The following is a 55,419-nucleotide window of genomic DNA, read 5'->3' on the forward strand; positions in this document are numbered from 1 at the left end:
GCAGTGCCGCCGATTCCCAAGGGAGCGCGGCGCACCGGCAACCGAACCGCCGGACGCGAAAGGAGCCATTGAGTGAACGCAGTCTTGTCTGCCGACCAAACCCTGAATAACCGTCTGCCGACGGTACCCCGCAACACGGGCAGCTTTGCGCTGACCTTTCCGGCGACCGTGGGCAACCTCGACAGCTACATCCAGGCTGTCCACCGCATTCCGCTGCTGACCGCGGAGGAAGAGCAACGCCTCGCACGCGAGCTGCGCGATCACGATTCCGTCGATGCCGCGCGCCGCCTGGTGATGTCGCACCTGCGGCTGGTGGTGTCGATCGCCCGCCAGTACCTGGGCTACGGACTGCCGCACGCCGACCTGATCCAGGAAGGCAATATCGGGCTGATGAAGGCAGTGAAGCGCTTCGACCCGGACCAGGGCGTGCGGCTGGTGTCGTACGCAATGCACTGGATCAAGGCGGAAATCCATGAATATGTGCTGAAGAACTGGCGCATGGTCAAGGTGGCCACCACCAAGGCCCAGCGCAAGCTGTTCTTCAACCTACGCAGCCGCAAGCAGGGCGGTCACACGTTCACGCCGGAGCAGGTCGAGGCCGTGGCGCGCGAGCTGAACGTCAAGCCCGAAGAAGTGATGGAGATGGAAACCCGGCTGTCGGGCGGCGATCTGGCGCTGGAAGGCCAGGTCGACGATGGCGAAGAGGAATTCGCCCCCATCGCCTACCTGGCTGACAACCACAACGAGCCGACGCGCGTGATGGAAGCCAGGCGCCACGACCGCATGCAGGTCGAGGGGCTGGAAGAAGCGCTGGGCAAGCTCGACGAACGCAGCCGCCGCATCATCGAGGCGCGCTGGCTCAACGTCGAGGACGACGGCTCGGGCGGCGCCACGCTGCATGAGCTGGCCGACGAGTTCGGCGTGTCGGCCGAACGCATCCGCCAGATCGAGGCGGCGGCGATGAAAAAGATGAAGGGCGCGCTGCAGGCCTTTGCCTGATCGGTACCGCCAACCATGCAAAAGGCCGGTCCACTGGACCGGCCTTTTTTATTGCCCGCGTGCAGGGAGGTGCGGCGTTATGCCGCACCCTTCCGTCCCGCCTGCATCAGGACAACAGCTGTTTGAGGTCGTGCGCAATCGGCTCCGGACCCTGGCCATGGCGGATGAACAACCGCAGCTTGCCCTGCGGATCGAACACATAGCTGCCGGCCGAGTGATCCACGGTGTAGTTGTTGGGCGAGCTCCCCGGCACCTTGGCGTAGAACACCTTGAAATCCTTGGCCAGCTTCTGCAGCGCGGCCTCATCGGCCGGGCGCAGCCCGACAAAGCGGGGATCGAAGGCGGGCACGTACTGCGCCAGCAGCGCCTGCGTGTCGCGTTCAGGATCGACCGTGACGAACAGCACCTGCACGCGGTCGGCATCCGGCCCCAGCTTTTCCATCACGGCCTTCAGTTCAGCCATGGTGGTGGGGCAGACATCCGGGCAGTGGGTGTAGCCGAAGAACATCACCACCGCCTTGCCCTTGTAGTCGGCCAGGGTGCGCACCTTGCCGGTATGGTCGGTCAGCGCGAAGTCCTTGCCAAAATCGGCGGCGCCGGTGATATCGACATTGCGGAACGACGCCTTCTGCTGCCCACAGGCGGCCACGGCCAGGGCGAGCGCGGCCAGCAGGGAAAAACGGCGGAAGGCGGCGAACAGGCCGGAAGCGGGGCTGAGGCGTGGCATGCGGGGCAGGGTCGGAAATGGGAAGGAAACAGCATGCAGTATCGCCGATCATGCTGCTGAGCTCGCGCCCGCGCGGCAAGATGCCGCAGCCGGGGCGCGATGGCGCAGGTCAGACCTGCGGCACGAACTTGAAGTAGTGGTCGACCAGCAGCGCGGCGAACAGCAGCGACAGGTACAGGATCGAGAAGCGGAAGGTGCGTTGCGCCAGCTCGTCCGAATAGTTGCGGTACAGCTTCCAGGCGTAGGCCAGGAAGCCCGCGCCCAGCGCCAGCGCGGCCGCCAGGTAGATGTAGCCGCTCATGCCATAGACGAACGGCAGCAGCGTCGCCGCGATCATGATCAGCGTGTACAGCAGGATATGCAGCAGCGTGTAGCGCTCGCCGTGCGTCACCGGCAGCATTGGCAGGCCGGACTTGGCGTAGTCGGCGCGGCGGTACAGCGCCAGCGCCCAGAAATGCGGCGGGGTCCAGGTGAAGATGATCAGCACCAGGAACCAGGCCTCGGCCGGCACCTCCCCCGCCACCGCGGCCCAGCCCAGCGCCGGCGGCATTGCCCCGGACAGCCCGCCGATGACGATGTTCTGCGGCGTCGCCGGCTTGAGCAGGATGGTGTAGACCACCGCGTAGCCCAGGAACGTGGCAAAGGTCAGCCACATGGTCAGGTCGTTGGCGTAGACGTGCAGCAGCCACATGCCCGCGCCGCCCAGGATGGCGGAAAACACCAGCGTCTGGCGCGTGGTGATCTCGCCGGTGGCGGACGGGCGCCAGGCGGTGCGGCGCATCAGCGCATCGATCTTCTGCTCGACCAGGCAATTGATGGCAAAGGCCGCGCCGGCCAGCAGCCAGATGCCGGCGGCGCCGCCGATCAGCACCGGCCACGGCACCATGCCAGGCGTGGCGAGGAACATGCCGATGATGGCGCAGAACACGGCCAGCTGCGTCACGCGCGGCTTGGTCAGGGCGGCATATTGCCGGGCCAGGTGTCGCAAGCGGCTCAACTTGCCCAGGGAATGAGGATGGGTAGCGGTAACCACGGAAGGGGTCTTGTCTTTCATGTGGCACGGGCGGCATTCGGCACGGCAGCGGGGGCGCCGACGGCCCGGGTCGTCAGCCCGATATTGTAGTGGAGACGGACCAGCAGCAGCAGCAGCACTGCCGCGCCGCCGTTATGCGCGACCGCCGCCACCAGCGGCCAGTCGAACACGATATTGGACATTCCGGTGGCCAGTTGCAGCACCAGCGTCGCCAGGAGCCAGCCGGCAGTGCGGCTGAGCCCTTCCAGCCGGCGCGCCCGCAGGCCGAACCAAGCCAGGTAGCCCAGCACGATGACGGCAAAGCCGCGGTGCACCCAGTGGATCGCCACCAGCGCCGCGTGCGGGATGTAGTCGCCGTCCGCGGTCATGCCCAGCTGGCGCCACAGCGTGAAGCCGTGGCGGAAGTCCATCTCGGGCACCAGCTGCCCATTGCACAGCGGGAAGTCGGTGCAGGCCATCACCGCGTAGTTGGTGCTGACCCAGCCACCCAGGAAGATCTGGATCACCAGCAGCAGCAGTCCGATGCGCACCGGCCAGCGCAGCCGCGCCGCCTGCGGCGCGACCGGGTGCGGCGGGTCGTTGCGCGAGCCCAGCTGGATCAGCACCGCCAGCAGGCCCATGCCCAGCATCAGGTGGGTGACCACGATGATGGGTTGCAGCTTCAGGGTCACGGTGAAGGCGCCGAAGGCGCCCTGCAAGCACACCAGCAGCAGCACGCCGGTGGCGAACCAGGGCGACTGCTTCAGCTCGCGCCGCTTGACCCACGCCAGCACCATCAGCGTGATGATGAGCACGCCGACGGCCATGGCGAAGTAGCGGTGGATCATCTCGATCCAGGCCTTGGCCAGCGTCACCGGCCCGCTGGGCATGGCGGTCTCGGCCGCGCGGATCGGCTCCATGGCGGCATGCGGGTTGGAATGCCCGTAGCAACCGGGCCAGTCCGGGCAGCCCAGCCCGGAATCGGTCAGGCGCGTGAAGCTGCCGAACATGATCAGGTCCAGCGTCAGGAACGCCGTGATCCAGGCAAGCTTGCGGTACTTGTTGCGGTCGCCCTTCACCAGCACATAGGACAACGGGAACAGCGCGATCAGGATGCCGATGATGGCCAGTTGCAGCAGCATGGCGTCCCCTCAACCGATGCGCGAGACCTTGAGCAGCTTCTTCAGGTCGCCGCTCACCTTCTTGGGGTCCGGGTCCTGCGGGAAGCGCATCATCAGGTTGCCCAGCGGATCCACCAGGAACAGCGTGTCCTCGGCGCGCTTGCCCGGCTCTGCCGGCAGCCACTGCTGCGCCGCCTGGCGGTCGATGCGCAGGAAGCGCACGCCGGCGTAGGGCTCGTTGTAGGCGGCGACCACGCGCTCGTCGATCTTGCCGTTGTCGGTGATGAGCCACACCGGCACGATGCGCAGGCGGTCCTGCCCCTGTCCGGCGCGGATCTGGCGGATGGTGAACAGCTTCTTCGCGCAGGCTTCGTCGCAGGCGGACGGATCGGCGCTGACCAGCAGCCACTTGCCGCGGAACTGCTCCAGCGGCACGGCCTGGCCCTGCTCGTCGGTGACGCGCACCGGCGGCATCGGCCGCTGCGGGTCGACCAGCGCCCCATAGTTGGTGGCGCCGCCGCGCGGCTTGATCACGTAGTACGTGAAGTAGGAGGCGATCACCGGCGACGCGCACACCAGCAGCAGCATCAGCATCTGCAGGCGGCCACGGCGCGTGCGCGCGTCGATGCGGGGCTCCCGGGCCGCGGCGGCCGGAGCGGAGTCTTGCTGTGCCATGGAGTACGTCTGTCCTTTGTCTTCGGCAAGCCCATGCGCCCGTGGCGGGCGCAGAGGCAGTCAATTCATTCGGTCACGGTGCGGCCAGCCGCCGCGCGCGGCGCCAGCCCAGCACGACTACCAGCACCACCGTCAGCGCGGCCAGCCCGAACCACTGGAAGGCATAGCCGTAATGCCGGTCGGCGCCGACGTCGGCAGGCGCCCAGTCGCGCGCCAGGCCGTCGCCGGTGTCGTTGCGCTGCTCGATCACCAGCGGGTGCAGGGCGAGCCCGGTTTCGGCTGCGTAGGGCGCGATCTCGACGTTCTGGCGGATCCGGCTGCCGGCGGCCTCCTGGCCCAGGCTATAGACCCGCGGCACGCCAGCCAGTGCCGTGCCCGTGATGGTGACCTCGCCCGCGGGCGTCGGAAACGGCGCGATCCGGGTGCGGTCCCGGGCATCGCGCGGCAGCCAGCCGCGCAGCACCAGCACGGCGCGCTGGGCACCGCCCTCGCCCGGCGCCGCGCCGATCACCAGCGGCGTCAGCACCAGGAAGCCCGCACGGCTGTCGCCGCTGCGGCCACCGGCGCCGTGGGGGCGATTATCCAGCAATACGGTGCGGGATGCGTCGAAGCGGCCGCTGACGCGCACCGCGCGGTCGGTCACAACTTGTGACAGCGGCGCGGTCCCCAGTACCACCGGCGGCTGCGCGGCGAGCGCCTGCAGCCGCGCGGCGCGCGCTTCCTTCTCATGCGCGCGGTTGAGCTGCCAGTTGCCCAGCGCACAGGTCACCGCGATCACCAGCAGCGCGGCGGCCAGCGGCAACGGGCTGGCAAAGCGGCGCCAGTTCATCGCCCCCGCCGCGGCACTGCGAAGCGCAGCCCGGTGCGATAATGGCCCTGTGCGCCGCACGTCGCGCCGCGCCTGCCCCCATCCCGCCCCGCCATGCGCTTTGTCATCATCATTGCCTTCATCCTGATCATCGCCAGCCTGGCTTCGGCCTTGTTCTTCATGATGCGCGACCGCGGCAAGACGCCCAACATGATGCGCTCGCTGATGCTGCGCGTGGGCTTCTCGGTGGCGCTGTTCCTGTTCATCCTGTTTTCGAGCTGGATGGGCTGGATCCACAGCACGGGCATCCGCATGGCGCCCTGACGCGGCCCCACCTGGGCCTGGCCCGCAAAAGACAAACGCCGCAGGCTGCCATGGCCCCTGCGGCGTTTCTCTTTTGCGTTGGCGCCGGTGGCCCCGGTGTTCCGAGGGGGCCGCCGGCCGGTACGGCAGCGCTTACAGCCAGTACACCACGATGTAGAGGAACAGCCACACCACGTCGACGAAGTGCCAGTACCAGGCGGCGCCTTCGAAGGCGAAATGGTGCTCGGGCGTGAAGTGGCCCTTCAGCACGCGGATCAGCACCACCGTCAGCATGATCGCGCCCATGGTCACGTGGAAACCGTGGAAGCCGGTCAGCAGGAAGAAGGTCGAACCGTAGATGCCGGAGCTCAGCTTCAGGTTCAGCTCCGAATAGGCGTGCATGTACTCGTACACCTGGAAGCACATGAAGATCGCGCCCAGCAGGATGGTCAGCACCAGGCCCTGGATCAGCTGGCTGCGCTTGCCGGCCAGCAGCGCATGGTGCGCCCAGGTCAGCGTCACGCCCGACATCAGCAGCAGCGCGGTGTTGATGGTCGGGATCGGCCAGGGGCCCATGGTCTGGAAGGTTTCCACCACGCCGGCCGGGCCGGTGTTGGGCCATACCGCGGCAAAGTCGGGCCACAGGATCTTGTTGTTCAGGTCGCCCAGCCACGGCATGGCGATGGCGCGCGCGTAGAACAGCGCGCCGAAGAACGCGGCGAAGAACATCACCTCGGAGAAGATGAACCAGCCCATCGACCAGCGGAACGACAGGTCGATGTTCTTGCCGTACATGCCGCCCTCGGACTCGCTGATGGCGTCGCCAAACCAGCTCTTGAGCACGAACAGGAACCACAGCAGGCCGAAGCCGCACAGGTACGGCGCCCAGGGCTGCCCGTTTACCCAACCGGCGGCGCCCGCGCCCGTCATCAGCAGGCCGAAGCTTGCCGTGATCGGGTGGCGCGACGGGCCCGGTACGAAGTAGTACGGAGCGTTTGCGCGATTCGCACTCATTCTTTTATCTCCAGCTCAGAGTCTTTGATTCAGTATTCGTTGTCCCCGCCTTGGCACTGCAGGCCACCCGCCTCCTCTGGGCCGGCCCCGCCGCCGCGGTTGCTTTGTTCTGCGACTGCTTTTGTTGTCTACCCTTCCTGCCTTGCTACGCTGCCGCCTGGCTCACCACCATGCGTACGATCACCACCAGGACCGCGATGAACACGGCCGCTGCGATCAGCCCGGCGATCACCACGTGCACCGGGTTAAGCCGGGCCATGTCGCGCTCGTGCTCGGCGCCCTTGCGCAGCCCGATGAACGACCACAGCACCGCGCGCATGGTCTGCGCAAACGACATCTTGCGCCTGACCGCGTCCTTCATCTCATCCATCGCCCGTCCTCCGCCTCGCTGGCCTCTCGCCGGCCGCTTCAGATGCCCTTGCCGGCCGGGGCCGGCTGCGGCGCCAGCTGGCCTTCGGGCGCCTGCGCCACCGGTGCGCCCACCTCGAAGAAGGTGTACGACAACGTAATGCTCTTCACATCCTTGGGCAGCGCGGGATCGATCACGAACACCACCGGCATCTCGCGCGCCTCATTCGCCTTGAGCGTCTGCTGCTTGAAGCAGAAGCACTCCAGCTTCATGAAATACTGGGTCGCCTGCTTGGGCGCGTAGCTCGGGATGGCCTGCGCCGAGATATCGCGCGGCTGCCCGTTGGCCACCTCGTAGACGATCGTCGCCATCTCGCCGGGATGCACTTCCATGCTGTGCTTCACCGGCCGGAAGGCGAAGGGCCCGCGCGCGTTGGAGTCGAACTCCACCGTGATGGTGCGGCTCTTGTCGATCTGCGTATTCTTCACCGCGCCATGCAGCTCGCGCGTGGTGATGACGTTGATGCCGGTAATCTCGCAAATCTTCTTGTACAGCGGCACCAGCGCGTAGCCGAAGCCGAACATCACGGCCACGATCACGACCAGGCGCAGCATCATGCCACGGTTGAACCGCTTGTCCGCTTCCCTGCCCGACTGCTGGTCGATGCTCATTTCGCTACCCTGCCACCTCAGCCAAGAAACATCATCTTGGCGAAGAACCCCAGAAAGAAGACCGCCACGATCGACAGCAGGATCAGGCCAAGGCGGCGGTTGGCGGCCTTCTGGTCCTGGCGTGACGGGCTTTTGTCTGGAGACTGCATAGCTGCTTCGGTTTCCTGCCGGCGCGGGGGCGGGCGCTGCCGCCCCCGCGCCGCCTGGTTACGCGGGTACCGCCTCAGCGGACCTGCGGGGGAACTTCAAAGGTGTGGAACGGCGCCGGCGACGGCACGGTCCACTCCAGGCCCTCGGCGCCATCCCAGGGCTTGTCCGTGGCCTGCTGGCCGCCGCGGTACGACGGCAGCACCACGAAGAAGAAGAAATACACCTGCATCAGGCCGAAGCCGAGCGCACCGATTGACGCGATCGCGTTGAAGTCGGCGAACTGGGTCGGGTAGTCGGCATAGCGTCGCGGCATGCCGGCCAGGCCCAGGAAGTGCATCGGGAAGAAGGTCACGTTGAAGAAGATCAGCGAACCCCAGAAGTGGATCTGGCCGCGGGTTTCGTTGTACATGAAACCGCTCCACTTCGGACCCCAGTAGTAGAAGCCCGCGAACAGCGCGAACAGCGAGCCGGCCACCAGCACATAGTGGAAGTGCGCGACGATGAAGTAGGTGTCCTGCAGCTGGATGTCGATCGGGGCCACCGCCGGCATCAGGCCGGTGAAGCCGCCGATGGTGAACACGAAGATAAAGCCGATCGCGAACAGCATCGGGGTCTCGAAGGTCATCGAGCCGCGCCACATGGTGGCGATCCAGTTGAAGATCTTCACGGCCGTGGGCACCGCGATCAGCATGGTCGCGTACATGAAGAACAGCTGGCCGGTCACCGGCATGCCGGTCGTGAACATGTGGTGGGCCCACACGATGAACGACAGGATGGCGATCGAAGCGGTGGCGTACACCATCGAGCTGTAGCCGAACAGGCGCTTGCGCGCGAACGCCGGCACCACGTGCGAAATGATCCCGAAGGCCGGCAGGATCATGATGTAGACCTCGGGGTGGCCGAAGAACCAGAAGATATGCTGGTACATCACCGGGTCGCCGCCGCCGGCAGCCGAGAAGAAGCTGGTGCCGAAGTGGCGGTCGGTCAGCACCATGGTGATGGCGCCGGCCAGCACGGGCATCACGGCGATCAGCAGGTAGGCGGTGATCAGCCAGGTCCAGCAGAACATCGGCATCTTCATCAGCGTCATGCCGGGGGCACGCATGTTGAGGATGGTGACGATGATGTTGATCGAGCCCATGATCGACGACGCGCCCATGATGTGCATGGCGAAGATGGCCATGTCCATGCCCGGGCCCATCTGCACCGACAGCGGCGCGTACAGGGTCCAGCCGGCGGCGGTGGCGCCGCCCGGGGCGAAGAACGAACCGGCCAGCAGCAGCGCGGCCGGCGGCATCAGCCAGAAGCTGAAGTTGTTCATGCGCGCGAACGCCATGTCGGACGCGCCGATCTGCAGCGGGATCATCCAGTTGGCGAAGCCGACGAAGGCCGGCATGATCGCGCCAAACACCATCACCAGGCCGTGCATGGTGGTGAACTGGTTGAACAGCTCGGGGCGGAAGAACTGCAGGCCCGGCTCGAACAGCTCCAGGCGGATCAGCAGTGCCAGCACGCCGCCCGACAGCAGCATGATGAACGAGAACAGCAGGTACAGCGTACCGATGTCCTTGTGGTTGGTGGCGAACAGCCAGCGGCGCCAGCCATGCGGGTGATCGTGCGCGTGGTCGTCATGCGCGTGATCGTGCGGATGGGCGAGCGCGTCCGGGGTAGCAGTACTCATCGCAAATGCTCCTCTAATCCTGTTCTGTCTTCAGCGGGTCAGCCCGCGACGCGGTTGCCCGCGAGACTGGCCTGCTTGTCAGCCTTGTCGGCGGGCTTGGCGTCGGCCTTCGGCGCTTCGCCGCCTGCCGCGCCGCCGCCTTCGGGGAACTTGCCGGCGCGAGCGCCAACGAAGTCGCCCGGCTGGATCACTTCACCGGTCTTGTTGCTCCAGGCGTTGCGCGTATAGGTCATGACCGTGGCCAGCTCGGTGTCCGACAGCTGCTTCCACGACGGCATGCCGCCCTTGCCTTCCAGCAGGATGTGCATCTGGCCGGCCTTCGGGCCATTGACCACCTTGGAGCCGTCCAGCGCCGGGAAGGCGCCGCCACCCTTGCCGTTGGGCTGATGGCAGACCGCGCAGTTGGCCGCGTAGATCTTCTCGCCACGCACCTTGGCTTCATCCAGGGTCCAGGTCTTGTTGGGATCGTCGGCCTTGGCCGCCAGCTCCTTCTTCTTGCCGTCGACCCACTTGGTGTAGTCGGCGTCGGAAACCACGCGCACCACGATCGGCATGAAGGCGTGTTCCTTGCCGCACAGCTCGGCGCACTGGCCGCGGTACACGCCGATCTTCTCGGCCTTGAACCAGGTGTCGCGCACGAAGCCGGGAATCGCATCCTGCTTGACGCCGAAGGCCGGGATCATCCAGGCGTGGATCACGTCGTTGGCGGTGGTGACGATGCGGATCTTCTTGTTGACGGGCACCACCAGCTCGTTGTCCACCTCCATCAGGTAGGTGTTCGACTTGGCCTGCTCGTTGTTGATCTGCTCGCGCGGGGTGGTCAGGGTCGATACGAACGAGATGCCCTCGCCTTCGCCCTTCAGGTAGTCATAGCCCCACTTCCACTGGTAGCCGGTGGCCTTGATGGTGACGTCCGAATTGGTGGTGTCCTTCATCGCGACCACGGTCTTGGTGGCCGGCAGCGCCATCGCGATCACGATCAGGAACGGCACGATGGTCCAGACCACCTCGACGGTGATGCTCTCGTGGAAGGAGGCCGGCTTGGCGCCCTTGGCCTTGCGGTGCGTGAAGATGGAATAGAACATCACGCTGAACACCGCGATGAAGATCACCGTGCAGATGATCAGCATCATCCAGTTCAGCCAGTGAATCTGTTCGGCGATCTTGGTAACCGGCTCGGTCAGGTTGAGCTGGCGCACGGCGGGGCCGCCCGGCATGTCGCTGACCGCGGATGCCGCCTGGCTGGCAAGCAGGGACGCGCCGGCCAGACAAACTGCGGATGCCTTCTTCCACATTTTCATTTGTTATCTACCCAATTTACAGATTCAAATCTGTCCCCGCCGCCGCTCCCGCCGCCTCTCAGAGGCGGCGCAAGGCCGCTGCGAGCTCCTGCGCGAACTTGCGTCGCCGGTACGGGTCCACGTAATACCCCACCTGTACCGCACGCTTGCCCGAGCGCAGCGTCACCAGCGCGCGGAACGATTCACCCAGTTCGATCCGCACCCAGCACGGATTGAATTCCTGGCGCGTCACCCGCCCGGCGCTGGCTGTCTCCACGACCAGCGTGCCGTCGGTGATGCTGACGCGCTCATAGTCCGTCGCATGGCGCGCATACACAAGCAGGGCAATGCCCAGCCCGATCAACTCGATGCTGGCAAACGGCAGCACGAGCCACGACCCTTGCCAGGCGAAAAACAACGCGATGGCAAGCGAAACCGTGAGGATCGAGAGGTAAAACCAGCCGACCTGGCGTGGACTCAGCGAACAATTGCGCTTCATCAGCCAGTCGTGGGGCGAGGAAAGAGGTCCGTCGAGATTTCCGCCGGAGTCACCACCTGCCGTCTGGAATGCGATACCCAAGTCTTGCATCGCCAACCACTCTGCATCGGATGCACACCCGGGACGATGGCGTCCGGACCGCACAGTGCGTGCAAACCAGGACGTTCTTGTGCCAGGGGACCACTGCGACAAACTGGCGCATTATAGGGCGCTTCCCATACACGGACAAGGGCGCGCCTTGACCGCAAGGCTTGCACGTCGCCTTATTCTGTGCATTGGCCAGGCTCCTATCATCGCCCTGCCCGCCGCGCCGGCACTATGGTTGCGGCAATCTTGCGCCGGCGCAAGTTAACTCAGTTTTAACCTGTGCGGCGCGGTTTTGCACGGCCGATCTGGTCGAGCGGCACCACCGCGCGGCCTTCGCCGTCGCGCACCTGCGCGCCGCGCGGGGCCAGCTTCCAGGCATGGCCGTAGACGATCTCGAAGCTCAGCGGGATCACGCCGTCGGCGTTGCGCCGCCGCTCCAGCGCCCGGGTCAGCGCCTGGTACCAGCCGCGGCCGCGCAGGCCCTGCGGCGGCGCCCCGGCCGGCGCGCGCAGGCCGCCAAAGGCCTGTACCTCGCGCAGCAGCGTGGCGGGCGACTCGTAGGTCACGGTCAGGGTTTCCATGTCCATCACCGGGGTCGACCAGCCGCTGTGCACCAGCATGTCGCCGATATCGTGCATGTCGACAAAGCGCAACGTATGGGGCGCGTCGTCGACCTCGGCGAAGGCCGCGCGCAGCTCCTTCAGTGTGTCCGGGCCGAACAGCGAAAACAACACCAGCGCTTCGTCGCGCGCCACGCGGTGCCACTCGGGGAACACGCGGTGTGGCTCCGGATGCCAGTGCAGCGCCAGGTTGGACCATAGCAGGTCGAAGCTCGCGGGCGCAAAAGGCAGTGTGGCAAGATCGCCCTGGACCAGGTCGAACAGCGGCCGCTTGCCCAGCATGCGGCCGATCCAGCCGGGCCGGCGCTGCGGATCGCGCTGGCCGGCCTCGGCCAGCATCGCGCCGGAAATATCCAGGCCGGCGATCTGCGCATCCGGAAAGCGCGCGCGCAGCCCGGCCAGGCCCTGGCCATGGCCGCAGCCGATATCCAGCGCGCGCTGCGGCGCCAGGCGGATCACCTCCATGCGCTCCTGCATGCGACGGCCGATCTCGCCCAGCAAAAAATCGAGCTGGCCGAAGCCGCGGCTGCGCCGGTCAAAGGCGAGCCGGGTCAGGCGCGCGGGCGGCAGGAAGGCATCGGGAGAATCGGCGGCATGCAGGGACACGGGCAGGCAGGGCAGCAAGAGAACCAGGAACCGGCGCGCGGGCAGGCACTGCCCCAGGCGCCGGATGAACACGGCCGCCGCGCCCGATGGGCCGCGGCCGGACGGCAAGTATACGCGCGCGCCGCGCTGGCTGCCGGCGCCGCCGGCCGCGCGCTGTCCGACGCGGGCGGGCTCCTGCTGCCCAGCACCTGCGCGCTGTGCGGGGCGGTGCAGCGGCAGGCGGTGTGCGCGCCCTGCGCCGCCGACCTGCTGCGCCCGGTGCGGCGCTGCCCGGTGTGCGCGCTGGCGCTGGGGCGGCATCGCCACTGCCCGGCCTGCGGCGCATCGCCGCGCGCCTTCGACCACGCCTATACGCTTGGTGACTACGCCTCGCCGCAGGACCAGCTGGTGCTGGCGCTCAAGTTCGGCCACGCCTTGCCGCTGGCGGCGTGGCTTGCCGCCCGGCTGGCCGACGACTTGCCCGCGGCCTGGGCCCGCGCCAGTCACGGCACGCCGGACCTGATTGCGCCGGTGCCGCTGTCGCCGCAACGGCTGGCCGCGCGAGGCTTCAACCAGGCCTGGGAAATCGCGCGGCCGCTGGCGCGCCGGTTGGGCCTGCGTGCCGATCCAGTGCTGCTGCAACGCCGGCGCGACACTGGCAGCCAGCGGGCGCTGGACCTGGCCGCGCGGCAGGTGAACCTGCGCGGCGCGTTCGCCCTCACCCGCGCCGCCAAGCGCCTGGATGGTCTGCACGTGGCGCTGGTGGACGATGTGATGACCTCCGGCGCGACCCTGCACGAGGCCGCCGGCATGCTCAAGGCCCAGGGCGCGGCCCGGGTCAGCGTGATCGTTGCGCTGCGCACGCCGTAGCAGGCTGGATGACAGGGGCGCAGGCGCGCGGTAAGCTGCGCACCGTTCTGACGAAGGGCGCCACGCGCCCGCCATCGCCCGCATCATGTTCAACGTTGTCCTGGTCGAACCGGAAATCCCGCCCAATACCGGGAATGTGATCCGCCTGTGCGCCAACACCGGCGCACAGCTGCACTTGGTCAAGCCCCTGGGATTTCCGCTGGAGGACACACGCATGCGCCGCGCGGGCCTGGATTACCACGAGTACGCCACCATGCGCGTGCACGAGAGCTGGGACGCGCTGATGGCCAGCGAGCAGCCGGACCCGACGCGGATGTTTGCGTTGACCACGCGCGGCTCCACGCCGTTCGGCCAGGTCGCGTTCCGGCCCGGCGACTGGTTCGTGTTTGGCTCAGAGACGCGCGGACTGTCCCCCGAGCGGCGCGAGTGGTTTCCACCCGCGCAGCGCATCCGGCTGCCGATGCGGCCGGACAACCGCAGCCTGAACCTGTCGAACACGGTGGCCGTGGTGGTGTTCGAGGCCTGGCGCCAGAACGGCTTCGCGGGCGGCAGCTAAAGGCCGCCGCGCAGTGCCTACTCGGGCTGCACGCCGGCCGCGCGGATCACCTTGTCCCAGCGCGCCTTCTCGCTCGCCATGGTCTGCCGCAGCGAGGCCGGCGCGGTGCCGGCCGGCACGAAATACTGCGCGCGCATCTTGTCGCGCACGTCGGCGCTGCCGATGATCGCCACCAGTTCGCGGTAAAGCCGGTCGATCACGGCCTGCGGCGTGCCCGCGGGCGCCAGCACAGCCTGCCACGAAATCGCCTCGAAGCCGGCATAGCCGGACTCCGCCACGGTCGGCACCGACGGCAGCACCGCGGTGCGCCCCGTGGTGGTCACGGCCAGCACGCGCAGCTTGCCGGCATTGACCTGCGGCATCGCAATCGCCGGCACCATGAAGGCCGCCTGCACCTGGCCGCCGATTATCGCCGTGGTGATCTGCGGAAAGCCGGGGTACGGCACGTGCTGCAGCTCGACGCCCGCCATCGCCTTCAGCTGCTCCATCGCCAGGTGCGAGGCGCTGCCGTTGCCGGGCGAGCCATAGTTCAGTTCACCCGGACGGGCCCGCGCCAGCGCGACGAACTCGCGCAGGTTATGCGCCGGCAGCCGCGCATCCACCACCAGCACGTTAGGCGAAGTCGCCACCAGCGTGACCGGGGCGAGTTGGCGGAACGGGTCGTAGTTCAGGTTGCGCGACAGCGTGGGGGCGGTCACCAGCGGGCCGTTGATGGTGAACAGCAGCGTGTAGCCGTCTGGCGCGGCGCGCGCCACCATGCCGGTGCCAATGTTGCCGCCGGCACCCGGGCGGTTTTCCACCACCACCGGCTGGCCCAGCGCGGCGGCCAGCTTTTCAGTCAGGATGCGCGCGATCAGGTCGGGCGACGAGCCGGGTGGGAATGGCACTACCATGCGAATTGGCCGCGCCGGCCACGGTTGCGCCAAAACGCTGCGCGAGGTCCCAGCGGCGCAGGCGGCAGCGAGCGCGATCAGCGCTTGTCGTCGTGTTGACATGCGAAGCCTCAGAAACAGGGGGAAACGCCGGCGCTCATTCGTCGCGCGCGTCGCGCTGCAGCAGCTGCGCGACCGCATCTGCTGCGCTGAGCCCGTCGAACAGCACGGCGCAGACGGCGCGCGCGATCGGCATCTCGATACCATGCGTGGCGGCCAGCGCAGCCACCGCCTGGGCGCAGCGCACGCCTTCGGCAACGTGCCCGAGCCCGGCCAGGATCTGTTCCAGGCTCTGCCCCGAGGCCAGTTGCTGGCCGACCTTGCGGTTGCGCGAGAGGTCGCCGGTGGCGGTCAGGATCAGGTCGCCGACGCCGGCCAGCCCCATGAAGGTCTCGACGCGGCCGCCCAGCGCCAGGCCCAGCCGCGTCATCTCGGCCAGCCCGCGCGTGACCAGCGCGGCGCGCGCGTTCAGCCCCAGGCCCAGCCCGTCGCTGGCGCCGGTGGCAATCGCCAGCACATTCTTGACGGCGCCGCCGACCTCCACGCCGGTCAGGTCATCGCTGCCATAGATGCGCATCGCATGATGGTGGAAGGCGGCCTGGGCGCGCTCAGCCAGCGAGGGCTGGTTGCCCGCCACGGTCAGCGCGCACGGCAGCCCCAGGGCCACCTCGCGCGCAAAACTCGGGCCGGTCAGCACGCCATAGGCAAAGCCCTCGGTGCGCCCGGCGGCGTCTAGCTCGGCCCGCACCATCTGGTGCGGCAGCAGGTGGGTCTCGGCCTCGAAGCCCTTGCACAGCCACAGCATCGACACCGGCTTCGCGCCGCGCGTGGCCAGCCTGCGTGTCATCTCGCGCAGGCCCGCGACCGGGGTGGCCACCACTACGATGCCGTCCGGATCGTCGGCGGCATGCGCCACGGCCTGCGCGAAATCCGGCTGCACCGCGAGCCGCTCGGACAGCGTCACGCCCGGCAGGTAAGTAGCGTTCTCGCGCGTGGCCGCGAGCGCCGCGAGCTGCGCCGGGTCGCGCCCCCACAACACCACGTCATTGGTGGCCGCGGCATGGCTGGCGAGGGCAGTGCCCCACGCCCCGGCACCCAGGAAGGTCAGTTTCATGGCAGCTCGAACAGTGGAAGGCGCAAGCGTTCTGGCCGCTTGCGCCTCCGATGGTAGCCCAAAGGCAAAACGGGGCCGCAGCCCCGTTTCGATGGATGGCGCAGGACGCCGGGCTCAGTGGCGAGCCTGGCTGCCGTCGGGCATGACGATGCCGCTGTTGCCGCCTTCGGCACCCTGGGCTTCTTCCATGGCAGCCTGCAGGCGTTGCTCGTACAGCGCCTGGAAGTTGATTTCCGACAGGTGGATGGCCTGGAAGCCGGCACGCGTAATCACGTCGGCGATATTGCCGCGCAGGTACGGGTAGAGGATGGTGGGGCAGGCAATGCCCAGCAGCGGATCCAGCTGTTCCACCGGCACGTTGCGGATATCGAAGATGCCGGCCTGGTGCGCTTCCACCAGGAAGGCAACCTTGTCCTGCACCTTGGTCGTCACGGTGCCCGTCACCACCACTTCGAAGATGCCTTCCTGCAGCTGCGAAGCGCCGACGTTGACCTGCACTTCCACCGACGGGGCTTCCGATTCCAGGAAGATGCCCGGCGAATTGGGCTGCTCCAGCGACATGTCCTTCAGGTAGACACGCTGGATGTTGAAAAAGGGTTGATCGTCCTGCTGGGTGTTTTGCTGGTCGCTCATGAAAGGCTTCCGGGAGGATGGGCTGGATGCGTGTCGGGTACGGCGGCGGCAGCGCCTGCATCGTGCAGGGCCGGCCGGTGCCCGGTTGGAAAACGCATATGGTACATGACGCGGGTGGCGAATTCACCCGCGCCGGAGGGATGCCGGGACCACCCCGCGCGAAATCAGATGATTCTGCGCAGGGGACAATCCCAAGGCGGCTCAGGCGGCCAGCAGCGGCACCAGGCCGCCCTGGCGGTCGAGCGCCGAGAGGTCGTCGAAGCCGCCCACGTGGGTGTCGTCGATGTAGATCTGCGGCACGGTGCGGCGGCCGGTGCGGGCCATCATCTCTTCACGCTTGCCCGGTTCGCGGTCGATCAGGATCTTCTCGATCGTTTCGACGCCGCGGGACTTGAGCAGGCGTTCAGCCATCACGCAATACGGGCACACCACGGTGCTATACATGACGACGCGGGCCATGTGGGGTCTCCTTGAATGCAATGGGCGCGGCCCGGCAAGCCGGGGCACGCTGTGACGGATTTGGCAGGATGCCCCGGTTACTTCACCAGGGGCAGGCCTGCCTGCTGCCAGGCGGCGATGCCGCCCTCGAGCGCGTAGATCTCACTGTAACCGGCTTCCTTCAGCGCTGCCTGGGCCTTGCCCGAGCGCTGGCCGGTCTGGCATACGACGATGATGGGGGCAGCCTTGTCCTTTGCAAGCCCGGCCGCGCGCGCGGCCAGGTCGCCCAGGGGCGCGCTCTTGGCTTGCGGCAGGTGGCCCTTGGCGTACTCGGCGGGCTCGCGGATGTCGACCACGACGGCGCCGCGCTTGTTGATCAGCTGGGTCGCGGTGGCGGTGTTGACCGACTTGCCGCCGGTACTGCGCGAGATCGCGGGCCAGGCCAGCAGGCCGCCCGAGACCACGGCAAGGGCGATCAGGGCGAGGTTGTTGTAGTCGGCGAAGAAATTCACGTTGGCATTCCGGTAGGTTGGGTCGGCGGCATTATAAAATACGCGGTTTGGCGTCCAGGCCCTGCCGTTGCACGGCCATCCGCCATTGTCGCCTGTCTGAGACATTGGGGTCACGTGTGCATCCCATCAGCCTGCTCCAGGTGACGGCGCGGACGCATGCAGGTTACCTACTCTCTGGAAGCAGCAGCATGTACAAGCTCGTTCTCATCCGCCACGGCGAATCCACGTGGAACCTCGAAAACCGCTTTACCGGCTGGGTCGATGTCGACCTGACCGAAACCGGCGCCGACCAGGCGCGCCAGGCCGGCAAGCTGCTCAAAGAGGCCGCTCTCGGCTTCGACGTGGCCTACACCTCGGTGCTCAAGCGCGCCATCCGCACGCTGTGGCATGTGCAGGATGAAATGGACCTGATGTGGATCCCGGTGCGCAACGAATGGCGCCTGAACGAGCGCCACTACGGCGCCCTGGCCGGCCTGAACAAGGCCGAGACCGCGGCCAAGTTCGGCGACGAGCAGGTGCTGGTATGGCGCCGCAGCTACGACACGCCGCCGCCGGCGCTGGAGCCGACCGATCCGCGCGCCTCGTACGACGACCCGCGCTACGCCGGCGTGCCGCGCCATGAAATCCCGCTGACCGAGTGCCTGAAGGACACCGTGGCGCGCGTGATGCCGCTGTGGAACGAATCCATCGCCCCCGACATCCAATCCGGCAAGCGCGTGGTCATTGCCGCCCATGGCAACAGCATCCGCGCGCTGGTGAAATACCTGGACCAGATTTCGGATGACGACATCGTCGGCCTCAATATCCCCAACGGCACCCCGCTCGTCTACGAGCTGGACGCCGACCTGCGCCCCCTGCGCCACTATTACCTGGGCGACCAGGACGCCATCGCCGCCTCGCTGGCGGCCGTGGCCAGCCAGGGCAAGGCGCGCTGAGATCCGCCCGGGTGGCCGCGCGCAGATGTGCGGCCGCCCACCCTGAGCCGGGACGGGACAGGCCCATTTCTCCACCCGCACTTATACTGTCGGACAAAACTGGGACGAACACCCGGCGCCGGGCGGCCGCAGCCGGCATAATCCCCCTACCGTACACCCGTACTTCGCGTACAAGTTCAGGCAGCCCTCATGCGCAAGACGCTCAAGAACATCAGCCTAGTTTCGGTCGGCCTCGTCGCCGGCGTGCTCGCCACGCTGCAGATTTCAGCGACCGCGCAGAATTCATCGGGGCCCCTGCCGCTGGACCAGTTGCGGCTGATGGCCGATATCTTCGGGCAGATCAAGCGCGAGTATGTGGAGCCGGTCGATGACAAGAAGCTGCTGACCGAAGCCATCAAGGGCATGGTCGCCAGCCTCGACCCGCATTCGTCCTACCTCGACGAGAAGGATTTCAAGGAACTGCAGGAAGGCACGCGCGGGCGCTTTGCCGGCCTGGGCATCGAGATCTCGCAGGAAGAGGGCCTGGTCAAGGTGATCAACCCGATCGAGGACACGCCCGCCTTCCGCGCCGGCATCCAGCCCGGCGACCTGATCACCCGTATCGACGACAAGCCCGTGCGCGGCCTGCCGCTGGAGCAGGCGGTCAAGCGCATGCGCGGCGAGCCCGGCACCAAGGTCACGCTGACGATCTACCGCAAGAGCGAGGAACGCACCTTCCCGGTCTCGATCACGCGCGCCGAGATCCGCGTGCAGTCGGTCAAGGCCAAGATGCTGGACAACAATATCGGCTGGATCCGCCTGACCAGCTTCCAGGAACGCACCATTTCGGACCTGTCGCGCAAGCTGGTCGAACTGGCGCAGAAGAACCCCAACATGAAGGGCCTGGTGCTGGACCTGCGCAACAACGGCGGCGGCGTGCTGCAGGGCGCGGTCGGCGTCGCCGCGGCCTTCCTGCCGGAAGACGCCACGGTGGTGTCGACCAACGGCCAGGTGCCCGATGCCAAGCGCGTGTACCGGGCTTCGTACAACAACTACCGCCTGTCGTCGCTGGAAGAGGATCCGCTCAAGGGCCTGCCGGCGCTGTACAAGAAGATCCCGATGGTGGTGCTGACCAACGCCTACTCGGCCTCGGCTTCCGAGATCGTGGCCGGCGCGCTGCAGGACCACCACCGCGCCCAGATCATGGGCAAGACCACCTTTGGCAAGGGCTCGGTGCAGACCGTGCGCCCGCTCACCAACGACACCGGCATCAAGCTGACCATCGCGTACTACTACACGCCGAGCGGCAAGTCGATCCAGGCCAAGGGCATCCGCCCGGATATCCCGGTCGACCAGAACCCCGACGGCGATCCGGACGACGCGCTGATCACGCGCGAGATCGACACCGAGCGCCACCTGCACAACAAGCAGGAATCGGAAGAACCGGAAATGACTGAGCGCGAGCAGCGCCGTGTCGAAGAGCTGCGCCGGCTGGAAGAAGAGAACGCGAAGAAGACCCCGGAAGAGCGCGAGAAGGAGCGCCGCAAGAAGCCGGTCGAGTTCGGCTCGGCCGACGACTTCATGCTGCAGCAGGCCATCGCCCAGCTCAACGGGCAGCCGGTCAAGCGCTCCAAGTCCAAGCTGGAAACCAATCCGCCGGCCGACAACGGCAAGGCGGCGAAGCCTACGGGCAAGAGCGGCGCCAAGGGCGCCAGCGCACCGGCCGCCAAGCCAGCCGCTCCGGCGCCAGGCAAGCAGCCGCCGGCCAGCGCGCCGATCGGCGAGCCGCTGGGCACGCCGACCGGCAAGGCGCCCTGATTCCACAGCAGACGCGACCTGCACGCGCTGGCAAGATCCGCGCGCTGCCGGTTTGCTCCCCTCTCCCGCTTGCGGGAGAGGGGCAGGGGGTGAGGGCAGGAGTGTCAAAGGCTGAGGGCGGTGAGTTAACACCCCTGGCTTCGCTTGAAGTGGTTCCTTGCTAGTCCACCGCTCTCCCCAACACTCTCCCCCTGAGGGGAGAGGGAGAACACCTTGCTTGGGCTAGCTCGGGCGGCTTTGGAGGACCCAAAACCGCCCTCCCCCTGCAGCACTCGAGGGATTACCTCATGAGCGACGACGGCCTCAACGACGAACAACTGCTGCGCTACTCGCGCCATATCCTGCTGGACGAGCTTGGCATTGAAGGCCAGCGCCGCCTGCTGGCCGGCCATGCCGTGGTGATCGGCGCGGGCGGTCTCGGCGCGGCGGCCCTGCCCTTCCTGGCCTCGGCCGGCGTCGGCCGCATCACCGTGGTCGACAACGACGAAGTCGACCTGACCAACCTGCAACGCCAGATCATCCACACCACCGCCAACGTGGGCCGGCCCAAGGTAGAGTCCGCGCGCGAAGGCATGCTGCGCATCAACCCGGGCCTGGATATCGTCACGGTGCCGGCGCGCGTGGGCGATGCCGAGCTGGACCAGCTGGTGGCGTCGGCCAGCGTGGTGCTGGACTGCTGCGACAACTTCGCTACGCGCCAGGCCGTCAACCGCGCCTGCGTGCGCCACAAGGTACCGCTGGTATCCGGCGCCGCGCTGCGCTTCGACGGCCAGATCAGCGTGTTCGACCGCCGCCAGCCGGACGCGCCCTGCTACGCCTGCCTGTTCCCCCCGGCCGAACCCGCGCCGGAAGTCGCCTGCGCCACCATGGGCGTGTTCGCGCCGCTGGTCGGCATGGTCGGCACGGTGCAGGCGGCCGAGGCCCTCAAGCTGCTCGCCGGCGTGGGCGACAGCCTGGCGGGCCGGCTGCTGATGGTCAATGCGCTGTCGATGGAATGGACCACGATGCGGCTGGCGCGCACGCCGGATTGCCCGGTCTGCGCCGGGCATTGAGCGCGATGCTCAGGCGTGCCGCGCCGTGTGCGCCCGCAGCCAGTCGGTGACGGCGGCACGGTCGCCGCGGAACACGATGCGGGCTTCACGCTGCTCGCTCTGGAATGCGTACATGGGATCGTAGTACTCGCGCAGCAGTACCTCGATCCAGCCCCGGTGCAGTTCCACCTCGCCCGACTCCGACTGCCGCGCCAGCGCCTGTTCCAGCAACGCTGACAGCTTGCCGTAGCGCTCCCCGCCGAGCCGCGGCGAAATGCCGGCCATGGCCTCGCGCAAGCGCGCGGCATAGGCTTCGAAGCCTTCCCTGCTGCCCTGCTGCGCAATGAATTCCGCTGCCAGGCCTTGCACATAGTCGCGCAGCACGCGCTCGACGCGTTCGTCGAACGAGGCTTCCAGCCAGACCAGCGGGCTGGCCTGCATGCGCTGCGTGAGCACTTTGGGCACATTGCGGCTGCCGATGAAGCGGCCTTCGTCCTCCACCACCAGCGCGCGGTTGCCTGCGTCAATACGCCGCAGCACGTCGATGGCCAGCGCATTCTCGAAATCGACCTGCGGCGGCTGTGCCAGCGCGCGCCGGCCGAACGCCGAGCCGCGATGGCGTGCATGGCCTTCCAGGTCGATCGATGCCGGCACGTCGGCCAGCACGTCGGTCTTGCCGCAGCCGGTCAGGCCGCCCAGCACGATCCATGGCTGCGCTGCCGCCGCGGTATCGATGGTCTCGATCAGGAAGCCGCGCATCGCCTTGTAGCCGCCGGTCACGCGCGGATAGTCGACGCCGGCCGCGTGCAGCCACTGCTGCACCAGCTGCGAGCGCAGCCCGCCGCGGAAGCAATACAGGTAGCCGTCCGGATGCGCGCGCGCAAACTCCGCCCAGGCCGCGATGCGCGCCGCCTTGCGCAACCCCGACACCAGCTGGTGGCCCAGTTCGATCGCCGCCTGCTGGCCCTTCTGCGTATAGCACAGGCCAACTTCGTGGCGCTCGGCATCGTCCATCAACGGCAGGTTGACCGCGCGGGGGAAGGCCCCGCGCGCGAACTCCAGCGGCGCGCGCACGTCCAGCATGGCCACGCCACTGAGAAACAGCGTGCGGAAATCGGCGGTATCCGGGCGCATCAGCGGATCTCTACGGCCAACGCGGCGCGGGCCACCATCTCGCCGATCGGGGCCAGGGACAGCCCCAGGCGCTGGCATTCGGCCAGGAACGCGGCTTCGCCGGCGGGCTCGACCGCCACCAGCAGGCCGCCGCTGGTCTGCGGATCGCACAGCAGCGCACGTTGCGCCTCGGTGAGCGGCGCGATGCGATGCCCGTAGCTGTCGAAGTTGCGCTGGGTGCCGCCCGGCACGCAGCCCTGGCCGATGTAGTCGATGACGTCATCCAGCACCGGCACCGCGGCATATTCGATGCGGGCGGTCAGGCCGCTGCCGTCGGCCATTTCCACCAGGTGGCCAAGCAGCCCGAAGCCGGTCACATCGGTCATCGCGCGCACGCCGGGCAGGCGTCCGAAGGCGCTGCCGGGCCGGTTCAGCACGCACATCCAGTCACGCGCCAGATGGCGGTTGTCGGCGCGCAGCAGTCCTTTCTTTTCGGCCGTGGTCAGCACGCCGATGCCGAGCGGCTTGGTCAGGTACAGCCGGCAGCCCGGCGTGGCGGTGTCATTGCGCTTCATGTGCGCGCGCTCGACCAGGCCGGTCACCGCCAGGCCGAAGATGGGCTCGGGCGCATCGATCGAATGCCCGCCCGCCAGCGGGATGCCGGCGTCATCGCAAGCGCGACGTCCGCCCGCCACCACTTCGCGCGCCACCTCGGGCGGCAGCACGTTCACCGGCCAGCCCAGGATGGCGATGGCCATCAGCGGGTCGCCGCCCATGGCGTAGATGTCGCTGATCGCATTGGTCGCGGCGATGCGCCCAAAGTCGAACGGATCGTCGACGATCGGCATGAAAAAGTCCGTGGTCGAAACCACCCCGCGCTGGCCGTCGGCGCCATCCAGCGCATACACCGCCGCATCGTCGCGCGAGGCATTGCCGACCCACAGGCGCGGGTCCAGGTGCTGCGCACCGCTGCCGGCCAGGATCACGTCGAGCACCTTGGGGGAAATCTTGCAGCCGCAGCCGGCACCGTGGCTGTACTGGGTCAGGCGGATGGGACGGGTCATGAGCGTGGGCTCCGCGCGGCGCGCCGGCGGGTCAGGAGCCTTGGCCCCGCCGGCGACGCCTGGATGAAGAGAGGAATTGGAATGAGAAGGGTTACCGCCTGCAGGCGAGCAACCGGGCGGAGCCGAATAGCGCCGCGCGCGGGGCGGGCCGCCCCGCAGGGACGGCCGCGCCGGAGACGGCGGCTTATTGCTCGCCCGGCTCCATCTGCGACTGCAGGTAGTTCTGCAGCCCGACCTTGTCGATCAGGTCCAGCTGCGTTTCCAGGTACTCGATATGTTCCTCGGTATCGGTGAGGATATCGACCAGAATTTCGCGGCTGACGTAATCGCCGACCGATTCGCAGTAGGCAATGCCTTCCTTGACGGTGGTGTGCGCGGTCTGTTCCAGCTTCAGGTCGCACTTGAGCATCTCGGGCGTGTCTTCGCCGAGCAGCAGCTTGTGCAGGTCCTGCAGGTTGGGCAGGCCGTCCAGCATCAGGATGCGCTCGATCAGGCGGTCGGCGTGCTTCATCTCGCCGATCGATTCCTTGTACTCCACGTCGCCGAGCTTCTTCAGGCCCCAGTGGCGATACATGCGGGCGTGCAGGAAATACTGGTTGATCGCGGTCAGCTCATTCTTGAGCTGGGCGTTCAGATGCTGGATGACCTTCTTGTCACCTTTCATTGGCGGCTCCTGTTGCATCGGGCCCGCGCAAAAATACGAAACGGCGCCAATGGCGCCGTGCAGTCAGTGAGAAAAGAAATGCGCAAAAACGCGCCATGAACTGACGCTTCAGTTCATGGGCGCGTTCAGGCCACCAGCGCCTTGCGCTGGTCGTTCGCGACTGCCGGGTCCCGAGTGTCCATTATGGTACATGGGCCCGATGCGGAACAGGAAGAAATCTCCACAACCTGGATGCTGGCGAGGGTCGCGACGGTCACGTTGCGTACCGCGGCCACGCCTTCCTGCAGCACCTGCTGCGCGCATTCGCGGCAACGGCCGCAGCACGTGCCGACGCCGAGCGTTTCAGCCAGTTCATCGAGGGTCTCGACGCCCAGGTGCGCGGCACCGTGAATCTCACGATCGGTGATCTGGTTGCAGATGCAGACGTACACAAGCCCCTCCGTTGCGGCGCGGGACACCGGCATGTCCTCGCGAATGAACGTCAGAATATCAGAGATCAATAATGATAACAATTCCCATTAAGCCACTTCGCAACAGGTCGATTTCACGTCACTGACTGTAAAAAAGAGGCGGCTGGTGCCGCACTTTCCAGGTCATGGAAGTGCACCACCAGCCGCCTCGATGATTGAGAAAACCCTGATGTCCTCAGGGTCGTGAGATCTGCCGCAGGACCGCCGCCTGCTCCTCCGGATCGTAGGCCTGCAGCAGCTGGTCAACCAGCGGCTCGAGGCGTTCGCAGTGGGCGTGCAGGATCTGCTGCTTGACGCGCAGCAGTTGCGCCGGGTGCATGGAGAATTCGCGCAGCCCCATGCCCAGCAGCAAGCGCGTCATGGTCGGGTCGCCCGCCATCTCGCCACACACCGCCACCGGCACGCCGGCGCGGTTGGCCTCGCGGATGGTGCGCGCCACCAGCTGCAGCACCGCCGGGTGCAGCGGGTCGAACAGGTGCGCCACGGCGTTGTCGGCGCGGTCGATGGCTAGCGTGTACTGGATCAGGTCGTTGGTGCCGATCGACAGGAAATCCATCTTGCGCAGGAACAGCGGCAGCAACAGCACCGCCGCCGGGATCTCGATCATGGCCCCGACCTTCATGCCCGGATCGTAGGGCTCGCCGCGCTCGTCCAGCTGGCGCTTGGCCTTGGCGATCAGCGCCAGGGTCTGGTCGATCTCGCTGGCATGCGCCAGCATCGGCACCAGCAGCCGCACCGGGCCGAACGCCGAAGCGCGCAGCAGCGCCCGCAGCTGGGTCAGGAACATACCGGGCTCCGACAGCGACCAGCGGATCGCGCGCAGGCCCAGCGCCGGATTCAGCGCGGTCTCGAAGTCATCGGCGCGACCGTCGCCGCGCGCGTCGAGCGGCTTGTCGGCGCCGATATCGATGGTGCGGATGGTCACCGGCAGCCCGTGCATGGCGTCAACCGCGCCACGATAGGCCTGGAACTGCTCGTCTTCGCCCGGCAGCTCGTCGCGCCGGTTCATGAACAGGAACTCGGAACGGAACAGGCCGACGCCGACCGCGCCGGCGGCCAGCGCGGCGCCGGCGTCCTGGGCCATCTCGATATTGGCCAGCAGCTCGATCTCGATCCCGTCCAGCGTCACCGCCGGCGTATGGCGCAGCCGCTGCAGGCGCTTCTTCTCCAGCACACGCTCGCTCTGCCGGTGGCGGTATTCCTCGAGGATGATGGCGGTAGGGTCGACGATCACCAGGCCGGCATCGCCGTCGATGATGATCCAGTCATCCTGGCGGATCAGCTCGCTCGCGCTCTGCACGCCGACCGCGGCCGGAATGTCGAGGCTGCGCGCAACGATGGCGGTATGCGAGGTGCGCCCGCCCAGGTCGGTGACGAAGCCGTGGAACACGGTGTGGCGGAACTGCAGCATGTCGGCCGGCGCGATATCGTGGGCGACCACGATCACGCCGGGGGCGGGCTCGCCGTCGGCGGCCAGCGCGGGCACTGGCGCGGGCACCAGCACCGGCGCGCCGGCCAGCGCCTTGAGGATGCGCTCCACCACCTGCTCGATATCGGCCTTGCGCTCGCGCAGGTATTCGTCCTCGATCTCGTCGAACTGGCGCATCAGCTCTTCGAGGCGCGTGGTCAGTGCCCACTCGGCGTTGTAGCGCCGGCCCCGGATCAGTGCCTCGGGCTCGCGCGCGAGCGCCTCGTCGTCGAGGATCATCGCGTGCACGTCGAGGAACGCGCCCAGCTCTTCGGGCGCATCGCGCGGCAGGTCGCGCTTGAGCGCGGCCAGTTCGGCACGCACCGCGGCGCGCGCCGCGCGCAGCCGTTCCACCTCGGCGTCGAGCTGCTCTTCATCGACCAGGTAGTGCGACACGTCCAGCGCCGCGGGCGCAAGCAAGTGCGCGCGCCCGATGGCGACGCCGCGCGAGACCGGGATGCCGTGCAGGGCGAAAGGCATGTACCGCTCCGTCAGGAACGTTGATCAATTCGGGTCAAGGCCGCCGGCCTCACTCCCCTTCACCAAAGCGGTTGGCAATCAGTGCCAGCAGCGCGTCCATCGCCTCCTGCTCGTCGGGCCCCTCGGTCTCGAGCGTCACCGTCGAGCCGATGCCGGCGGCCAGCATCATCACGCCCATGATGCTCTTGGCATCGACCTGGCGTCCGTTGCGGGACATCTTGACCTGGCTGACGAAGCTGCCGGCGAGCTGGGTCAGCTTGGCGGACGCGCGTGCGTGCAGTCCGAGTTTATTGATGATGGTGGTGTCCCTCTGCAGCATATTTGTCGGGATGATTGGCGGTTTGGTTCTGGACGGTGGTGGTGCCGACCTGCAGCACGCCCTGCGCGCCGCCGGCCAGCGCCTTGGTGGCAAGCTGGTCCAGCTTTTCGGCTCGGTAGCAGATGGCGCGGACCAGCATGGGAAGGTTGACGCCGGCCAGCACGCGCACGCGGCCTGGCTCGGCCAGGCGCGCGGCGATATTGGCGGGGGTGGCGCCGAAGATGTCGGTCAGGACCAGCGCGCCGTTGTCTTCGCAGATGGCATCGAGCCGGCGCCTGGCTTCGGCCAGCACAAGGGCGGGATCCGCGTCGGGAAGGACGTCGATGGCTTCCAGCCGCTGCGGCTGGCCACAGTAGACGTGGGCGGCGCAATCGCGCAAAGCTGAAGCCAGCGGGGTGTGCGCGATGATCAGGATGCCTGCCATGATGGTGAATCCGTTGGATTGCCCCGATTGTAGCAGGCGCCCCCCGCGCTCCCGCTGCCGGTCGGGGCAGGGACGGCTAGGTGCCGGCAGCACTCACGGCGTGCTCCAGCGCGTCGATAAACATCGCCGCGACATGGAAGCCGGTCTGCTGGGTGATCTCCTGGAAACAGGTCGGGCTCGTCACATTAACCTCAGTCAGGTAGTCGCCGATGACGTCCAGGCCGACCAGCAGCAGGCCCTGCTCCCACAGCCCCGGCGCCAGCGCCTCGGCGATCTCGCGGTCGCGCCGGCTCAGTTCCTGGGCGCGCCCGGTACCGCCCGCGGCAAGGTTGCCGCGCACTTCGCCCGCCATCGGCACGCGCGCCAGCGAATACGGCACGGGCACGCCGCCGATCAGCAGCACGCGCTTGTCGCCGTCCTTGATCGCCGGGATATAGCGCTGCACCATCAGCGAGCGGGCGCCGTCCTGGCCCAGCGTCTCGACGATCGCCGCCAGGTTCATGCCGTCCGCGCCGACCCGGAACACACCCATGCCGCCCATGCCGTCCAGCGGCTTGACGATGATGTCGCGATGCTCGGCGTGGAAATCGCGGATCCGTGCCAGGTCGCGCGTGACCAGCGTCGGCGTGATGAACTCCGGATACTGGGCGATCGCCAGCTTTTCGGAATGGTCGCGGATCGCCCGCGGCTTGTTGAAGACCCGCGCGCCCTGCGCCTCGGCCAGCTCCAGCAGCCAGGTGCTGGTCACGTACTCCATGTCGAAGGGCGGATCCTTGCGCATCAGCACCGCGTCGAAGGCCGACAGCGGCTCGAGCGCGCTGTTGCCTTCGCGGTACCAGGCGCCATGTCCGTCGCCGCCCTCGCCGGTCAGGTGCAGGCGCGTGGCCACGGTCTCGACGGTGCGGCCCGACAGCGCCAGTTGCGGCTGCAGGCACCAGTACAGCTCATGGCCGCGCGCAGCGGCCTCGGCCATCATGGCGTAGGTGGAGTCCTTGTAGGTCTTGAAGGTCTCCAGCGGATCGGTGATGAAGAGGATGCGCATGGTGGCGTTCAGATGATCGGGTTCGGGTCGGTCTTCTCGAGTTCCAGCGACGCCGCCAGCAAGGCCAGCCGGGCCACCACGCCATACATGTAGAAGCGGTTCGGCACCGCCGCGCCGGGCTTGGCATGGCTGTCGGGGATGCCATTGGGCGCAAACGCCAGCGGCACGAAGTGCATGCCCGGGGCGTTCAGGTTCTCGTCGTTGCCGCGGCCGGTGTGCACGCGGTAGAAGCCGCCCACCACGTAGCGGTCGATCATGTACACCACCGGTTCGGCCACGGCCTCGTTGACCTTCTCGAAGGTGTGCACACCCTCCTGGATGATGACGTCGCTGACCTCCAGGCCCTCCTTGACGACGCTCATCTTGTTGCGCTCTTTGCGGTTCAGGCCCTTGATCTCGGACGGGTCGCGCACGGTCATGATGCCCATGCCATAGGTGCCCGCATCGGCCTTGACCACCACGTACGGCGTTTCCTTGATGCCGTACTCGCGGTATTTCTTGGCGATCTTCTTCAGCACGCCTTCGACCGCGTCGGCCAGTTCTTCCTCGCCCACGCGCTCGTGGAAATTCACGCCGGTGGTGCGCGCAAAGTACGGGTTGACCATCCACGGATCGATATCGATCAGCTTGGCGAACTTCTTGGCCACCTCGTCATAGGCGGAAAAGTGGCTGCTCTTGCGGCGCGTGGACCAGCCGGCGTGCAGCGGCGGCAGCAGGTACTGCTCATTGATGTTTTCCAGGATCGGCGGAATGCCGGCCGACAGGTCGTTGTTGAGCAGGATCGAACAGGGATCGAAATCCTTCAGGCCCAGCCGGCGGCCCTTGGTGCCCAGGCGCGCCAGCGGCTCCACCACCAGGGTCTGGCCGTCGGGCAGCTCGATCGGGGTCGGCTCGGTGATTTCCTCGGAAAGCGAGCCCAGGCGCACGTTCAGCCCGGCCTGGCGCATGATCAGCGACAGCCGCGCCACGTTCTGCAGGTAGAACATGTTGCGGGTGTGGCGCTCCGGGATCAGCAGCAGGTTCTTGGCGTCCGGGCAGATCTTCTCGATCGCCGCCATCGCCGCCTGCACCGCCAGCGGCAGCATTTCCGTGGCCAGGTTGTTGAAACCGCCCGGGAACAGGTTGGTATCGACCGGCGCGAGCTTGAAGCCGGCGTTGCGCAGGTCCACCGAGCAATAGAACGGAGGCGTATGCTCCTGCCATTCCAGCCTGAACCAGCGCTCGATGGACGGCGTGGCGTCCAGGATTTTCTTTTCCAGTTCGAGCAGCGGACCGTTCAGCGCGGTGATGAGATGCGGGACCATATCCATCCTATAGATCGTCTAAATCGTTCGCCCCGATTGTAGAGGAACGGCCAACCAAGCGCTGGCACACCCTTTATAAGGATATGCAGCGCCTGGCATAAGGGATAACGATATGGGGATGGGCCGCGGGAAATAAAGAGGCCGCGCCGGCGCCGGCGGCCGGGCAAAAAAAAGCGCGGCGATGCCGCGCTTTTAAATGGCCTGACAGATACGGGGAGCGTTCTGCAGGTGGAGGAAACTGCCTCAAGGGCAATGTATGTCTGCAGCACATTAAATACAACTGAAGCTTTTTAAGATCGGATTTAAGCACTTTGCGAAAAGCCCGCGCCCGGCGCGCGGGATTGCCGGTTTGCCCGCCCCAGTACTGCGTTTGCCGGTTTCGGCGAGCGTCGTGAATAACGTCCCGGCGGCCGGCTTCGAGCGCGCGGGCGCCCTCAGCCGCATGCCAATGTCTGCAACCTCAGTCAACGCCGACAAGAAAAAAGCCCGGCACGCAGCCGGGCAAAACTCCTGAGAGCAGATTCCCAATCAGCCCTCCAGCACAACACGGTTTCGCTCAGCCTTCGTACGCGGTCTCGCCGTGCGAGGTGATATCCAGGCCTTCGCGCTCTTCGTCTTCCGGCACGCGCAGGCCGATCAGCATGTCGACCAGCTTGTAGGCGACAAAGGCGACCACGCCCGACCACACCACGGTGGTCAGCACGCCTTCGAACTGGATCCACAGCTGGCCGGCGATCGAGTAGTCGTCCGCCACCTTGTTGGCCACGTAGTCGTAGATGCCGGTGCCGCCCAGGCTGGGCGCGGCGAACACGCCGGTCAGCAGCGCCCCGACGATGCCGCCAACGCCGTGCACGCCGAACACGTCCAGCGAGTCGTCCATGCCCAGCATCCGCTTCAGGCCGGTCACGCCCCACAGGCACAGCAGGCCGGCCACCAGGCCCATCGCGATCGAGCCCATCGGGCCGACAAAGCCGGCCGCCGGGGTGATCGCCACCAGACCGGCCACCGCGCCCGAGGCGCCGCCCAGCATCGACGGCTTGCCCTTGCCGAGCCACTCGCCGAAGGTCCACGCCAGCACCGCGGCACAGGTGGCCAGCAGCGTGTTGACGAAGGCCAGCGCGGCCGAGCCGTTGGCTTCCAGCGCCGAACCGGCGTTAAAGCCGAACCAGCCGAACCACAGCAGCGAGGCCCCCACCATGGTGAAGGTCAGGCTGTGCGGACGGATCGCCTCGCGGCCGAAGCCGATGCGCTTGCCGAACATGAAGGCACCTACCAGGCCCGCCACGGCGGCGTTGATGTGCACCACGGTGCCGCCGGCGAAGTCGAGCGCGCCCTTCTGGAACAGCCAGCCAGCCTTGGCCGTTGCGGCAGTGCCCGCGGCGGCGTCGGTGTAGGCGTCCGGACCCGGCCAGAACCAGACCATGTGGGCCATCGGGATGTAGGAGAAGGTGAACCACAGCACCACGAACACCAGCACGGCCGAGAACTTGGCGCGTTCGGCGAAGGCGCCGATGATCAGGCCGCAGGTAATGCAGGCGAAGGCGCACTGGAAGGCGAAGTAGCCCAGTTCCGGCACCACCACGCCCTTGCTGAAGGTGGCGGCCACGGCCTCGACCGTCAGCCCCTTCATGAAGAGCCGGTCAGTGCCGCCGAAGAAGGCGTTACCCTCGGTAAAGGCAAAGCTGTAGCCGTAGATTGCCCACAGCAGCGCTACCAGCGAGAAGATCACCAGGCACTGCATCAGCACCGACAGCATGTTCTTGGAGCGCACCAGGCCGCCATAAAACAGCGCCAGGCCTGGCAGCGTCATCAGGATCACGAACGCGGTCGAGACCAGCAGCCAGGCGGTGTCGCCCTTGTTGGGCACGGGTGCGGCAGGCGCCGCGGCGGCTTCCGCCGGTGCGGCCACGGGTGCCGCGGCGGGCGCCGGCGTTGCTGCCGGGGCAGTTGCAGCGGGTGCGGCGGCGGCCGCGGAAGTGGCAGCGGCCGAAGCCTCAGCCGCCGGCTTGTCCTGCGCGGCGGCCGGCGTCGACATGCCCACGCCAGCCGTGCCGAGGGCCAGCGCCATCGCACCCGCCGTCAGGAATCGCTTGATCCAGGTTTTCATGGAATTCACCTTTGTCTCTATGCTGTCTTGGGTCACAGGGCATCGCCACCGGTCTCGCCGGTGCGGATGCGGATGACCTGCTCGATCGGGGCCACGAAGATCTTGCCGTCGCCGATCTTGCCGGTGCGAGCCGATTTCTCGACCGCCTCGATGGCGCGCTCGACCACGTCGTCGGGCACGGCCACCTCGATCTTCACCTTGGGCAGGAAGTCGACGATGTATTCGGCGCCGCGATACAGCTCGGTATGGCCCTTCTGGCGGCCGAAGCCTTTCACTTCGGTCACGGTGATGCCGGACACGCCCACGTCCGACAGCGCTTCGCGCACCTCGTCGAGCTTGAACGGCTTGATGACTGCGATGATGAGTTTCATCAGGATTCTCCTGGGAGCGGACCGGCATCAGCCCGCCCGGGGCTGCGTCAGAGTTAGAAAGTCTTGGTGATCGAGGCCCAGGCCGCGGCCTTGCCCAGGTAGCGCCCACGGTTGGCGCTGGTGTAGGCCACTTGCTTGGCGTTGGTGTCGACATAGGCGACCGCCAGCGCAAAGCCCTTGCCCAGGTCCTTGGTCAGGCCGATCTTCCAGTCGGTGTACGAGGCATCGCTGTTGTGCTTGACGCCCTGGTAGCCGACGTGCGCGTTCAGCGTCAGGTCCCAGAAATTGAGCGGCACGTTCGCGCTGAGGTCGACGTAGTAGCTGTTCTTGCTGTCGGCCCAGCCAAACAGGTTGGTGACCGAGTGCGAGTACTTCAGGAACACCGGGCCCCAGCCGACCCCGGCATACAGTTCGGTGGTGTACGGCCGCGGATTGTTGTAGCCGCCCGGGTAGTAGTACTCGAGCACGCCCAGGTCATAGGCGAACTCGGTGCCAGCCACCTTGAAGGTGTTCTTGAAGCCGCCGTAGAAATCCATTTCGACCGGCGCCGACACTGCCGGGTTGGCATCCTCCAGCCAACTGATGCTGGAGTTCCAGTTGCCCACGTAGAAGCCGCTTTCGTGGGCGTAGTCGAAACCGCCCTGGATGGCCGGGCGCAGGTTGGTCTGGCTGATGCCGCGATAGCGGTAGTCCGAGACCAGCGACACGTTGGCCGTGAACGTATGCGGCGAGGCCGGCTCGGCAGCCGGGGCCGCGGCGTCGGTGCTCTGTGCCAGGGCGCCGCCCGCGGCACTGGCCAGGACCAACGCGCTGACTGCAAGGGCCAACTTCTTCATGGGGTTTTTCTCCTTTTTGCTGATGGCTCGGATTTCGTTTAGTTGGAATTCCGGTGAAGCTTCGAGGCAGCTCGGGCACCACTACTGCAACTGCCGTGCCAACCTGCGGCATCCCGCCGTCTGCGGGCGGTCCCTGCGCACCTGCGCACTCGGGCCAGGCGCCGGCGCGGGCCTGAATCTGGCCCGCAGCGACGCCAGATCGGGTTAAAAGGTGTGAACGGCGCGGCGCCGGTCCTTTCGCGCGCGTGCCGCTGGGGCGATAATCGAGACCTGACGGTGGCCGCATACGGCCCGCGCGCACACGAACCGCCCGCATTCAGGGCGCCCAAATCCTGTGCGAAAGCGCGCCATACGCTAGATGTCCACCCGGATTCGCACCACTCAGGTGCGCAAAGGAGAAACCATGAAACCGACCGATCTCTTCAACGACCTGCAAAACAAGGTCAGCGAGGCGCTGCGCAATTCGCCGGCAAGGGACATCGAGAAAAACGTGCGCAGCATGATGACCCAGGGCTTTGCCCGGCTGGACTTGGTCACGCGCGAGGAATTCGACGTCCAGTCGCAGGTGCTGGCGCGCACCCGCGCCCGCCTGGAGGAATTGGAAAGCCGCGTGGCGGAGCTCGAGCGCCGCGCCGGCATCCCACCCGGCGCCGGCTCGGTGGACTCGACCGGGGGCGCGTGAGCACGCCGGTCCCCCGCCCTGCTCCAGCCTGTCTGAAGGCCGCCAGTCCTGGCGGCCTTTTTCGTTAACAGTTTCGTGCGGTTCGATGTCATGAGCCTTGCCGTCCTACGCAGCCGGGCCCTGACCGGCATCGCCGCGCCGCCGGTGCGGGTCGAGACCCACCTGGCCAACGGCCTGCCAGCGTTCACCATCGTCGGCCTGGCCGACACCGGCGTGCGCGAAAGCCGCGAGCGCGTGCGCGCCGCCATCCTCAACAGCGGCTACGAGTTTCCCAACCGCCGCATTACCGTCAACCTGGCCCCGGCCGACCTGCCCAAGGAGTCCGGCCGTTTCGACCTGGCCATCGCGCTCGGCATCCTGGCGGCCAGCGGCCAGATTCCGTCGGACGCGCTGGACGCGCACGAATTTGCCGCAGAGCTGTCGCTGTCCGGCGAACTGCGTCCAGTGCGCGGCGCGCTGGCCATGGCGATGGGGTTGGCGCGCGACAACGCCGCGCGCGCAGCCGCCGGCGAGGCGCCGCGCGCTTTCCTTGTCGCCGCGGGCAACGGTGCCGAAGCCGCGCTGATCGAAGACCTGCCCGTGCACGCCGCCGCCACGCTGCGCCAGGCCTGTGACCACCTCGGCCCGGTGGCCGAGGCGCGGCTGCCCCGCGCCATGCCGCCCCTGCTGCCCGCCGCTACCGGGCGCAGCCCCGACATGTGCGAAGTGCGCGGGCAGGCGCAAGCGCGCCGCGCCATGGAGGTGGCTGCCGCGGGGCAGCACTCGGTGTTGCTGGTGGGACCGCCGGGCACCGGCAAGTCGATGCTGGCGCAGCGCCTGCCCGGCCTGCTGCCGCCGATGTCGCTGCAGCAGGCGCTGGAAGCCGCCGCCGTGATGAGCCTGACCCCGGGCGGCTTCCGCGCCGATGCCTGGGGCCTGCGCCCGTGCCGGGCGCCACACCACACCGCTTCGGGCCCGGCCATGGTCGGCGGCGGCGGCAATCCGCGCCCGGGCGAGATCTCGCTGGCGCACCACGGCGTGCTGTTCCTCGACGAATTGCCTGAATTCGACCGCCGCGTGCTGGAAGTCCTGCGCGAGCCGCTGGAATCGGGCCGCATCACCATCGCCCGCGCCAATGGCCACGCCGACTTCCCCGCCTGCTTCCAGTTCGTGGCGGCGATGAACCCGTGCCCGTGCGGCTACCTTGGCCACCCCGACCGGCCCTGCCGCTGCACCCCCGACCAGGTGCGGCGCTACCAGTCGCGGATCTCCGGCCCCATGCTCGACCGCATCGACCTGCAGGTCGAAGTGCCCGCGCAGGATCAAGGCGAAATGCTCGACGGCCCGCCCGGCGAAGCCAGCGCCGCGGTGCGCGCGCGCGTGCTGGCCGCGCGCGAACGCCAGCTAACCCGGCAGGGCAAGCCCAACAGCGAACTGGCCGGGCGCGAGATCGAGCAGCACTGCGCCATGGACCCGCAGGCGCAGGCCTTGCTGCGCGGCGCGATGACACGGCTGGCATGGTCGGCACGCTCGTACTTCCGCGTGCTGAAGGTCGCGCGCACCATTGCCGACCTGGCCGGCGCCGAGGTGCTGAACGCCGCCCACGTGGGCGAGGCGATCCAGTACCGGCGCGCGCTGCGGATGGCCGGCGGCTGACGGCCTTTGCTCAGTGCGGCGGGGCCCGCAGGCGCAACGGGTCCGGCCAGCCGCTCAGGCTTCCTCCGACCATTGCACGCCTTCGCGCGCCATGAACGCCGACGACGCCGCCGGCCCCCACGTGCCGGCGGTATAGGGCCGCGGGCCTTCGTCCTGCGCGCGCCACGCCTCAAGGATCGGGTCGACCCAGGTCCAGGCGGCCTGCAGCTCGTCGCGCCGCACGAACAGCGCCAGCCGCCCGCGGATCACGTCGAGCAGCAGGCGCTCGTAGGCTTCGGCACGGCGCGTGGTGAAGGCCGAGTCCAGGTTCAGCGCCAGGCTCAGCGGCTTGAGCTTCATGCCCTCGCCCGGCTGCTTCACCATCAGCGTCAGCCGCACCGCCTCTTCCGGCTGCAGCCGGATCACCATGCGGTTGGGCTGCAGCGTGCTGCCCGGATCGAAGATCGAATGGGGCACCTCGGCAAAGTGGATCACCACCTCGGTCACGCGCTCCTGCATGCGCTTGCCGGTGCGCAGGTAGAACGGCACCTGGTTCCAGCGCCAGGTGCCCAGCTCGGCCCGCATCGCGACAAAGGTCTCGGTGCGGCTGTCGGGCGGAATCCCGTCTTCCTGCAGGTAGCCCCGCACCAGCTCGCCGCCGATGGCGCCGGCGGTGTACTGGCCGCGCACGGTGTTGCGACGCACGTCCTCGGGCGACATCGGCCGCAGCGAGCGCAGCACCTTGAGCTTTTCATCGCGCACCGCGTCGGAGTTGAGCGATGCCGGCGGTTCCATCGCCAGGATGCTGACCAGCTGCAGCAGGTGGTTCTGCACCATGTCGCGCATGGCGCCGGCCTCGTCGTAGAAGCCGCCGCGCGTGCCCACGCCGACGGTCTCGGCCACGGTGATCTGCACGCTGCGCACGAACGGTGTGCGCCACAGCGGCTCGAAGATCGAATTGCCGAAGCGCAGCGCCATCAGGTTCTGCACCGTCTCCTTGCCCAGGTAATGGTCGATCCGGTAGGTGCGCTCCTCGCTGAAATAGCGGCTCACCACCTCGCCGATATCGATCGCCGAGGCCAGGTCCACGCCCAAGGGTTTTTCCAGCACCAGCCGGGTATCGCCGGCAATCAGCCCATGGCTGGCGAGGTTGTCGCAGGTGGCAGCGAACAGCCCCGGCGGCATCGCCATGTAGTAGATGCGCAACGCGTCGTTGCGCAACTGCGCGGCCAGCGCGGGATAGTCGGCGGCCTGCGCGGCGTCGAGATGCACGAAGTCCAGCCGCTGCAGGAAGGCCTGCCATTTGCCCGCCTCGATATAGCGCGCATCGACAAACGGTTGTGCGCTTTCGTCGGCAAAATTGACAAAGGCCTCGCGGTCCCACCGGTGCCGTCCGACGCCGATGATGCGGGTACCGTCCGGCAGGTTGCCGTCGCGGTGGCACATATAGAGCGAGGGCAGCAGCTTGCGCGCCGACAGGTCGCCGGCGCCGCCGAAGATGACAAGGTCAAGCGGCCGGTCGTCGGCAGTGCCGAAGGCAGAGACGGTGCGGGTGGTTGGCATGACGGGCTCCTTGGGTGCCGCGGGGGCGTGGGGTGTGGGGCGGGTGCGGTGCGAGCCGGCAGCCCTTGCCGTGGGGCAGTCTGCCGGATCAGCGGGTCTCGGTCACCTTGCGCAGGTATTGCGGCTGGTCGGGATTGCGCCCGCGCGCCACGGCCAGCGCGTGCGCGGCGACATAAAAACTCTGGATCGCACAAATCGGATCCAGCAGCGCTTCGTCGGCAGGCACCAGCGGCAACGCCGCTGGACCATCCGCATCATTCGTGCCAGCCGGGGCTGCCAGCAGCACGCGCGCGCCGCGTGCGCGCATCTCCGCGGCCAGCACCAGCAGCCCGGGCTGCTCCGGTCCGCGCGGCGCGAACACCAGCAGCGGGTAGCCGGTGCCGATGATCTCCATCGGGCCGTGCCGTACCTCGGCGCCGGAAAAGGCCTCGGCCTGGATGCCGGCAGTTTCCTTGAGCTTGAGCGCCGCCTCCTGCGCGATCGCCAGCCCTGCGCCGCGCCCCAGCACCATCATGCGCTGCGCGCCGCGCAGGGCCGGCACCAGCGCGGACCAGTCCTGCGCCGACGCCGCCGCCAGCGCGGCGGGCAGGCCGCTGCACGCATCGAGCAAGGCGCTGCCACCGCCGCGCGCGGCTTCGAGATGCCCGACCAGCAGCGCCGACATCGACAGCATGGCGATATAGCTCTTGGTTGCGGCCACGCTTTGCTCGGTGCCGGCGCGCAGCGGCAACGCATGCGCGCACGCCTGCGCCAGCGGTGAAGCGGGCGCGTTGACCAGCGCCACCGTGGCGGCGCCGCCGGCGCGCAGGGCCTGCATGGTCTCGACCAGGTCGGGGCTGCGGCCCGACTGCGAGAATGCCACCGCCAGCTGCCCGGCCACGCGCAATGCGCTGTCGTGCAGCGTCACCGTCGACATGGGCAGCGAGGCCACCGGAACGCCCAGCCGGCGCGTCACCAGCGCCGCGAAATAGCTGGCGGCGTGGTCCGAGCTGCCGCGCGCCACGGTCAGCACCGCAGGCCAGTCGTGCGCGGCCAGTTGCGCGGCCAGCGCCGCCACGCGCGGCGCGTCGGCCAGCTGCGCGGCGACCACGGCGGGCGCGCTCAAGGCTTCTTCAAGCATTCGCGACACAGCACTCTCCTTCGACATACACGCTGCGCACCGACAGCGCGCGGTCCAGCACCACCACGTCGGCCCAGCAGCCTTCGGCCAGCATGCCGCGCTCGGCAATGCCCAGGTACTGCGCCGGATACAGCGACACGCGCCGCGATGCGTCGGCCAGGTCGAGCCCGATCGAGACGAAGTTGCGCAGCGCCTGGTCCATGGTCAGCACGCTGCCGGCCAGGGTGCCGTCGGCCAGGCGTACGCTGCCGTTGGCCTTGTAGACGGTCTGGCTGCCGAGGTGGTACGCGCCGTCAGGCATGCCCGCGGCGGCGGTGGCGTCGGTGACCGCATATAGCCGCGGGATCGCGCGCAGCGCGGCGCGGATGGCGCCCGGATGCACGTGCAGCAAGTCCGGGATCAGCTCGGCGAATTCGGCATGCGCCAGCGCGGCCCCCACCACGCCGGGCGCGCGGTGCCGCAGCGGCGTCATCGCATTGAACAGGTGGGTGAAGCCGCTGGCGCCGGCATCCAGCGCGGCCGCCGCGTCTTCATAGGTGCCGAGGGTGTGGCCCAGCTGCACGCGCACGCCGCGCGCGGCGAGCCGGCGGATGATGTCCAGGTGCCCCGGCAGCTCCGGCGCCAGCGTCACCACCTTCAGCGGCGCGGCGTCGAGATACTGCGCCAGATCTTCGGGCGTGGCGATGACGGAGGTGTCCGGCTGCGCGCCCAGCTTGCCCGGGTTGATGTACGGCCCTTCCAGATGCACGCCGAGCAGCCGCGCCGCGCCGGCCGGGCGACCGGCACAGGCGCCGCCCAGCGCCTGCACCGCGGGCAGCAGCACAGCGTGCGGCGCGGTCATGGTGGTGGCCAGCAGGCTGGTGGTGCCGAAGCGCACATGCGCGCGCAGGATCACCGGCACCGCGGCCTCGCCATCCATGAAGTCCTTGCCGCCGCCGCCATGATTGAGCAAGTCGACAAACCCCGGCAGCACGTACGGGGCATCGTTGAGCGCGGGCGTGACCGGCACCCCGTCGATGCACGCGATGCGTCCGTCCGGGCCGGCATGGATCTCGCCGAAGACCCAGCCAGCCGGGGTCAGGATGTTTCCCTTCATGGCAATGCTCTCCAAATCATCGGGCGCCGCACCGGGCCACCGTCAGAACAGGTGGATGACGCCGGCATAGGCACCCTGCTGGTTCGCCCCCGCGCGCGGCATGGTGTCCGGCGACGCCTCCACCGAAAACGTGGCGTTGCGCGAGTTGAACACCGAGGCCACGGTGCCATACAGCGCGGTGCGCTTCGACAAGTCATACTTTGCGCCGAGTGTGACAAGCGTGCCATGCCCACCGCCCCGGTTCAGGGTAGCGTAGTAGACGCCGGACAGCAGCGTCAGTGCCGGCAGCACGCGGTAGTTGGCGCCTACCCATGCCATCTGGCTGCGCGTGGCGGCGTACGGGTTCTCCGGCGTGGCCACGGTGGCGCCCGACGACGCGGTCAGGTTGTAGCCGGCAAACAGGCGCAGGTCATTGAGCGCATAGCTGCCGCCCAGCGTGTACTGCCGCGAGCTGGTGTACAGATTGTCCATGCGGCCCTGGGTGTCGCGCAGTGCTTCATAGATGCCGGTCAGGCTGAAGTTGCCCTGCGCGTACTTGACGGCCGCGCTCACCTGCCTGCCGCGGTTAAAGCTGCCCGGCACGCCGTCGCTGCCCGCCTGCGCACGCACGCTCAGCCCGCCCCACGCGGGCGAGTTGTAGGTCACGGCGTTGGGGCGGGAGCCCCAGTTGCGGCCATAGACGAGCGTGGCGATCGAGCTGGCCTGCAGCCCCATCGGATCGATCGCGCCGCTCTCGTCGTCGGTCAGGCTCATGGCGCGGCCCAGCAGCAGCGCGCCCCATTCGTTGCCGGCCAGGCCTACCTGGGCGCGGCGCCCGAACAGCGGATCGGAACGGCCGGTGCCTGAGGTGACCATGCCCTCAAGGTTGAACACCCCGCGCAGGCCGCCGCCCAGGTCTTCGTCGCCGCGCAAGCCCCAGAAGCTGACGCCGTACTGGTTGCTGCCAAAGCGCAAGGTGTCGGCGTCGCCGCCGGGGCGGGCGATGCCGTTGACATAGTCAAGGCCGGCCACGGCGCGGCCGTACAGGGTGATGCCGGTGCCGGCGGCCTGCGCGCAGCCGGCCGACGCCGCGAGCAGCGTCGTCAATGCAATGCGTTTCACGATCAAGGGCTCCTGGATAAGCATGTCGGTAGCCATCGGCACGGCAGTCGTCGCTGCCGCCGTCACGTTCTGGCCGATGGCGGGATCGACCGTAGCCAGCCGGCTGCGGCGGCGGGGGTCACTGGGGCCGGGCTTGCAGGGCTCGCTGCAGCGCGGCCGCGTGTTGGTCTGCCGCATGGCCGAAGGCGATATGCGCGGTGTCGTCGCCAACCCACATCAGCGGGCTGCCCGCCAGATCTTCGGCACGCACGCGCGCGCGCTCGCGCACTACCACCCGCAGTCGCGTCAGCGCCTCAACGCTAATGGCGGCGATGTTGGCGGCGCCGCCCAGCGCTGCGATCCACCAGTCCGGGTCGAAGCCGCCGGCTTCGGCAACCGTGTCCGGCGCGGCCGTACCAGCCTGCTCGGCCTGCTCGGCCTGCTCCAGCACCGCGCGGATATCGCCGGCAACCTGCTCGGCCTGCGGGCCGACCACCACCTGCACCACGTTGGGCGGGCGCTTGAGCACGCCACGCACCCCCAGCGCCTTGAGCCGCGGTTCCGACACCGCGCCGACGTCGGCCACCTTCAGCCGCAGCCGCGTGGTGCAGGCATCGACCACGACCAGGTTGGCGGCCCCGCCCAGCGCCTCGACATAGCGTTGTCCCGTGCTGCCGGCGGCCGGCTGCGCCGCGCCTTCGGCGGGCGCGGCGGGGACGATGTCGTCGCGGCCCGGCGTCGGCAGGTTGAAGCGGCGGATAAAGAAACGGGACAGGCCGTAGTAGACCAGCGCATACGCCAGCCCCAGCGGCAGCGCCAGCCAGCCGCGGCTGGACAGGCCGTAGGCCAGCACGTAGTCGATCGCGCCCGCCGAGAAGGTGAAGCCAAGCCGGATCTGGAGCCAATCGCACAGCGCCATCGACAGGCCCGTCAGCAGCGCATGCAGGCCGTACAGCACCGGCGCCAGGAACATGAAGCTGAACTCGATCGGCTCGGTGATGCCCGTCAGGAACGAGGTCAGCGCCATCGAGAACAGCATGCCGCCCACCAATGCGCGCCGTGCCCGCGGGGTCTCGTGGTACATCGCCAGGCAGGCCGCCGGCAGGCCGAACATCATCACCGGGAAGAAGCCGGTCATGAACAGGCCCGCGCCGGGATCACCGGCAAAATAGCGGTGCAGGTCGCCCGCCACGGCCGCGCCGGTGGCCGGGTCGGCATAGTTGCCGAACACGAACCACGCCAGCGTATTGATCAGGTGGTGCAGCCCCGTCACCAGCAGCAGCCGGTTCAGCAGCCCGAACACGAACGCGCCGGCCGGGCCCGCGGTGGTCAGCCAGGCGCCGGCCACGTGAATGGCAGCCTGCACCGGCGCCCAGGCATAGGCCAGCACGATGCCCAGCAGCAGGCACGCCAGCGCGGTGACGATGGGCACGAAGCGCTTGCCGGCAAAGAACGCCAGGTACGGCGGCAGCACCACGCCGCGGTAGCGGTTGTAGAGGCCGCCCGCGATCGCGCCGGCGACGATGCCGGCCAGCACGCCCATGTCGAGCGCCGGGTCGACCGTCTTCATCACCGTGGTCAGCACCAAGTAGCCGATGGCGCCGGCCAGCGCCGCGGCGCCGTTGTTGTCGCGCGCAAAGCCCACCGCCACGCCGATGGCAAACAGCAGCGCCAGGTTGGCGAAGACGGCGTTGCCCGCCTGCGCCATCACCTCGACGCCGAACACGTCCGGCTGGCCCAGGCGCAGCAGCAGGCCAGCCACCGGCAGCACCGCGATCGGCAGCATCAGCGTGGCGCCCAGGCGTTGCAGCCGGGGCAACAGATCGATCTTCATTGGCGTTCTCCTCGAAGCTGTGCGCGCATGGCGCGCGTGGGGGGGGCGCGTGGTCGGGGCGCGGGGTTCAGGCCGGCCAGTAGCGCCGGCACGCCTCACGCACGGCCGCGGCCGAAGCCAGCCGCAGCAGTTCGGACGCGCGCTGCCGGCAGTCGGCGTGCGCAAGCTTGCGCACCCGCGCCTTGATGGCCGGCACCAGCGCGGCGTCGACCGACAGCTCGGTCACGCCCAGCCCCAGCAGCACCGGCACGGCCAGCGGATCGCCCGCGAGCGCGCCGCACACGCCGACCCAGCGCCCATGGCGCGCGGCGCCTTCGGCGGTGGCGGCGATCAGGCGCAGCACGGCGGGATGCAGCGCGTCCAGGCGCGGCGCCAGGTGCGGCTGGCAGCGGTCCATGGCCAGCGTGTACTGGGTCAGGTCGTTGGTGCCGATCGAGAAAAAGTCAGCGTGCTCGGCGAGCTGGTCGGCAAGCAGCGCGGCGGCCGGCACTTCGATCATCACGCCGACCTCGATGCCGGCATCGGCGCCGGCTTCGGCCGCCAATGCGCGGATGCGCGCACGCCAGTGCAGCAACTCGCCAGCCTCGCTGACCATCGGCAGCAGGATCCGCAGCGGCGCCCTGGCGCGCACCGCCAGCAGGCCGCGCAGCTGGTCGTCCAGCAGCTGCGGGCAGACCTGCGCCAGGCGCACGCCGCGCAGCCCCAGCGCAGGGTTGGCCTCGGCCGGCAGGCGCAGCCAGGCGGCGTCCTTGTCGCCGCCGATATCGAGCGTGCGCACGATCGCGCTGCGCCCGTCCAGTACATCCGCAATGGCCTGGCAACGGGCGGTGTGATCGGCCGCGGCGGGCGCGGCCTGGCCATGCAGGAACAGCAGCTCGGTGCGCAGCAGGCCGACCGCGTCGGCGCCTTGCGCGACCGCATGACGCGCGTCGTCGAGGCTGCCGATATTGGCGGCTACTTCAATGTGCACGCCGTCGCGCGTGCTGGCCGGCGCGTGCGCGACGCGCAGGTCGGCCTGGCCCTGCTGCGCGCGCAGCCTGAGGGTGCTGGCGGCGGCGGCCAGCAGGTGTTCATCGGGGTTGGCGTGCAGGCGCGCGTGGTCGCTGTCGGCAATGACCTGCGTGCCATCGGGCAGCCGTTCCAGCGCACTGCCCAGCGCCACCAGGCACGGGATGCCGAGCTGGCGCGCCATGATGGCGGCGTGCGCGGTCGGGCCGCCGCGCACCATCACCAGCGCGGCCACGCGGGTGCGCTCGAGCCCGATCAGGTCAGAAGGTGTGAATTCGTCGGCGGCGAGCACCACAGGTTGCCTGCCGAGGGCCACGTCGGCGGACACGCCGGCTTGCGCATGGCTGGCGCCATGGCGAATTGCCGCCAGCGCGCGCAGCACGCGCTTGCCCAGGTCGAGCAGGTCGGCGGCGCGGTCGGCGGCGCGGCGGTCGGTCATGGCGGCCAATGCCGCGGCTTCGGCGCTGGTGGCCTCGCGCCATGCGAAGCCCGCGCTTTTTCCCGCGTCAATCAGGGGATCGGCAGCCTGCAGCAGCGCCGGGTCTTCAAGCAGCGCGCGGTGCATGGCGAAAATGCCGGCCTCGGCGCTGGCCCCGCGCGCGGTGGCGGTGGCGCTGTCGTGCGCCAACTGGGCGTCGACCGCCGCCAGCGCGGCGCGCAGGGTGGCACGCTCGGCGGGCGCGCCCAGGCCAGCCTGGTCCGGCTCCGGCGCCGCGTCGCGCCACCAGCGCAGCGGGCCGATGGCGATGCCGGGAGCGGCGGCCACGCCGGCGATGCCGCCCGGCGGCAGTTCGCCGCTACGCGCACCCGCTGGCGGCGCCGCGCCGACGGTGAACACCGCCTGCTCTTCCCCCGCGCCGGTGCGTTGCAGCTCACGCGCCACCGCATCCAGCGCGGCCCCGGCATCGGGACCGCTGGCGACCAGATCTACCGTGGCGCCCTCGTGCGCGGACAGCGCCAGCAGCGCCGCCAGGCTTGCCAGGCTGGCCTGGCGTCCACCGTAGTGCAGGGCCACCGTGGCCTCGAGCCCCTGCATGGCCGCACGCGCGCGCGCCGCGGGCCTTGCATGCAGGCCGCCTGCGCAGCCCAGCGTGACCGTGCGCCGCAAGGCGGCCGCGTCGGTGACATCGGCCCGCGGTGCAGGCGCTGCGGCTGCCCCGGCGGGGCGCAACTGCAGCAACACGGTCCGGCCGGCCTCGGCCAGGACCGCGTCGGTGCGTGCGGCAACGGGGAAGTCGTGGCCGTTGGCAACCGCCATCACTGTCACCAGGCTGCGCGCCTGCCGCGCCACGCGCTCGACATCGAAGCGGATCAGCGCATCACCCTGACGCACTGTCGCGCCCTGCGCCACGCATGGTGCAAAGCCGTCGCCGCGCAGCGACACGGTGTCGATGCCGACATGCAGCAGCACCTGCGCACCGCACGACGCCTGCAAGGTCAACGCATGGCCAGTTGCGGCCAAGTGCAGCACGACGCCATCGCAAGGCGCCACCACGGTATCGCTCAGCGGATCGATGGCCACGCCGTCGCCGAACAAGCCTTCGGCAAAGACCGGGTCCGGCACCGCCGCGAGGGGCTGCAGCACTCCGCTCAACGGAGCCCGCAACAACAGGGTTTCGCTCGTCTCAGCCATTCTGCTTCCAGATTCGCGGCGACCGGTTGCGGAATGCCACGGCGCCAGGTTCGGGGAAAAGATAAGCGGTTCATGACAACAAAAATACCAGTACAAACCACTACGCCAAACATGTACTTAACTGGTATCTACAGAGCGTGCGCCGGCAGTATCACATGATGGCCTCGCACCAAAAATTGATTCAGCGCACGATCCCCAAAAAATGGGCTTTTTCCCGGCAGCTCGTATCTTGCGTAGGCCTCCTTTTTAGCCACACCTTTCCAATACCAATTGACGGAAACCCTGCGCATGGCGCGCGCATCACCCCGGCCGTACTATTTGCCCGCGAGGCCGCCAGATGTCCTAAAGTGGTATCATCACCACCAAATTTTGGTACCCACGAGGATTCGCATGGATCAACGGCTGCAGGCCCTCAGGCCGGACGAGGCGGACGCCACGCCGATCTACCTGCAGGTGGCACGCAAGCTGACCGCCGCCATCCAGGCCGGACAATGGCGGGTGGGCGACGCGCTGCCGTCAGAGCGCACGCTGGTCGATTCGCTGGGGATTTCGCGCGTCACCGCACGGCGCGCGCTACAGGTGCTGGCCGAGGAAGGCACCATCACGCGCAGCCATGGCGCGGGCACCTTTATCGCGCCGCGCGCCGAGCCCAGGCCGGCGCGGCTCGACAACTTCAGCGAGCTGGCGCGCCGGCGCGGCATGACGCCGGCGAGCGAGCTGGTGGCGTTCGAGCGCCGCCGCGCCACCGCGCAGGAAAGCGCTGAGCTGGCCCTGCCCGAGGGCGACGAGATCGTCAGGCTGACGCGGCTGCGCAAGGCTGACGGTCAGATTTACTGGATGGATGTGACCACGCTGGCGTTGGCCGTGCTGCCCGACGCCAGCGCCATCGGCGAATCGCTCTACGCCTACCTGGAGCGGATCGGCAAGCCGGTGCTGCGCGTCACCGAGACACTGCGCGCCGTCGTGGCGACCGAGGAACTGGCCGCGCGCCTGGGCATCAGGCCGGGCGAGCCCTTGCTGCATATCCGCCGCACCGGCTACACCCATGGCGACAAGCCGGTCGAACTGACCGACGCGTACTGCCTGAACGACTTTTACGAGCTCAAGCAATAGCGCCCGGCGGCGCCGGCCACGGGCGGCTCCACGGGCGGCGGGGGCGGGTCTTCCTCGGGCGGCAGCGGCAGGTCGGGGGGCACGCCCGGCGGCGCTGGCTCTTCCGCCGGGGGCACGGTATGGCGCGGATGCGGGCGTGCACCGGCGATGGGGTTCAGCGAGGCGGGCATGCGAGGTCTCCGTGACGGGGTTTCTTCCTCATTGAAGCAAACCCCGCCCGCCCACGCCAGTGCGGATCCCGCACCGGTCAGGCGTGCTGGCGGCGCACGAAGAACAGCGCCGCGCCCACCGCCATCAGCACGCTGCCGAAAAACCGGTTCTGCCACAGCACCGCGCGCGCATTGCGGAACAGCCCCTGCATGCGCGACGCCAGCAGCGCGTAGCCATGCATCACCACCAGGTCGACGCCGCACATGGTGGCGGCCAGGATCGCCAGCTGCGGCGCCAGCGGCCGGTTGGGGTCGATGAACTGTGGCAGCACCGCGACCATGAAGATAATGCCTTTGGGATTGGTCACATTGGTCAGCAAGCCCGTGGCAAAGCGCCGGCGCCGGCTCATCACGGCCACGCGCGCGGGGCCGCCGTCCTGCACGGAACCCGCTTCCACCCTGGCGCGCCATTGCTGGATGCCAAGGTAGATCAGGTACAGCGCGCCAACCGTCTTGACCACCATGAACGCCTGTTCCGAGGCCAGCAGCAGCGCCCCCAGCCCGCCGCCGGCCACCAGCAGCACGATCACCAGCCCGGCCTGCAGGCCGAAGATGGTGGTGGTGGTGCGGCGCAGCCCGTACGACAGCCCATGGCTCATCGACAGCACCGCGCCCGATCCCGGCGAGACGGCAATCACCCAGCACGCAGCGAAATAGGCCAACCAGACTTCCCAACGCATTTCGACTCTCCTTTGACGTCAACCATGCCGGGCCACGCACTGCGGCCCGACACCTGTTATGGATGTTGGCGCGGCGCCTCAGAGCGGGTGGAACCCGCCCAGGAACTGCTCCACCTGCTCGGCCTGGCGCGCGTCGCGCGCGGCCTCGCCGGATTCCAGCACCACCGCCTGGTAAGCGCGCGTGCCCACCGCCACCAGCCGCGCGCTGAGACGGCGCGGCGACTGGTCCTGCGGCGACACGCCGCTGGCCTGCAGTTCCAGGCCGGCCAGCGGTCGGCCCGGCCGGTCCGCGCTCATGATGGTGACCGGCCGCGTGCGCGCCTCGCCCGAGAGCGTGCCGAGGTTGGCCAGCAGGCCGGCCTGCATCGCCGCCAGGGCCTCGCGCCGCAGCGCTTCATCGTCGGCGGGCAGGGTCACTACGCCCACGGCGAAGAGTGTGTCGTCAACGCGCGCGGCCTCCATCGTCATCGGCAGCTTGCGTCCGGCAATGGTGACGTCGCGCGCGGCGCTGGTGGGCTTGCCGGGGTAGAGCGCGGCGTAGCCGCCTTCGCCCGACTGGATGGTGCGCCAGTCATAGCGCGGCGAGCAGGCGCACATGGCCAGCGCCAGCAGCGCGGCGCAGCACGTCAGGGACCAGCGGGGCACGGCGACAGGGCTCAGCGGGGGCAGCACGGGGCGCATGAAAAAAACTGGGGCGAAGGGCAGGTGCGGGATGGTCGCGCGCGGGCACATCGCCAGCGCGCGGAAACCGGTATTATCCCGGAAGCGGCGCGCCAGTGCTTGCCGCGCCGCCCCGCCGCACCCCCGGATCCGCCATGCCCGCTTCCCGCCTCGCCCACCCTGCCGTAGCCAGCACTCGCCTGCCCTGGCTGGTCGCGGGCGTGTTGCTGGCCGCCGTGGCCGGCCTGGCTGCTGCCGCCAGCCCGCCACACCTGCCGCCGGCCACTGACCTCGCCGCCCACGGCGCCGATGCCGCGCGCCGGGGCGAGCCGCTGGTGGTGCTGGTGTCGCTGCCGGGCTGCGGCTATTGCGACGCGGTGCGCCGCAACTACCTGGGCCCGCAGGCGGCCGCGGGCGAGATCGCCGTGCGCGAACTCGACATGACCGCCGACACCCCGCTGCGCGCTACCGATGGCAGCCTGACCACGGCGCGCGCCTGGGCCCGGGCGCAGCAGGTCAGGGTGGCGCCCACGGTGCTGTTCCTGGACCGCCAGGGCCGCGCCGCCGCGAGCCCGCTGCGCGGCATGCAGCCCGACTTCTATGGCGCCTACCTGGAACAGGCGCTGGCGCAGGCCCGCGCCGCGGTCGCCGCGCAGAAGTGACTGAAGGGCTGCGGCGGATTGCCGCAAGGCGGTTCCGCACAGCGCGCGAACGCCGGCCGCATTAGAATGTCCCACTGCTGACCGAACCTGCCGAGCCGGATTTCATGACTACTACCGCTGCCCCCAAGACCTCCCGCAAGCCATGGCCCATCGTCGCCGCCGTGGTGGTACTGGCGCTGCTGGGGTGGTTCGGCTACCGCGCGCTGTCGCCGTCCGGTACCGCGCCCGCCGCCACTTTCACGCTGCTGTCGGGCGAAAAGGTCAGCACCGCCGACCTCAAGGGCAAGGTCTACCTGATCAACTTCTGGGCCACCAGCTGCGCCACCTGCATCAAGGAGATGCCGGACATGGTCAAGACCTACGAGCAATTCAAGGGCAAGGGCCTCGAATTCGTCGCGGTGGCGATGAACTATGACCCGCCCATGTATGTGATGAACTATGCCAAGACGCGCGGGCTGCCGTTCAAGGTGGCGATGGATACCGACGGCAGCGCGGCCAAGGCCTTCGGCGACGTGGGGCTGACGCCGACCACCTTCGTGGTCGACAAGGACGGCCGCATCCTGAAGCGCTACGTCGGCGAGCCCGAATGGGAGGCGCTGCACAAGCTGCTGGACGGCGCGCTGGCAAAGTCCGCGTAACTGCCGCGCTGCGAACACACGACAAAAGGTGCTCATCGAGCACCTTTTTTTGTTTTTGGGCGCGATCCTGCGCATGCCGGGTTGCGCGGGCGGGCTGTATGGATATACAGTTGGCGCCAGCCTTTTCCACGCCTTCCGCCCGCCCCGCCCGTGACCCTGGACCTTGCCCCCACCGCTGAACCCGCCGCAGCCGCGGAAGCCGCTGAAGCGGCCGTCTCTGAAGCCGGATCTGTACCCGCCTATCTGTCCCGGCTCAATCCGGAGCAGCGCGCCGCGGTCGAGCACGGCAGCGAGGCGCCGCTGCTGATCATCGCCGGGGCCGGCTCGGGCAAGACCAATACGCTGGCGCACCGGGTGGCGCACCTGGTGCTGGGCGGCGCCGATCCGCGCCGCATCCTGCTGCTGACGTTCTCGCGCCGCGCCGCCGCCGAGATGGGCCGGCGCGTCGAGCGCATCGTCGACCAGGCACTGGGCACCAGTACCGGCGCGGGCCGCGCGGCGCTGCAGTGGTCCGGCACCTTCCACGCCATCGGCGCGCGGCTGCTGCGCGAATATGCCGAGACGCTAGGGCTGTCGCCGGCGTTCACCATCAGCGACCGCGGCGACTCGGCCGACCTGATGCACGTGGTGCGCCACGACCTGGGCCTGTCCGAGACCGCCAGCCGCTTCCCCAAGAAGGAAACCTGCCTGTCGATCTATTCGCGCGTCGTCAACACCCGGGCGCCGCTCGAAGACGTGCTCAGGCAGCAGTTCCCGCGCTACGCGATGTGGGCTGACGCGCTGCGCACGCTGTTCGCCGGCTATGTCGAGGCCAAGCAGAAACAGCACGTGCTGGACTACGACGACCTGCTGCTGTACTGGGCCCAGGCCATGGCCGAGCCCGCCATCGCGCAGGACATGGGCGCGCGCTTTGACCATATCCTGGTCGATGAATACCAGGACACCAACGCGCTGCAGGCGTCGATTTTGCTGGCCATGCGGCCCGACGGACGCGGCCTGACCGTGGTCGGCGACGACGCGCAGTCGATCTACGCCTTCCGCGGCGCCAGCGTGCGCAATATCCTGGATTTCCCCGCGCAGTTCACGCCGGCCGCGCAGCAGATCACGCTGTCGCAGAACTACCGCTCGACGCAGCCGATCCTGCAGGCCGCCAACGCCGTGATCGGGCTGGCGGCCGAACGCTATACCAAGGACCTGTGGTCCGAGCGCCAGTCCGCCGAGAAGCCCGGCGTGATCGTGGTCAACGATGAGGCCGACCAGGCCCGCTATGTGGTCGAGCAGGTGCTGGCACGGCGCGAGGCCGGCCTCGCGCTGATGGCGCAGGCAGTGCTGTTCCGCGCCGCCGACCACAGCGCGCAGGTGGAAATCGAGCTGGCACGGCGCAATATCCCGTTCGTCAAATTCGGCGGCCTCAAGTTCCTGGAGTCGACCCACGTCAAGGATGTGTTGGCGGTGGTGCGCTGGCTGGAAAACCCGCGCGACCGCATGGCGGGCTTCCGCACGTTGCAACTGCTGCCAGGCATCGGACCCAAGACCGCGGCGCGCGTGCTCGATGCGCTGGCGCTGGCGACCGAGCCGCTGTTCTCGCTGGAAGCCTTCGAGCCGCCGCCGGCCGCCGCGCCCGCGTGGGCCGACCTGCTGGGCCTGGCACGCGCGCTGATGGCGCCGACCTCGCCATGGCCATCGGAGTTCGAGCAGGTGCTGGGCTGGTACGCGCCGCATCTTGAACGCCTGCACGACGACGCCGCGGCCCGCCAGGCCGACCTGCAGCAGCTGGAGCGCATTGCCGCCACCTACGGCGCGCGCGAGCGCTTCCTGACCGAGCTGACGCTGGACCCGCCCAGCGCCTCCAGCGATGAATCCGGCGTGCCCTCGCGCGACGAGGACTACCTGATCCTGTCGACCATCCATTCGGCCAAGGGGCAGGAGTGGAAGGCGGTGTATGTGCTCAACGCGGTCGACGGCTGCATGCCGAGCGACCTGGCCACGGGCACTACGGAAGAGATCGAGGAAGAGCGGCGGCTGCTGTATGTGGCGATGACGCGGGCCAAGGACCACCTCGACGTGATCGTGCCGCAGCGGTTCTACGTGCATCAGCAGGTTGGCTTCGGCGACCGGCATGTGTATGCGTCGCGCACGCGCTTCCTGCCGAACCGGGTGATGCCGAATTTCTACAGCCGCTCGTGGCCGCCGCCGCCGATGTCGGGCGAAGGCGCGGTGAAGCCGGCGCTGGCGCCGGTGGACCTGGCGGGCCGGATGCGGAATATGTGGCGGTGAGATGAGCAGCTCCCCTCTCCCGCGCGCGCGAGGGGAGAAAACAAGCGACGCGTCAGCCCACCTTCTCCAGCAGCAATCCCTTCAGGTACTCGCCTTCCGGAAACGCCGCCAGCATCGGATGATCGGTGCCGGCCGACAGCCTGCGCAAAATGCGCGCATCCGCGCGCGCATCGGTCACCGCCCCGGCGACGATCTTCTGGAACAACTCCATGCTGATCGCCCCCGAGCACGAATACGTGAACAGCAGCCCGCCCGGGCGCAGCAGCTGCATGCCGACCAGGTTGATCTCCTTGTAGGCGCGCGCGGCGCGATCGATATGCTGCGCCGATGGCGCGAACTTGGGCGGGTCCAGCACGATCAGGTCGAACTGCCGCCCTTCGGCGCGGAATTCGCGCAGCGTCTTGAACACGTCGGCGTCGAGCCAGGTCGCGCGCCCGGCATCAAACCCGTTCAGCGCCACGTTGCCCGCGGCGATCTTCAGGGCCTCGCCCGACGAATCGATCGATGTTACCGACGTGGCGCCGCCGCGCAACGCCGCCAGCGAGAAGCCGCCGGTATAGCAGAAACAGTTCAGCACCTCGCGCCCTTCGGCCAGGTCGCCGACCAGCTTGCGGTTGTCGCGCTGGTCGACATAGAAGCCGGTCTTGTGGCCGTTGCGCACGTCGACGTAGTAGCGCACGCCGTGCTCGGTCACCGACAGCGCCGGATCGGGCTCGGCGCCGGCCAGCACGCCGGTCACCAGCTCCAGGCCCTCGCGCTGACGCACCGCGGCGTCGGAGCGCTCGTAGACGTTGGGGCAGCCGGTCTCCTTGACCAGCGCCTGCACGATCGCGGTCTTCCAGTGCTCGACGCCCGCCGAATTGAACTGGCACACCAGCTGGCCGGAGCTACCGTCGCCGTAGTAATCGACGATAAGCCCCGGCAGCCGGTCGGATTCGCCGAAGATGAGCCGCACCGCGTCGCTGTCCTTCACCCACTGGCGGCGGTAGGCAATGGCCGCCGCCACGCGGCGCTTGAACAGCGCATGGTCGACCGGCTCGTTCTCGTCGAAGGTCCACACGCGCGCGCGGATCTGCGATTCGGGGCTGTAGGCAGCCTTGGCCAGGAAACGCCCGTCGGCGGCGCGCACGATCACGGTGGCGCCCGGCTCGCAGCGGCCTTCGGTGGTGGCGATGCCGGTGGCATAGATCCACGGGTGGCGGCGCAGCAGGGATTTTTCCTTGCCGGGTTTCAGGGTGATGGTGTTCATGTTGGTATGGGAAAAAGCATGCCGCAGAGAGTGCGTTGCAATGCTGCAGCGGGCTTCCCTCTCCCGCCTGCGGGAGAGGGGTTGGGGGAGAGGGCGGGAGTGTCAACGAAGTGACGCGCGTCGGTATGCCAGCGCCTGCCCTCTCCCCCGGCGCCTCCCCCGCGCGCGGGAGAGGGGAGAAAACAATGCCTTACAGCACCACCTTCACCATCGGATGCGAAGTCAATGCCCGGTACAGGTCATCGAGCTGCTCGCGGCTGGTGACCCACACCGTCACGGTCAGGCCCAGGTAGTTGCCCTTGCTCGACGGGCGCATTTCCATCTTGCCGGCGTGGAAGTCGGGGTCGAACTCCTGCACCAGCGTGACGATGGCTTCGGCAAAGCCGTCCTGCATCGTGCCCATCACCTTGATCGGGAAATGGCTCGGATATTCGATCAGCGACTGCTCCGGCGGGATCTCGCCGGGCTTGTTGCCGCTGCCTTGGTTGTCGGTCGTCATCTCGGATTCTCCGGCGCAAGGCCGGCGCGCCGCGTGGCACGCCGGCTCGCGCGCATTCAGGTCACTTGCGCTTGAACCACAGGCGGATGGTGTCCCACAGGCGGCCGAAGAAGCCGGCCTCGGGCACTTCTTCCAGCGCCACCACCGGGAATTCGGCCACCTTGTTGTTGCCGTCCATCAGCTTGACCATGCCCACCTGCTGGCCCGCCGAGATCGGCGCGATCAGCAGTTCCTGGCGCTCCAGCACCGGCTTGAGGCGTCCGCCGGTGCCCTTGGGCACGGTGACGAAGGTCTCGTTCTGCACGCCGATCTTGATCGTGCCGTTCTTGCCCTTGTAGATGTCCGGCGTGGCCAGCACCTGGCCCTTGTCGTACAGGCGCAGCGTGTCGAAGAACTGGAAGCCGTAGTTGAGGATCTTCAGGCTTTCCTGGGTGCGCACCTGTTCGGTGGTGGTGCCGATCACGATCGAGATCAGGCGGCGCGAGCCATCCGGCACGTTGGCCAGCGGCCGCTTGGCCGACGAGATCAGGCAATAGCCGGCGGACTTGGTGTGGCCGGTCTTGACGCCGTCGACGGTCGAGTCGATGTACAGCAGGCGGTTGCGGTTGGGCTGCCTGATCTTGTTATAGGTGAACTCCTTCTGCGAGTACATGCTGTAGTACTCGGGGTAGTCCTTGATCAGGCGCGTGGTCAGCGTCGCCAGGTCCACCGCGGTGGTGTAGTGGTTCGGGTCGGGGATGCCGTCGGTATTGGTGAAGTGGGTGTTCTTCATGCCCATGCGCTGGGCCTCGCGGTTCATCATCGCGACAAAGCCCTCTTCCGAGCCGCCCACGGCTTCGGCCAGCGCCAGCGCGGCGTCGTTGCCCGACTGCACGATCAGGCCCAGCAGCAGGTCCTGCACGGTGACCGGCTTGTTGGGCTCGATGAACATGCGCGACTCGTCGCTTTTGACCTTGAGCACCAGGTTGGTCGGCACCACCGCCTGGTCCAGCGTCAGGCGCTTTTCCTTGAGTGCCTCGAACGCCAGGTAGGCGGTCATCAGCTTGGTCAGCGAAGCCGGCTCGATGCGCGCGTCGGCGTTCTGCGAGGCCAGGGCCTGGCCGCTGGTCACGTCATACAGCATCCACGACTTGGCGGCGACCTGCGGCGTCGGCACGCCCTGCGCCAGCACGGCGGCGGGCGCGGCGGCCAGCACGACGGCGGCGGCGATGGCGGCGGGAGCGAAAGCGGACGAAAGGCGTGTCGTGGCTCTATTCAGCATGTTTCTGTTTTCCGACAGTAAGAAGGTGGCGCGGGAGGGTCCGGGCTGGCGGCGTGCCGGCCTTACCGGTCCCACGCATTGACGACGAGCTGCTTGATCAGGTGCAGCTTGCGGTGAAAGAAATGGTCGGCGCCGGGGATCACGATCACCGGCAGCTCTTGCGGGCGGGCCCAGTCGAACACGCTGGCCAGCGGCACGGTGTCGTCCTGTTCGCCGTGGATCACGATGGTGTCGGCCGGCACCTGGGCCACTTCCCAGCGGCTGGCGGCGGTGCCCACCAGCACCAGGCGCTGCACCGGGGTGCCGGCCTCGGCCAGGCGGCGCGCCACATGGGTGCTGACAAAGCTGCCGAACGAGAACCCGCCCAGCGCCAGCGGCAGCGTCGCGGCCTGCGCCGACCACGCGGTCTGCTCGCGCATCCAGGCCACCACGGCAAGCAGGTCGTCCTGCTCGCCGATGCCGTTGTCATGCGTGCCGGCGCTCGCACCGACGCCGCGGAAGTTGGGGCGCACGGTGGCATAGCCCAGCTGCACGAAGGCGCGCGCCAGCGTCTGCGCGACCTTGTTGTCCTTGGTGCCGCCGAACAGCGGGTGCGGATGCGCCACCAGCGCCAGGCCGCGCAAGGGTACGTCTGGCAGGCCTTGCGGCAGGTCTACCGAGAGCTCGATCGCCCCGGCGGGGCCGGCGATGGAAAGTACCTGGGTATGCGCGTTCATGATGGACGGTCGGGATGGCGGTCAGGCAAGCGCCCCGGCGGCAAGCCCGGGCAAAAATGAAAAAACCGTCCGGCTGGCGGGCGGCGGGGCATGGCGGTTGCAACGGGTGGGACAGGGGTAAAAACAGGGGTAAAGCAACAAGCCGGCATGCGCCGGCTTCGGTTGGTTCAGTGCTGCGCCATCAGCGGTCCACCATCAGCCGCTCGACCGGCTTGCCCTTGAGCAGGTGGCTGTCGATGATTTCATCGATGTCATGCTCGTCGACATAGGTGTACCAGATGGCCTCGGGGTAGACCACCAGCACCGGGCCGAGTTCACAGCGGTTCAGGCAGCCGGCCTTGTTGATGCGCACACGCCCTTCGCCGCCGGCGATGCCCAGCTCCTTGCAGCGCTTCTTGGCGTATTCCTGCATCGCCTTGGCGTTGTAGTTGGCGCAGCAGTTCTCGCCGGCCTCGCGCTGGTTCAGGCAGAAAAAGACGTGGTGCTGGTAGTAGCTGCGCATGCGTACGGTGTGAAGACGGCCCCGGACGGCGGCACGGCCCGGACGGCGTTGAACGGAAGCCTGGAATTATACGGCGTTGCGAGGGCCGGGCCGCGATCCGTGGCAGGTTTGCGCGCGCCGCCGGTCGCCATCAGCCGCCACCAGGTGGCGCCTCGCGCACCCTACGCGCGCCGGCCATTCCGGATCGCCGGATCGGCGCCGTCCGGGATTCCGGAATCCCGGAGCCCGGGCGCCTGCCCCTCGCCAGCCTTTCCTTGTGAAT

Annotated in this window: 56 protein-coding genes; 13 read left to right on the plus strand and 43 right to left on the minus strand. The window is 68.2% G+C overall.

The genetic code is table 11. From position 1 onward, the window contains the following. The first annotated feature begins 72 nt into the window (after positions 1-72). On the plus strand, positions 73-999 hold the full coding sequence (gene rpoH / locus E5S69_RS07055; protein WP_171514294.1) for an RNA polymerase sigma factor RpoH: 927 nt from the start codon (positions 73-75) through the stop codon (positions 997-999). Positions 1,000-1,105: 106 nt separating this feature from the next. Here rpoH and E5S69_RS07060 read toward each other — a convergent pair whose 3' ends face one another. The 5 genes from E5S69_RS07060 to E5S69_RS07080 all read right to left on the minus strand — a co-directional run bounded on the left by E5S69_RS07060 (position 1,106) and on the right by E5S69_RS07080 (position 5,363). Beyond that, the gene (locus E5S69_RS07060; protein WP_171514295.1) at positions 1,106-1,726 is read right to left on the minus strand and encodes an SCO family protein; all 621 of its coding nucleotides are present in this window, start codon (positions 1,724-1,726) and stop codon (positions 1,106-1,108) included. Between the two features lie 109 nt (positions 1,727-1,835). Continuing rightward, complete coding sequence (gene cyoE, locus E5S69_RS07065; RefSeq protein WP_171514296.1) at positions 1,836-2,780, minus strand: heme o synthase; 945 nt, start codon at positions 2,778-2,780, stop codon at positions 1,836-1,838. Then, positions 2,777-3,880 (minus strand): COX15/CtaA family protein, encoded by a 1,104-nt coding sequence (locus tag E5S69_RS07070; protein ID WP_171514297.1) that lies wholly within the window; start codon positions 3,878-3,880, stop codon positions 2,777-2,779. The genes cyoE and E5S69_RS07070 overlap by 4 nt, the downstream gene beginning before the upstream one ends. Positions 3,881-3,889: 9 nt before the next feature. Next, positions 3,890-4,534: an SCO family protein gene (locus tag E5S69_RS07075; RefSeq protein WP_171514298.1), complete on the minus strand. Its 645-nt coding sequence runs from the start codon at positions 4,532-4,534 to the stop codon at positions 3,890-3,892. Positions 4,535-4,607: 73 nt separating this feature from the next. Continuing rightward, complete coding sequence (locus E5S69_RS07080; protein WP_171514299.1) at positions 4,608-5,363, minus strand: SURF1 family protein; 756 nt, start codon at positions 5,361-5,363, stop codon at positions 4,608-4,610. A 93-nt stretch (positions 5,364-5,456) separates the two neighbouring features. On the opposite strand from E5S69_RS07080, the gene E5S69_RS07085 reads away from it, so the two are divergent. After that, complete coding sequence (locus E5S69_RS07085) at positions 5,457-5,666, plus strand: twin transmembrane helix small protein (protein ID WP_012351630.1); 210 nt, start codon at positions 5,457-5,459, stop codon at positions 5,664-5,666. A 132-nt stretch (positions 5,667-5,798) separates the two neighbouring features. Here E5S69_RS07085 and E5S69_RS07090 read toward each other — a convergent pair whose 3' ends face one another. From E5S69_RS07090 to E5S69_RS07120, 8 genes are all read right to left on the minus strand, one after another. Continuing rightward, on the minus strand, positions 5,799-6,659 hold the full coding sequence (locus tag E5S69_RS07090) for a cytochrome c oxidase subunit 3 (protein ID WP_171514300.1): 861 nt from the start codon (positions 6,657-6,659) through the stop codon (positions 5,799-5,801). Between the two features lie 145 nt (positions 6,660-6,804). After that, positions 6,805-7,029: a DUF2970 domain-containing protein gene (locus tag E5S69_RS07095; protein WP_171514301.1), complete on the minus strand. Its 225-nt coding sequence runs from the start codon at positions 7,027-7,029 to the stop codon at positions 6,805-6,807. Positions 7,030-7,067: 38 nt separating this feature from the next. Then, complete coding sequence (locus tag E5S69_RS07100; protein ID WP_171514302.1) at positions 7,068-7,679, minus strand: cytochrome c oxidase assembly protein; 612 nt, start codon at positions 7,677-7,679, stop codon at positions 7,068-7,070. A gap of 17 nt (positions 7,680-7,696) precedes the next feature. After that, the gene (locus E5S69_RS32140) at positions 7,697-7,828 is read right to left on the minus strand and encodes a cytochrome oxidase small assembly protein (protein WP_216621248.1); all 132 of its coding nucleotides are present in this window, start codon (positions 7,826-7,828) and stop codon (positions 7,697-7,699) included. A gap of 74 nt (positions 7,829-7,902) precedes the next feature. Then, positions 7,903-9,510, minus strand: a complete 1,608-nt coding sequence (gene ctaD, locus E5S69_RS07105; RefSeq protein ID WP_171514303.1) for a cytochrome c oxidase subunit I — start codon at positions 9,508-9,510, stop codon at positions 7,903-7,905. A 38-nt stretch (positions 9,511-9,548) separates the two neighbouring features. After that, the gene (coxB, locus tag E5S69_RS07110; protein WP_171514304.1) at positions 9,549-10,811 is read right to left on the minus strand and encodes a cytochrome c oxidase subunit II; all 1,263 of its coding nucleotides are present in this window, start codon (positions 10,809-10,811) and stop codon (positions 9,549-9,551) included. Between the two features lie 58 nt (positions 10,812-10,869). Continuing rightward, positions 10,870-11,379, minus strand: a complete 510-nt coding sequence (locus E5S69_RS07115) for a DUF2244 domain-containing protein (protein ID WP_171514458.1) — start codon at positions 11,377-11,379, stop codon at positions 10,870-10,872. Between the two features lie 269 nt (positions 11,380-11,648). Continuing rightward, the gene (locus E5S69_RS07120) at positions 11,649-12,602 is read right to left on the minus strand and encodes a methyltransferase domain-containing protein (protein ID WP_171514305.1); all 954 of its coding nucleotides are present in this window, start codon (positions 12,600-12,602) and stop codon (positions 11,649-11,651) included. Between E5S69_RS07120 and E5S69_RS07125 the strand changes: the two genes are divergently transcribed. Both E5S69_RS07125 and trmL read left to right on the plus strand, forming a co-directional pair. Then, positions 12,591-13,451 (plus strand): ComF family protein, encoded by an 861-nt coding sequence (locus tag E5S69_RS07125; protein WP_171514306.1) that lies wholly within the window; start codon positions 12,591-12,593, stop codon positions 13,449-13,451. The two genes, E5S69_RS07120 and E5S69_RS07125, sit on opposite strands and share 12 nt — an antisense overlap. A gap of 85 nt (positions 13,452-13,536) precedes the next feature. Next, entirely contained in the window at positions 13,537-14,007 is a 471-nt protein-coding gene (gene trmL / locus E5S69_RS07130) for a tRNA (uridine(34)/cytosine(34)/5-carboxymethylaminomethyluridine(34)-2'-O)-methyltransferase TrmL (protein ID WP_171514307.1), read from the plus strand. A 17-nt stretch (positions 14,008-14,024) separates the two neighbouring features. Here trmL and E5S69_RS07135 read toward each other — a convergent pair whose 3' ends face one another. The 5 genes from E5S69_RS07135 to E5S69_RS07155 form a co-directional block, all read right to left on the minus strand. Next, positions 14,025-15,002 (minus strand): Bug family tripartite tricarboxylate transporter substrate binding protein, encoded by a 978-nt coding sequence (locus tag E5S69_RS07135; protein ID WP_171514308.1) that lies wholly within the window; start codon positions 15,000-15,002, stop codon positions 14,025-14,027. A gap of 34 nt (positions 15,003-15,036) precedes the next feature. Then, positions 15,037-16,053: an NAD(P)H-dependent glycerol-3-phosphate dehydrogenase gene (locus E5S69_RS07140; protein WP_171514309.1), complete on the minus strand. Its 1,017-nt coding sequence runs from the start codon at positions 16,051-16,053 to the stop codon at positions 15,037-15,039. A gap of 114 nt (positions 16,054-16,167) precedes the next feature. After that, complete coding sequence (gene secB / locus E5S69_RS07145; RefSeq protein WP_010814828.1) at positions 16,168-16,686, minus strand: protein-export chaperone SecB; 519 nt, start codon at positions 16,684-16,686, stop codon at positions 16,168-16,170. Positions 16,687-16,887: 201 nt separating this feature from the next. Further along, positions 16,888-17,145, minus strand: coding sequence for a glutaredoxin 3 (gene grxC, locus E5S69_RS07150; protein WP_115663138.1), 258 nt, complete (start codon positions 17,143-17,145; stop codon positions 16,888-16,890). 77 nt (positions 17,146-17,222) lie between these two features. Continuing rightward, complete coding sequence (locus E5S69_RS07155) at positions 17,223-17,636, minus strand: rhodanese-like domain-containing protein (protein WP_171514310.1); 414 nt, start codon at positions 17,634-17,636, stop codon at positions 17,223-17,225. 188 nt (positions 17,637-17,824) lie between these two features. On the opposite strand from E5S69_RS07155, the gene gpmA reads away from it, so the two are divergent. The 3 genes from gpmA (at position 17,825) to E5S69_RS07170 (ending at position 21,420) form a co-directional block, all read left to right on the plus strand. Continuing rightward, complete coding sequence (gene gpmA / locus E5S69_RS07160) at positions 17,825-18,571, plus strand: 2,3-diphosphoglycerate-dependent phosphoglycerate mutase (protein ID WP_171514311.1); 747 nt, start codon at positions 17,825-17,827, stop codon at positions 18,569-18,571. 189 nt (positions 18,572-18,760) lie between these two features. Beyond that, positions 18,761-20,368, plus strand: coding sequence for a S41 family peptidase (locus E5S69_RS07165; protein WP_171514312.1), 1,608 nt, complete (start codon positions 18,761-18,763; stop codon positions 20,366-20,368). 287 nt (positions 20,369-20,655) lie between these two features. Then, positions 20,656-21,420, plus strand: a complete 765-nt coding sequence (locus E5S69_RS07170; protein WP_171514313.1) for a HesA/MoeB/ThiF family protein — start codon at positions 20,656-20,658, stop codon at positions 21,418-21,420. A 9-nt stretch (positions 21,421-21,429) separates the two neighbouring features. On the opposite strand, the gene mnmH is transcribed toward E5S69_RS07170, so the two are convergent. From mnmH to E5S69_RS07230, 12 genes are all read right to left on the minus strand, one after another. Next, complete coding sequence (gene mnmH, locus E5S69_RS07175; RefSeq protein WP_171514314.1) at positions 21,430-22,533, minus strand: tRNA 2-selenouridine(34) synthase MnmH; 1,104 nt, start codon at positions 22,531-22,533, stop codon at positions 21,430-21,432. Further along, positions 22,533-23,576, minus strand: coding sequence for a selenide, water dikinase SelD (gene selD / locus E5S69_RS07180; protein ID WP_171514315.1), 1,044 nt, complete (start codon positions 23,574-23,576; stop codon positions 22,533-22,535). Before selD ends, mnmH begins: the two co-directional genes overlap by 1 nt. Positions 23,577-23,760: 184 nt before the next feature. Further along, entirely contained in the window at positions 23,761-24,240 is a 480-nt protein-coding gene (gene bfr / locus E5S69_RS07185; RefSeq protein ID WP_078195143.1) for a bacterioferritin, read from the minus strand. A 125-nt stretch (positions 24,241-24,365) separates the two neighbouring features. Continuing rightward, positions 24,366-24,671, minus strand: a complete 306-nt coding sequence (locus E5S69_RS07190) for a (2Fe-2S)-binding protein (RefSeq protein WP_026164535.1) — start codon at positions 24,669-24,671, stop codon at positions 24,366-24,368. A 214-nt stretch (positions 24,672-24,885) separates the two neighbouring features. Then, entirely contained in the window at positions 24,886-26,658 is a 1,773-nt protein-coding gene (ptsP, locus tag E5S69_RS07195) for a phosphoenolpyruvate--protein phosphotransferase (RefSeq protein ID WP_171514316.1), read from the minus strand. 49 nt (positions 26,659-26,707) lie between these two features. Next, positions 26,708-26,977 (minus strand): HPr family phosphocarrier protein, encoded by a 270-nt coding sequence (locus E5S69_RS07200; RefSeq protein WP_078195140.1) that lies wholly within the window; start codon positions 26,975-26,977, stop codon positions 26,708-26,710. Then, a complete protein-coding gene (locus E5S69_RS07205) occupies positions 26,946-27,401 on the minus strand; it encodes a PTS sugar transporter subunit IIA (protein WP_171514317.1) in 456 nt (151 codons plus the stop codon). Before E5S69_RS07205 ends, E5S69_RS07200 begins: the two co-directional genes overlap by 32 nt. A 76-nt stretch (positions 27,402-27,477) precedes the next feature. Then, on the minus strand, positions 27,478-28,443 hold the full coding sequence (gene gshB / locus E5S69_RS07210; protein WP_171514318.1) for a glutathione synthase: 966 nt from the start codon (positions 28,441-28,443) through the stop codon (positions 27,478-27,480). An 8-nt stretch (positions 28,444-28,451) separates the two neighbouring features. Beyond that, complete coding sequence (gshA, locus tag E5S69_RS07215) at positions 28,452-29,747, minus strand: glutamate--cysteine ligase (protein ID WP_171514319.1); 1,296 nt, start codon at positions 29,745-29,747, stop codon at positions 28,452-28,454. A gap of 556 nt (positions 29,748-30,303) precedes the next feature. Continuing rightward, positions 30,304-31,854: an ammonium transporter gene (locus E5S69_RS07220; protein WP_171514320.1), complete on the minus strand. Its 1,551-nt coding sequence runs from the start codon at positions 31,852-31,854 to the stop codon at positions 30,304-30,306. Positions 31,855-31,886: 32 nt separating this feature from the next. After that, the gene (locus E5S69_RS07225) at positions 31,887-32,225 is read right to left on the minus strand and encodes a P-II family nitrogen regulator (protein WP_010814843.1); all 339 of its coding nucleotides are present in this window, start codon (positions 32,223-32,225) and stop codon (positions 31,887-31,889) included. Between the two features lie 53 nt (positions 32,226-32,278). Then, positions 32,279-33,061, minus strand: a complete 783-nt coding sequence (locus E5S69_RS07230; RefSeq protein WP_171514321.1) for a TorF family putative porin — start codon at positions 33,059-33,061, stop codon at positions 32,279-32,281. Between the two features lie 403 nt (positions 33,062-33,464). Between E5S69_RS07230 and E5S69_RS07235 the strand changes: the two genes are divergently transcribed. Continuing rightward, positions 33,465-33,743 (plus strand): accessory factor UbiK family protein, encoded by a 279-nt coding sequence (locus E5S69_RS07235; protein ID WP_012351595.1) that lies wholly within the window; start codon positions 33,465-33,467, stop codon positions 33,741-33,743. 90 nt (positions 33,744-33,833) lie between these two features. After that, positions 33,834-35,378, plus strand: coding sequence for a YifB family Mg chelatase-like AAA ATPase (locus E5S69_RS07240; protein WP_171514322.1), 1,545 nt, complete (start codon positions 33,834-33,836; stop codon positions 35,376-35,378). 54 nt (positions 35,379-35,432) lie between these two features. Here the strand turns inward: E5S69_RS07240 and zwf are convergent, their stop codons facing one another. The 6 genes from zwf to ptsP (E5S69_RS07270) form a co-directional block, all read right to left on the minus strand. Beyond that, on the minus strand, positions 35,433-36,920 hold the full coding sequence (zwf, locus tag E5S69_RS07245; protein WP_171514323.1) for a glucose-6-phosphate dehydrogenase: 1,488 nt from the start codon (positions 36,918-36,920) through the stop codon (positions 35,433-35,435). Between the two features lie 88 nt (positions 36,921-37,008). Further along, positions 37,009-38,040, minus strand: coding sequence for an SIS domain-containing protein (locus E5S69_RS07250; RefSeq protein ID WP_171514324.1), 1,032 nt, complete (start codon positions 38,038-38,040; stop codon positions 37,009-37,011). Next, positions 38,033-39,136, minus strand: a complete 1,104-nt coding sequence (nagA, locus tag E5S69_RS07255; RefSeq protein ID WP_171514325.1) for an N-acetylglucosamine-6-phosphate deacetylase — start codon at positions 39,134-39,136, stop codon at positions 38,033-38,035. The genes E5S69_RS07250 and nagA overlap by 8 nt, the downstream gene beginning before the upstream one ends. A gap of 42 nt (positions 39,137-39,178) precedes the next feature. Continuing rightward, a complete protein-coding gene (locus tag E5S69_RS07260) occupies positions 39,179-40,237 on the minus strand; it encodes a porin (RefSeq protein WP_171514326.1) in 1,059 nt (352 codons plus the stop codon). A 118-nt stretch (positions 40,238-40,355) separates the two neighbouring features. Then, a complete protein-coding gene (nagE, locus tag E5S69_RS07265; protein ID WP_171514327.1) occupies positions 40,356-42,050 on the minus strand; it encodes an N-acetylglucosamine-specific PTS transporter subunit IIBC in 1,695 nt (564 codons plus the stop codon). Between the two features lie 67 nt (positions 42,051-42,117). Further along, positions 42,118-44,691, minus strand: coding sequence for a phosphoenolpyruvate--protein phosphotransferase (gene ptsP, locus E5S69_RS07270; protein WP_171514328.1), 2,574 nt, complete (start codon positions 44,689-44,691; stop codon positions 42,118-42,120). 390 nt (positions 44,692-45,081) lie between these two features. Between ptsP (E5S69_RS07270) and E5S69_RS07275 the strand changes: the two genes are divergently transcribed. Continuing rightward, complete coding sequence (locus E5S69_RS07275; protein ID WP_171514329.1) at positions 45,082-45,804, plus strand: GntR family transcriptional regulator; 723 nt, start codon at positions 45,082-45,084, stop codon at positions 45,802-45,804. Between the two features lie 247 nt (positions 45,805-46,051). On the opposite strand, the gene E5S69_RS07280 is transcribed toward E5S69_RS07275, so the two are convergent. Both E5S69_RS07280 and E5S69_RS07285 read right to left on the minus strand, forming a co-directional pair. Further along, positions 46,052-46,693 carry a LysE family transporter gene (locus E5S69_RS07280; protein ID WP_171514330.1) on the minus strand — a complete coding sequence of 214 codons (642 nt, stop codon included), beginning with the start codon at positions 46,691-46,693 and terminating at the stop codon, positions 46,052-46,054. A 78-nt stretch (positions 46,694-46,771) separates the two neighbouring features. Further along, a complete protein-coding gene (locus tag E5S69_RS07285; protein ID WP_171514331.1) occupies positions 46,772-47,374 on the minus strand; it encodes a hypothetical protein in 603 nt (200 codons plus the stop codon). A gap of 134 nt (positions 47,375-47,508) precedes the next feature. On the opposite strand from E5S69_RS07285, the gene E5S69_RS07290 reads away from it, so the two are divergent. The 3 genes from E5S69_RS07290 to E5S69_RS07300 all read left to right on the plus strand — a co-directional run bounded on the left by E5S69_RS07290 (position 47,509) and on the right by E5S69_RS07300 (position 50,930). Next, positions 47,509-48,015, plus strand: a complete 507-nt coding sequence (locus E5S69_RS07290; protein WP_171514332.1) for a thioredoxin — start codon at positions 47,509-47,511, stop codon at positions 48,013-48,015. A 104-nt stretch (positions 48,016-48,119) separates the two neighbouring features. Further along, the gene (locus tag E5S69_RS07295) at positions 48,120-48,653 is read left to right on the plus strand and encodes a TlpA disulfide reductase family protein (RefSeq protein WP_171514333.1); all 534 of its coding nucleotides are present in this window, start codon (positions 48,120-48,122) and stop codon (positions 48,651-48,653) included. A 150-nt stretch (positions 48,654-48,803) separates the two neighbouring features. Then, positions 48,804-50,930 carry a UvrD-helicase domain-containing protein gene (locus E5S69_RS07300; protein WP_171514334.1) on the plus strand — a complete coding sequence of 709 codons (2,127 nt, stop codon included), beginning with the start codon at positions 48,804-48,806 and terminating at the stop codon, positions 50,928-50,930. A gap of 52 nt (positions 50,931-50,982) precedes the next feature. Here E5S69_RS07300 and E5S69_RS07305 read toward each other — a convergent pair whose 3' ends face one another. The 5 genes from E5S69_RS07305 to E5S69_RS07325 form a co-directional block, all read right to left on the minus strand. After that, entirely contained in the window at positions 50,983-52,179 is a 1,197-nt protein-coding gene (locus E5S69_RS07305; RefSeq protein ID WP_171514335.1) for a class I SAM-dependent rRNA methyltransferase, read from the minus strand. Positions 52,180-52,369: 190 nt separating this feature from the next. Then, positions 52,370-52,678, minus strand: a complete 309-nt coding sequence (locus E5S69_RS07310) for an HP0495 family protein (protein WP_171514336.1) — start codon at positions 52,676-52,678, stop codon at positions 52,370-52,372. A gap of 61 nt (positions 52,679-52,739) precedes the next feature. Further along, positions 52,740-53,939, minus strand: coding sequence for a D-alanyl-D-alanine carboxypeptidase family protein (locus E5S69_RS07315; protein ID WP_171514337.1), 1,200 nt, complete (start codon positions 53,937-53,939; stop codon positions 52,740-52,742). Between the two features lie 62 nt (positions 53,940-54,001). Then, on the minus strand, positions 54,002-54,655 hold the full coding sequence (locus E5S69_RS07320; protein WP_171514338.1) for an alpha/beta hydrolase: 654 nt from the start codon (positions 54,653-54,655) through the stop codon (positions 54,002-54,004). Between the two features lie 181 nt (positions 54,656-54,836). Then, a complete protein-coding gene (locus E5S69_RS07325; protein WP_012351580.1) occupies positions 54,837-55,157 on the minus strand; it encodes a (2Fe-2S) ferredoxin domain-containing protein in 321 nt (106 codons plus the stop codon). Positions 55,158-55,419: the final 262 nt, after the last annotated feature.

Source organism: Cupriavidus necator (genome assembly GCF_013141915.1).
Taxonomy (GTDB): domain Bacteria; phylum Pseudomonadota; class Gammaproteobacteria; order Burkholderiales; family Burkholderiaceae; genus Cupriavidus; species Cupriavidus necator_B.

Coding starts and splice junctions, on each gene's coding strand:
- E5S69_RS07220 (WP_171514320.1), bottom strand. CDS start 31,854: ATGAAAACCTGGATCAAGCGATTCCTGACGGCGGGTGCGATGGCGCTG.
- nagA (WP_171514325.1), bottom strand. CDS start 39,136: ATGAAGGGAAACATCCTGACCCCGGCTGGCTGGGTCTTCGGCGAGATC.
- E5S69_RS07135 (WP_171514308.1), bottom strand. CDS start 15,002: ATGTCAACACGACGACAAGCGCTGATCGCGCTCGCTGCCGCCTGCGCC.
- E5S69_RS32140 (WP_216621248.1), bottom strand. CDS start 7,828: ATGCAGTCTCCAGACAAAAGCCCGTCACGCCAGGACCAGAAGGCCGCC.
- E5S69_RS07240 (WP_171514322.1), top strand. CDS start 33,834: ATGAGCCTTGCCGTCCTACGCAGCCGGGCCCTGACCGGCATCGCCGCG.
- E5S69_RS07310 (WP_171514336.1), bottom strand. CDS start 52,678: ATGACGACCGACAACCAAGGCAGCGGCAACAAGCCCGGCGAGATCCCG.
- bfr (WP_078195143.1), bottom strand. CDS start 24,240: ATGAAAGGTGACAAGAAGGTCATCCAGCATCTGAACGCCCAGCTCAAG.
- E5S69_RS07165 (WP_171514312.1), top strand. CDS start 18,761: ATGCGCAAGACGCTCAAGAACATCAGCCTAGTTTCGGTCGGCCTCGTC.
- E5S69_RS07205 (WP_171514317.1), bottom strand. CDS start 27,401: ATGGCAGGCATCCTGATCATCGCGCACACCCCGCTGGCTTCAGCTTTG.
- E5S69_RS07280 (WP_171514330.1), bottom strand. CDS start 46,693: ATGCGTTGGGAAGTCTGGTTGGCCTATTTCGCTGCGTGCTGGGTGATT.
- E5S69_RS07140 (WP_171514309.1), bottom strand. CDS start 16,053: ATGAAACTGACCTTCCTGGGTGCCGGGGCGTGGGGCACTGCCCTCGCC.
- coxB (WP_171514304.1), bottom strand. CDS start 10,811: ATGAAAATGTGGAAGAAGGCATCCGCAGTTTGTCTGGCCGGCGCGTCC.
- E5S69_RS07295 (WP_171514333.1), top strand. CDS start 48,120: ATGACTACTACCGCTGCCCCCAAGACCTCCCGCAAGCCATGGCCCATC.
- E5S69_RS07235 (WP_012351595.1), top strand. CDS start 33,465: ATGAAACCGACCGATCTCTTCAACGACCTGCAAAACAAGGTCAGCGAG.
- secB (WP_010814828.1), bottom strand. CDS start 16,686: ATGAGCGACCAGCAAAACACCCAGCAGGACGATCAACCCTTTTTCAAC.
- E5S69_RS07085 (WP_012351630.1), top strand. CDS start 5,457: ATGCGCTTTGTCATCATCATTGCCTTCATCCTGATCATCGCCAGCCTG.
- E5S69_RS07170 (WP_171514313.1), top strand. CDS start 20,656: ATGAGCGACGACGGCCTCAACGACGAACAACTGCTGCGCTACTCGCGC.
- E5S69_RS07115 (WP_171514458.1), bottom strand. CDS start 11,379: ATGCAAGACTTGGGTATCGCATTCCAGACGGCAGGTGGTGACTCCGGC.
- E5S69_RS07315 (WP_171514337.1), bottom strand. CDS start 53,939: ATGCTGAATAGAGCCACGACACGCCTTTCGTCCGCTTTCGCTCCCGCC.
- E5S69_RS07275 (WP_171514329.1), top strand. CDS start 45,082: ATGGATCAACGGCTGCAGGCCCTCAGGCCGGACGAGGCGGACGCCACG.
- E5S69_RS07230 (WP_171514321.1), bottom strand. CDS start 33,061: ATGAAGAAGTTGGCCCTTGCAGTCAGCGCGTTGGTCCTGGCCAGTGCC.
- ptsP (WP_171514328.1), bottom strand. CDS start 44,691: ATGGCTGAGACGAGCGAAACCCTGTTGTTGCGGGCTCCGTTGAGCGGA.
- E5S69_RS07060 (WP_171514295.1), bottom strand. CDS start 1,726: ATGCCACGCCTCAGCCCCGCTTCCGGCCTGTTCGCCGCCTTCCGCCGT.
- ptsP (WP_171514316.1), bottom strand. CDS start 26,658: ATGCCTTTCGCCCTGCACGGCATCCCGGTCTCGCGCGGCGTCGCCATC.
- E5S69_RS07200 (WP_078195140.1), bottom strand. CDS start 26,977: ATGCTGCAGAGGGACACCACCATCATCAATAAACTCGGACTGCACGCA.
- E5S69_RS07125 (WP_171514306.1), top strand. CDS start 12,591: ATGCAGGGACACGGGCAGGCAGGGCAGCAAGAGAACCAGGAACCGGCG.
- E5S69_RS07080 (WP_171514299.1), bottom strand. CDS start 5,363: ATGAACTGGCGCCGCTTTGCCAGCCCGTTGCCGCTGGCCGCCGCGCTG.
- ctaD (WP_171514303.1), bottom strand. CDS start 9,510: ATGAGTACTGCTACCCCGGACGCGCTCGCCCATCCGCACGATCACGCG.
- E5S69_RS07320 (WP_171514338.1), bottom strand. CDS start 54,655: ATGAACGCGCATACCCAGGTACTTTCCATCGCCGGCCCCGCCGGGGCG.
- E5S69_RS07090 (WP_171514300.1), bottom strand. CDS start 6,659: ATGAGTGCGAATCGCGCAAACGCTCCGTACTACTTCGTACCGGGCCCG.
- E5S69_RS07100 (WP_171514302.1), bottom strand. CDS start 7,679: ATGAGCATCGACCAGCAGTCGGGCAGGGAAGCGGACAAGCGGTTCAAC.
- zwf (WP_171514323.1), bottom strand. CDS start 36,920: ATGCCAACCACCCGCACCGTCTCTGCCTTCGGCACTGCCGACGACCGG.
- mnmH (WP_171514314.1), bottom strand. CDS start 22,533: ATGCGCCCGGATACCGCCGATTTCCGCACGCTGTTTCTCAGTGGCGTG.
- gshA (WP_171514319.1), bottom strand. CDS start 29,747: ATGGTCCCGCATCTCATCACCGCGCTGAACGGTCCGCTGCTCGAACTG.
- E5S69_RS07290 (WP_171514332.1), top strand. CDS start 47,509: ATGCCCGCTTCCCGCCTCGCCCACCCTGCCGTAGCCAGCACTCGCCTG.
- grxC (WP_115663138.1), bottom strand. CDS start 17,145: ATGGCCCGCGTCGTCATGTATAGCACCGTGGTGTGCCCGTATTGCGTG.
- E5S69_RS07250 (WP_171514324.1), bottom strand. CDS start 38,040: ATGCTTGAAGAAGCCTTGAGCGCGCCCGCCGTGGTCGCCGCGCAGCTG.
- nagE (WP_171514327.1), bottom strand. CDS start 42,050: ATGAAGATCGATCTGTTGCCCCGGCTGCAACGCCTGGGCGCCACGCTG.
- trmL (WP_171514307.1), top strand. CDS start 13,537: ATGTTCAACGTTGTCCTGGTCGAACCGGAAATCCCGCCCAATACCGGG.
- E5S69_RS07285 (WP_171514331.1), bottom strand. CDS start 47,374: ATGCGCCCCGTGCTGCCCCCGCTGAGCCCTGTCGCCGTGCCCCGCTGG.
- E5S69_RS07075 (WP_171514298.1), bottom strand. CDS start 4,534: ATGGCACAGCAAGACTCCGCTCCGGCCGCCGCGGCCCGGGAGCCCCGC.
- E5S69_RS07070 (WP_171514297.1), bottom strand. CDS start 3,880: ATGCTGCTGCAACTGGCCATCATCGGCATCCTGATCGCGCTGTTCCCG.
- gshB (WP_171514318.1), bottom strand. CDS start 28,443: ATGCGCATCCTCTTCATCACCGATCCGCTGGAGACCTTCAAGACCTAC.
- gpmA (WP_171514311.1), top strand. CDS start 17,825: ATGTACAAGCTCGTTCTCATCCGCCACGGCGAATCCACGTGGAACCTC.
- cyoE (WP_171514296.1), bottom strand. CDS start 2,780: ATGAAAGACAAGACCCCTTCCGTGGTTACCGCTACCCATCCTCATTCC.
- E5S69_RS07225 (WP_010814843.1), bottom strand. CDS start 32,225: ATGAAACTCATCATCGCAGTCATCAAGCCGTTCAAGCTCGACGAGGTG.
- E5S69_RS07095 (WP_171514301.1), bottom strand. CDS start 7,029: ATGGATGAGATGAAGGACGCGGTCAGGCGCAAGATGTCGTTTGCGCAG.
- E5S69_RS07305 (WP_171514335.1), bottom strand. CDS start 52,179: ATGAACACCATCACCCTGAAACCCGGCAAGGAAAAATCCCTGCTGCGC.
- selD (WP_171514315.1), bottom strand. CDS start 23,576: ATGACCCGTCCCATCCGCCTGACCCAGTACAGCCACGGTGCCGGCTGC.
- E5S69_RS07325 (WP_012351580.1), bottom strand. CDS start 55,157: ATGCGCAGCTACTACCAGCACCACGTCTTTTTCTGCCTGAACCAGCGC.